Origin of the sequence: Paraburkholderia sp. SECH2 (assembly GCF_030464795.1) — a bacterium.
In the GTDB taxonomy this organism is placed as follows: domain Bacteria; phylum Pseudomonadota; class Gammaproteobacteria; order Burkholderiales; family Burkholderiaceae; genus Paraburkholderia; species Paraburkholderia aspalathi.
This window is the reverse complement of sequence record NZ_JALPRH010000036.1, coordinates 1-57,671: the sequence shown is the minus strand read 5'-3', so window position 1 is coordinate 57,671 and position 57,671 is coordinate 1. Positions and strand designations below refer to the sequence as shown.

At 62.8% G+C, this 57,671-nt stretch carries 49 protein-coding genes (1 of these 49 running past the window's edge); 29 read left to right on the top strand and 20 right to left on the bottom strand.

The annotated features are described in order from the left end of the window. The 11 genes from M0D66_RS34930 to M0D66_RS34880 all read left to right on the top strand — a co-directional run. A protein-coding gene (locus tag M0D66_RS34930; protein WP_093646473.1) for a methyltransferase domain-containing protein crosses the window boundary here: on the top strand, nt 1–229 show its 3' portion. The gene continues 395 nt to the left of window position 1, outside the view; 229 of the gene's 624 nt are visible here — the last part of the coding sequence; the start codon falls outside the window, past its left edge; its stop codon occupies nt 227–229. A gap of 178 nt (nt 230–407) precedes the next feature. Continuing rightward, nucleotides 408–812, top strand: coding sequence for an FmdB family zinc ribbon protein (locus tag M0D66_RS34925; RefSeq protein ID WP_093646475.1), 405 nt, complete (start codon nt 408–410; stop codon nt 810–812). A gap of 75 nt (nt 813–887) precedes the next feature. Then, on the top strand, nt 888–1,541 hold the full coding sequence (locus M0D66_RS34920; RefSeq protein WP_093646478.1) for a DUF502 domain-containing protein: 654 nt from the start codon (nt 888–890) through the stop codon (nt 1,539–1,541). A 63-nt stretch (nt 1,542–1,604) separates the two neighbouring features. Then, nucleotides 1,605–3,404, top strand: a complete 1,800-nt coding sequence (gene aspS, locus M0D66_RS34915; RefSeq protein ID WP_093646480.1) for an aspartate--tRNA ligase — start codon at nt 1,605–1,607, stop codon at nt 3,402–3,404. Between the two features lie 180 nt (nt 3,405–3,584). Then, nucleotides 3,585–4,085: a dihydroneopterin triphosphate diphosphatase gene (gene nudB, locus M0D66_RS34910; protein WP_093646567.1), complete on the top strand. Its 501-nt coding sequence runs from the start codon at nt 3,585–3,587 to the stop codon at nt 4,083–4,085. After that, nucleotides 4,082–5,341, top strand: coding sequence for a cardiolipin synthase ClsB (clsB, locus tag M0D66_RS34905; protein ID WP_266212658.1), 1,260 nt, complete (start codon nt 4,082–4,084; stop codon nt 5,339–5,341). The genes nudB and clsB overlap by 4 nt, the downstream gene beginning before the upstream one ends. A 226-nt stretch (nt 5,342–5,567) precedes the next feature. After that, nucleotides 5,568–6,167, top strand: a complete 600-nt coding sequence (locus tag M0D66_RS34900; RefSeq protein ID WP_046566835.1) for a TetR/AcrR family transcriptional regulator — start codon at nt 5,568–5,570, stop codon at nt 6,165–6,167. A 98-nt stretch (nt 6,168–6,265) separates the two neighbouring features. After that, nucleotides 6,266–8,053 carry an acyl-CoA dehydrogenase C-terminal domain-containing protein gene (locus M0D66_RS34895; RefSeq protein ID WP_054037690.1) on the top strand — a complete coding sequence of 596 codons (1,788 nt, stop codon included), beginning with the start codon at nt 6,266–6,268 and terminating at the stop codon, nt 8,051–8,053. A gap of 124 nt (nt 8,054–8,177) precedes the next feature. Next, on the top strand, nt 8,178–10,613 hold the full coding sequence (locus tag M0D66_RS34890; protein ID WP_266212657.1) for a 3-hydroxyacyl-CoA dehydrogenase/enoyl-CoA hydratase family protein: 2,436 nt from the start codon (nt 8,178–8,180) through the stop codon (nt 10,611–10,613). Nucleotides 10,614–10,695: 82 nt separating this feature from the next. Beyond that, complete coding sequence (locus M0D66_RS34885; protein WP_266212656.1) at nt 10,696–11,895, top strand: acetyl-CoA C-acyltransferase; 1,200 nt, start codon at nt 10,696–10,698, stop codon at nt 11,893–11,895. 148 nt (nt 11,896–12,043) lie between these two features. Further along, complete coding sequence (locus M0D66_RS34880) at nt 12,044–12,814, top strand: enoyl-CoA hydratase (protein ID WP_200571336.1); 771 nt, start codon at nt 12,044–12,046, stop codon at nt 12,812–12,814. Nucleotides 12,815–12,861: 47 nt separating this feature from the next. Here the strand turns inward: M0D66_RS34880 and fdhD are convergent, their stop codons facing one another. Further along, nucleotides 12,862–13,701 carry a formate dehydrogenase accessory sulfurtransferase FdhD gene (gene fdhD, locus M0D66_RS34875; RefSeq protein WP_093646494.1) on the bottom strand — a complete coding sequence of 280 codons (840 nt, stop codon included), beginning with the start codon at nt 13,699–13,701 and terminating at the stop codon, nt 12,862–12,864. Between the two features lie 158 nt (nt 13,702–13,859). On the opposite strand from fdhD, the gene M0D66_RS34870 reads away from it, so the two are divergent. Together M0D66_RS34870 and M0D66_RS34865 are read left to right on the top strand one after the other, a co-directional pair. Beyond that, nucleotides 13,860–14,336 carry a nitrate reductase associated protein gene (locus M0D66_RS34870; RefSeq protein WP_256456005.1) on the top strand — a complete coding sequence of 159 codons (477 nt, stop codon included), beginning with the start codon at nt 13,860–13,862 and terminating at the stop codon, nt 14,334–14,336. A 221-nt stretch (nt 14,337–14,557) separates the two neighbouring features. Beyond that, a complete protein-coding gene (locus M0D66_RS34865) occupies nt 14,558–17,668 on the top strand; it encodes an EAL domain-containing protein (protein WP_266212655.1) in 3,111 nt (1,036 codons plus the stop codon). Between the two features lie 30 nt (nt 17,669–17,698). Here the strand turns inward: M0D66_RS34865 and M0D66_RS34860 are convergent, their stop codons facing one another. Beyond that, nucleotides 17,699–18,313 carry a glutathione S-transferase gene (locus M0D66_RS34860; protein ID WP_200652767.1) on the bottom strand — a complete coding sequence of 205 codons (615 nt, stop codon included), beginning with the start codon at nt 18,311–18,313 and terminating at the stop codon, nt 17,699–17,701. 160 nt (nt 18,314–18,473) lie between these two features. Between M0D66_RS34860 and M0D66_RS34855 the strand changes: the two genes are divergently transcribed. Both M0D66_RS34855 and M0D66_RS34850 read left to right on the top strand, forming a co-directional pair. After that, nucleotides 18,474–19,379, top strand: a complete 906-nt coding sequence (locus M0D66_RS34855; RefSeq protein WP_266212654.1) for a LysR substrate-binding domain-containing protein — start codon at nt 18,474–18,476, stop codon at nt 19,377–19,379. 215 nt (nt 19,380–19,594) lie between these two features. After that, nucleotides 19,595–19,924 (top strand): DUF4148 domain-containing protein, encoded by a 330-nt coding sequence (locus tag M0D66_RS34850; RefSeq protein ID WP_093646506.1) that lies wholly within the window; start codon nt 19,595–19,597, stop codon nt 19,922–19,924. Nucleotides 19,925–20,030: 106 nt separating this feature from the next. Here M0D66_RS34850 and M0D66_RS34845 read toward each other — a convergent pair whose 3' ends face one another. Then, nucleotides 20,031–20,426, bottom strand: coding sequence for an acyl-CoA thioesterase (locus tag M0D66_RS34845; protein WP_093646508.1), 396 nt, complete (start codon nt 20,424–20,426; stop codon nt 20,031–20,033). Nucleotides 20,427–20,596: 170 nt separating this feature from the next. On the opposite strand from M0D66_RS34845, the gene M0D66_RS34840 reads away from it, so the two are divergent. Continuing rightward, nucleotides 20,597–22,486, top strand: a complete 1,890-nt coding sequence (locus M0D66_RS34840) for an ABC transporter ATP-binding protein/permease (protein WP_200652769.1) — start codon at nt 20,597–20,599, stop codon at nt 22,484–22,486. A gap of 70 nt (nt 22,487–22,556) precedes the next feature. Here the strand turns inward: M0D66_RS34840 and murU are convergent, their stop codons facing one another. Next, nucleotides 22,557–23,270: an N-acetylmuramate alpha-1-phosphate uridylyltransferase MurU gene (gene murU, locus M0D66_RS34835; RefSeq protein WP_266212653.1), complete on the bottom strand. Its 714-nt coding sequence runs from the start codon at nt 23,268–23,270 to the stop codon at nt 22,557–22,559. Nucleotides 23,271–23,273: 3 nt separating this feature from the next. Continuing rightward, nucleotides 23,274–24,365, bottom strand: coding sequence for an aminoglycoside phosphotransferase family protein (locus M0D66_RS34830; RefSeq protein WP_211706603.1), 1,092 nt, complete (start codon nt 24,363–24,365; stop codon nt 23,274–23,276). Nucleotides 24,366–24,586: 221 nt separating this feature from the next. Here M0D66_RS34830 and M0D66_RS34825 point away from each other — a divergent pair, with 221 nt between their 5' ends. From M0D66_RS34825 to rsmA, 4 genes are all read left to right on the top strand, one after another. Continuing rightward, nucleotides 24,587–26,944 carry an LPS-assembly protein LptD gene (locus M0D66_RS34825; protein WP_200652772.1) on the top strand — a complete coding sequence of 786 codons (2,358 nt, stop codon included), beginning with the start codon at nt 24,587–24,589 and terminating at the stop codon, nt 26,942–26,944. Nucleotides 26,945–27,011: 67 nt separating this feature from the next. Next, entirely contained in the window at nt 27,012–28,373 is a 1,362-nt protein-coding gene (locus M0D66_RS34820) for a peptidylprolyl isomerase (RefSeq protein ID WP_266212652.1), read from the top strand. Nucleotides 28,374–28,378: 5 nt separating this feature from the next. Continuing rightward, entirely contained in the window at nt 28,379–29,389 is a 1,011-nt protein-coding gene (pdxA, locus tag M0D66_RS34815) for a 4-hydroxythreonine-4-phosphate dehydrogenase PdxA (protein WP_266212651.1), read from the top strand. A gap of 145 nt (nt 29,390–29,534) precedes the next feature. Then, nucleotides 29,535–30,407: a 16S rRNA (adenine(1518)-N(6)/adenine(1519)-N(6))-dimethyltransferase RsmA gene (rsmA, locus tag M0D66_RS34810; protein ID WP_093646524.1), complete on the top strand. Its 873-nt coding sequence runs from the start codon at nt 29,535–29,537 to the stop codon at nt 30,405–30,407. A gap of 65 nt (nt 30,408–30,472) precedes the next feature. Here the strand turns inward: rsmA and M0D66_RS34805 are convergent, their stop codons facing one another. Further along, a complete protein-coding gene (locus M0D66_RS34805; protein ID WP_093646527.1) occupies nt 30,473–31,408 on the bottom strand; it encodes a DMT family transporter in 936 nt (311 codons plus the stop codon). Between the two features lie 355 nt (nt 31,409–31,763). Between M0D66_RS34805 and M0D66_RS34800 the strand changes: the two genes are divergently transcribed. Beyond that, entirely contained in the window at nt 31,764–32,873 is a 1,110-nt protein-coding gene (locus M0D66_RS34800; RefSeq protein ID WP_093646529.1) for a porin, read from the top strand. Between the two features lie 107 nt (nt 32,874–32,980). Here the strand turns inward: M0D66_RS34800 and M0D66_RS34795 are convergent, their stop codons facing one another. Continuing rightward, nucleotides 32,981–34,327, bottom strand: a complete 1,347-nt coding sequence (locus M0D66_RS34795) for an MFS transporter (protein WP_266212650.1) — start codon at nt 34,325–34,327, stop codon at nt 32,981–32,983. A gap of 102 nt (nt 34,328–34,429) precedes the next feature. On the opposite strand from M0D66_RS34795, the gene M0D66_RS34790 reads away from it, so the two are divergent. The 5 genes from M0D66_RS34790 (at nt 34,430) to M0D66_RS34770 (ending at nt 39,097) form a co-directional block, all read left to right on the top strand. Next, nucleotides 34,430–35,386: a LysR family transcriptional regulator gene (locus tag M0D66_RS34790; protein WP_266212649.1), complete on the top strand. Its 957-nt coding sequence runs from the start codon at nt 34,430–34,432 to the stop codon at nt 35,384–35,386. Between the two features lie 163 nt (nt 35,387–35,549). Then, nucleotides 35,550–36,239: a TetR/AcrR family transcriptional regulator gene (locus tag M0D66_RS34785; protein ID WP_266212648.1), complete on the top strand. Its 690-nt coding sequence runs from the start codon at nt 35,550–35,552 to the stop codon at nt 36,237–36,239. Nucleotides 36,240–36,348: 109 nt separating this feature from the next. Beyond that, on the top strand, nt 36,349–38,169 hold the full coding sequence (locus M0D66_RS34780; protein ID WP_266212647.1) for an alkyl sulfatase dimerization domain-containing protein: 1,821 nt from the start codon (nt 36,349–36,351) through the stop codon (nt 38,167–38,169). 116 nt (nt 38,170–38,285) lie between these two features. After that, nucleotides 38,286–38,672, top strand: a complete 387-nt coding sequence (gloA, locus tag M0D66_RS34775) for a lactoylglutathione lyase (protein ID WP_093646538.1) — start codon at nt 38,286–38,288, stop codon at nt 38,670–38,672. Nucleotides 38,673–38,698: 26 nt separating this feature from the next. Beyond that, complete coding sequence (locus M0D66_RS34770; protein WP_093646541.1) at nt 38,699–39,097, top strand: hypothetical protein; 399 nt, start codon at nt 38,699–38,701, stop codon at nt 39,095–39,097. Between the two features lie 79 nt (nt 39,098–39,176). Here the strand turns inward: M0D66_RS34770 and M0D66_RS34765 are convergent, their stop codons facing one another. The 9 genes from M0D66_RS34765 to M0D66_RS34725 form a co-directional block, all read right to left on the bottom strand. Continuing rightward, entirely contained in the window at nt 39,177–40,067 is an 891-nt protein-coding gene (locus M0D66_RS34765; protein ID WP_200652778.1) for a M48 family metallopeptidase, read from the bottom strand. 44 nt (nt 40,068–40,111) lie between these two features. Next, entirely contained in the window at nt 40,112–40,870 is a 759-nt protein-coding gene (locus M0D66_RS34760; RefSeq protein WP_093646546.1) for a 1-acyl-sn-glycerol-3-phosphate acyltransferase, read from the bottom strand. 40 nt (nt 40,871–40,910) lie between these two features. Then, on the bottom strand, nt 40,911–41,465 hold the full coding sequence (gmhB, locus tag M0D66_RS34755) for a D-glycero-beta-D-manno-heptose 1,7-bisphosphate 7-phosphatase (RefSeq protein WP_054037726.1): 555 nt from the start codon (nt 41,463–41,465) through the stop codon (nt 40,911–40,913). A 10-nt stretch (nt 41,466–41,475) separates the two neighbouring features. After that, nucleotides 41,476–43,575: a glycine--tRNA ligase subunit beta gene (gene glyS, locus M0D66_RS34750; protein WP_266212646.1), complete on the bottom strand. Its 2,100-nt coding sequence runs from the start codon at nt 43,573–43,575 to the stop codon at nt 41,476–41,478. Between the two features lie 15 nt (nt 43,576–43,590). Continuing rightward, on the bottom strand, nt 43,591–44,598 hold the full coding sequence (glyQ, locus tag M0D66_RS34745; RefSeq protein WP_093646553.1) for a glycine--tRNA ligase subunit alpha: 1,008 nt from the start codon (nt 44,596–44,598) through the stop codon (nt 43,591–43,593). 208 nt (nt 44,599–44,806) lie between these two features. Beyond that, on the bottom strand, nt 44,807–45,652 hold the full coding sequence (locus M0D66_RS34740) for an FkbM family methyltransferase (RefSeq protein WP_266212645.1): 846 nt from the start codon (nt 45,650–45,652) through the stop codon (nt 44,807–44,809). 161 nt (nt 45,653–45,813) lie between these two features. Continuing rightward, nucleotides 45,814–47,424 carry an FMN-binding glutamate synthase family protein gene (locus tag M0D66_RS34735; protein WP_093646557.1) on the bottom strand — a complete coding sequence of 537 codons (1,611 nt, stop codon included), beginning with the start codon at nt 47,422–47,424 and terminating at the stop codon, nt 45,814–45,816. Nucleotides 47,425–47,650: 226 nt separating this feature from the next. Next, complete coding sequence (gene mnmA / locus M0D66_RS34730; protein WP_211708187.1) at nt 47,651–48,796, bottom strand: tRNA 2-thiouridine(34) synthase MnmA; 1,146 nt, start codon at nt 48,794–48,796, stop codon at nt 47,651–47,653. 122 nt (nt 48,797–48,918) lie between these two features. Then, nucleotides 48,919–49,401: an NUDIX hydrolase gene (locus M0D66_RS34725; RefSeq protein ID WP_211702933.1), complete on the bottom strand. Its 483-nt coding sequence runs from the start codon at nt 49,399–49,401 to the stop codon at nt 48,919–48,921. Between the two features lie 235 nt (nt 49,402–49,636). On the opposite strand from M0D66_RS34725, the gene M0D66_RS34720 reads away from it, so the two are divergent. Genes M0D66_RS34720 through M0D66_RS34710 form a run of 3 tightly spaced genes read left to right on the top strand, consistent with a single transcriptional unit; the run spans nt 49,637 to nt 52,576 of the window. Next, nucleotides 49,637–50,779: a Re/Si-specific NAD(P)(+) transhydrogenase subunit alpha gene (locus M0D66_RS34720; RefSeq protein WP_266212644.1), complete on the top strand. Its 1,143-nt coding sequence runs from the start codon at nt 49,637–49,639 to the stop codon at nt 50,777–50,779. Nucleotides 50,780–50,789: 10 nt separating this feature from the next. Further along, nucleotides 50,790–51,122, top strand: coding sequence for an NAD(P) transhydrogenase subunit alpha (locus M0D66_RS34715; protein WP_028198874.1), 333 nt, complete (start codon nt 50,790–50,792; stop codon nt 51,120–51,122). Next, nucleotides 51,122–52,576 carry an NAD(P)(+) transhydrogenase (Re/Si-specific) subunit beta gene (locus M0D66_RS34710; protein WP_175052100.1) on the top strand — a complete coding sequence of 485 codons (1,455 nt, stop codon included), beginning with the start codon at nt 51,122–51,124 and terminating at the stop codon, nt 52,574–52,576. Before M0D66_RS34715 ends, M0D66_RS34710 begins: the two co-directional genes overlap by 1 nt. Nucleotides 52,577–52,633: 57 nt before the next feature. Here M0D66_RS34710 and M0D66_RS34705 read toward each other — a convergent pair whose 3' ends face one another. From M0D66_RS34705 to M0D66_RS34690, 4 genes are all read right to left on the bottom strand, one after another. After that, nucleotides 52,634–53,374 (bottom strand): YafY family protein, encoded by a 741-nt coding sequence (locus M0D66_RS34705; RefSeq protein WP_266212643.1) that lies wholly within the window; start codon nt 53,372–53,374, stop codon nt 52,634–52,636. Between the two features lie 66 nt (nt 53,375–53,440). Beyond that, nucleotides 53,441–53,824: a VOC family protein gene (locus M0D66_RS34700; RefSeq protein ID WP_266212642.1), complete on the bottom strand. Its 384-nt coding sequence runs from the start codon at nt 53,822–53,824 to the stop codon at nt 53,441–53,443. Between the two features lie 218 nt (nt 53,825–54,042). Continuing rightward, nucleotides 54,043–55,338, bottom strand: a complete 1,296-nt coding sequence (locus M0D66_RS34695; protein WP_175052103.1) for a class I SAM-dependent RNA methyltransferase — start codon at nt 55,336–55,338, stop codon at nt 54,043–54,045. A 94-nt stretch (nt 55,339–55,432) separates the two neighbouring features. Next, nucleotides 55,433–57,538: a site-specific recombinase gene (locus M0D66_RS34690; RefSeq protein WP_266212641.1), complete on the bottom strand. Its 2,106-nt coding sequence runs from the start codon at nt 57,536–57,538 to the stop codon at nt 55,433–55,435. Nucleotides 57,539–57,671: the final 133 nt, after the last annotated feature.

Genomic DNA, 57,671 nt, shown 5'->3' with positions numbered 1-57,671 from the left:
TGCAGACTACGCGCAACGAATGGCCGCGTTGTTGCCGGAGGGCGCACTGCTGGCGGGTTTCTATTTCATCGGCGCGACGCCGAAAGGGCCGCCGTTCGGTATCGAGCGTGCCGAACTCGATGCGTTGCTCTCGCCGTTCTTCGATCTGATCGAAGATGAAGCCGTGACCGACTCGATTGCCGTCTTTGCCGGCCGCGAGCGCTGGATGACCTGGCGCCGTCGAGGCTGAGCGGGCCGCCGCGTTTGACGATGGAGCAGGCCGCACTTGATTCGATAGTGGCCGCCCCCATTTACGTAGACGGCGGCTGCGCCTGGCTTTTGTCCCGGAAATTCGCGGGTGCCTAGCCATATGCGGCTATAATTCAAGGCTTTGCAAGCGTTTACAAGATTTCAGTAGGGAAAAGTTCATGCCGATCTACGCTTATCGTTGCGAGTCATGCGGCTTCGGGAAGGACGTGCTTCAGAAGATGAGCGACCCCCAGTTGACGCAGTGTCCCGAGTGCGGGAAAGACACCTTTCGCAAGCAGGTGACAGCAGCCGGTTTCCAGTTGAAGGGCTCCGGCTGGTATGTGACCGATTTCCGCGGCGGCAATGGCGGCGCAAGCGCGCCGGCCAAGCCCGACGCGAATGGCGGCTCGAATGCGAATTCGGGCGAAAACGCTGCAGCCGGTAATAACGGCGCGGCGAATTCCGACACGGCTTCGGCCAACGGCACGGCCGCCGCCGCTTCGTCGGGCGCCGCCGCAACGCCTGCCACGCCTGCTGCCGCACCCGCCGCATCGTCGAATTCGAGCGGCTCCGGCAGCGCCTAGTAGCACGGCCGCCCTTATGGGCGGCGCACACGCCGCGCGTCGGGTATCGGCTCGCGCGGCTTTCTGGCGGTACACATGACGACGAAAAAAACGACGCTCAAATCGGTGTTCCTGACCGGCCTGCTGGTGCTGGTGCCTCTGGCTATCACACTGTGGGTGCTCGGCCTGATCATCGGCACGATGGACCAGACGCTATTGTTGCTGCCGACCTCATGGCAGCCGGAGCGCGCGCTCGGCTTCCGTTTGCCGGGCCTCGGCGCGGTGCTGACGCTGGCGTTCATCTTTGTCGTTGGGCTGTTGACGCAAAACTTCATCGGGCAGAAGCTCGTGAAGTGGTGGGAAGTCGTGGTCGCTCACATTCCGGTGGTCGGCCCGCTCTACACCAGCGTCAAGCAGGTGTCGGACACCTTGTTGTCGAGTAGCGGCAATGCGTTTCGCAAGGCGCTCCTGATCGAGTACCCGCGCCGCGGTTCCTATACGATTGCGTTTCTGACCGGCATTCCGGGCGGCGACGTGGTCAATCACCTGAAAGAAGACTACGTCAGCGTGTATGTGCCGACTACGCCGAACCCAACGTCCGGCTTCTTCCTGATGGTGCCCAAGAGCGAAGTGATCGAACTCGACATGACGGTCGACGCTGCGCTCAAGTACATCGTCTCGATGGGCGTCGTGGCGCCGTCCGCGCCGCCGGCGCCGGTGCGCCGCACGACAGTCGAGCCTCCGCTGTAATGCCGGTGCGCAGCGTTTATCGCCGCGCGCCGTCCAACCAATGCATAACGAAAGACAAACATCATGTCGATGAGATCTGAATACTGCGGTCTGGTGACCGAAGAACTGCTGGGCCAACCCGTCTCGCTGTGCGGTTGGGTAAGCCGCCGCCGTGACCATGGCGGCGTTATCTTCATCGACTTGCGCGACCGCGAAGGCCTCGTTCAGGTCGTCTGCGATCCGGATCGCGCGGAAATGTTCAAGACTGCCGAAGGCGTCCGGAACGAGTTCTGCCTGCAGATCAAGGGCGTGGTTCGCGCCCGCCCGGAAGGCACCACGAACGCCTCGCTGAAAAGCGGCAAGATCGAAGTGCTGTGCCACGAGCTGATCGTGCTGAACCCGTCGATCACGCCGCCGTTCCAGCTCGACGACGACAACCTGTCGGAAACCACGCGCCTCACGCATCGCGTGCTCGACCTGCGCCGTCCGCAGATGCAGCACAACCTGCGTCTGCGTTACCGCGTCGCGATCGAAGTGCGCAAGTATCTGGATTCGCTGGGCTTCATCGACATCGAAACGCCGATGCTCACCAAGAGCACGCCGGAAGGCGCGCGCGATTACCTCGTGCCGTCGCGTACCAACCCGGGCCAGTTCTTCGCGCTGCCGCAATCGCCGCAGCTGTTCAAGCAGCTGCTGATGGTCGCTAACTTCGATCGTTACTACCAGATCGTCAAGTGCTTCCGCGACGAAGACCTGCGCGCCGACCGTCAGCCGGAATTCACGCAGATCGACTGTGAAACCTCGTTCCTGTCGGAACAGGAAATTCGCGATCTGTTCGAAGCGATGATCCGTCACGTGTTCAAGGAAACGATCGGCGTCGAACTGGCCGAGAAATTCCCGGTCATGGAGTATTCGGAAGCCATGCGCCGTTTCGGTTCGGACAAGCCGGACCTGCGCGTGAAGCTCGAATTCACCGACCTGACCGACGCGGTTAGGGACGTCGACTTCAAGGTGTTCAGCACGCCGGCCAACACGAAAGACGGCCGCGTCGCGGCGATCCGCGTGCCGAAGGGCGGCGAGCTCTCGCGTGGCGACATCGACAGCTACACGGAATTCGTGCGTATCTACGGCGCGAAGGGTCTGGCGTGGATCAAGGTCAACGAAGTGGCGAAGGGCCGTGACGGTCTGCAAAGCCCGATCGTCAAGAACCTGCACGACGAAGCGGTCAAGGCGATCATCGAGCGCACTGGCGCGCAAGACGGCGACATCATTTTCTTCGCGGCGGATCGCGCGAAGGTGGTGAACGACAGCCTGGGCGCGCTGCGCCTGAAGATCGGCCATTCGGAATTCGGCAAGGCCAATGGCCTCGTCGAATCCGGCTGGAAGCCGCTGTGGGTGATCGACTTCCCGATGTTCGAATACGACGAGGAAGACAACCGCTACGTCGCCGCGCATCACCCGTTCACGAGCCCGAAGGACGAGCACCTCGAGTATCTGGAAACGGATCCGGCGCGCTGCCTCGCCAAGGCCTACGACATGGTGCTGAACGGCTGGGAAATCGGCGGCGGTTCGGTGCGTATCCACCGTGAAGAAGTGCAGAGCAAGGTGTTCCGCGCGCTGAAGATCGGCGCGGAAGAAGCGCAAGCCAAGTTCGGCTTCCTGCTCGACGCGCTGCAATACGGCGCGCCGCCGCACGGCGGTATCGCATTCGGTCTGGACCGCATCATCACGATGATGGCCGGCGCCGATTCGATTCGCGACGTGATCGCGTTCCCGAAGACGCAACGCGCGCAGTGTCTGCTCACGCAGGCGCCGAGCGAAGTGGACGAGCGCCAGTTGCGCGAGTTGCACATCCGTCTGCGTCAGCCGGAACCGAAGGTCTAAGCTGGATCAAACTCACGCTGTCTGAAAACGACAGCGTGAGGTGACGAAAAAGCGAAACGAAAAAGGCGCGTGATGCGCCTTTTTCGTTTTTTGCGTTACAGTCGCAGCAACCGGTCTCGACCGCTTATTGGACCATTCGCCGACATGTACCGCGCAAGCGTTGCGCCCAGTCTTTACGCCATGCCGAAACCGCCGAAGATCCCGCAATCCGTACTCGTCGTCATCCATACGCCCGCGCTGGACGTGCTGTTGATCCGGCGCGCCGATCACGCAGATTTCTGGCAATCGGTGACCGGCTCGAAAGACCAGCTCGACGAGCCCTTCGTCGAGACGGCGACGCGCGAGGTGGCGGAGGAAACCGGCATCGTGGTCGGCAGTACGCTCGTGCCGCATAGCGCGCTGTTCGACTGGCAGTATTCGATCGAATACGAGATCTACCCTCAGTTCCGGCATCGCTACGCCGAGGGCGTAATCCACAACACGGAGCACTGGTTCAGTCTGGAAGTGCCCGAGCAGCTGGAAGTGACGCTCGCGCCGCGCGAGCACACCGCGTTCCTGTGGTTGCCCTATGAAGAAGCGGCCTCGCGCTGCTTTTCGTCGTCGAACGCCGACGCGATCCTGCAATTGCCGAAACGGCTCGCTGGGCGCCTGAATGGCCAGCCCGAGGAGCGTGCCCGGTGAGCGTCGGCGGCGCGCGCCGTTTCGCGCGACTCCGTCAATCGCTGCTCGGCCGCCGCTACTGGCAGCGCTACCGCTTCACCAGCGGCAACGAGGTCAAGCTGCTGCGCTCCGGCGACGAGTTCTTCACCGCGTTGATCGAACGCATCGACGCGGCGCAAAGCGACGTGGTTCTCGAAACCTATATTTTCTGTGGCGACAGCGCCGGTCAGGCCGTCAGCGCGGCTTTGCTGCGCGCAGCCTCGCGCGGCGTGAAAGTGCGCGTGATTACCGACGGTATCGGCACCGAGCGCCTGCCGATGTTCAACGAATGGCCGCTCGCCGGCGTCGACCATCGCATCTACAACCCGCATCTGTTCGGCCGCTTCGGCTTCTCGCGCACGCACCGCAAGATCGCGGTGGTGGACGATCAGTTCGGCTACTGCGGCGGCATCAATATCGTCGACGATTACGAGAACAACGGCGAGACGCTGCCTTACCGGCGCTGGGACTTCGCGGTGGAATTGCGCGGGCCGGTGGTCGCCGATATCCGCCAGGCGTTCGAAGTGCAATGGCAGCGGATCCGTCTCGGGCATCGGCCGCTGGACTCGCTCGAGCCGGATCTTGCGCCGAAGACCATGGCGTCGCTCGGCACGCTGCGCCGCCGGCGCCGCAATCGCAACGAGGCGCTCTGGGCCGGAGGGCTGCCCTGCGTGGCCTTCGTCGCCCGCGACAACCTGATCAACCGCCGCGCCATTGAAAAAGCGTATCTGACCGCGATCGGCCAGGCGCGCAGCGAAGTACTGCTGGCTAACCCGTACTTCATGCCGGGCCGCAAGCTGCGGCGCGCGCTGGTGTTCGCGGCGCGGCGCGGCGTCGACGTGAAGCTCATTATCGGGCGCAAGGAGTTCAAGGCGCTCGATTACGCCGTGCCGTTCCTGTATCGTGCGCTGCTCAAAGCCGGCGTGCAGATCGCCGAGTACGAGAAAACCATGCTGCACGGCAAGGTCGCGGTGGTGGATTCGAACTGGGGGACGGTCGGTTCGTCGAACCTCGATGCGTTGAGCCTGATGCTCAACAACGAGGCCAACGTGGTGCTGGTGAACGACCCGTCGATCGACGCGCTGCGCGAAGCGATCATCGCCGCCTTCAAGGAATCTCGCCGGATCGACGAGGCGCGCTATGATGCCCGTCCGGCGGGCGAACGCTTGCTCAACTGGCTTGCCTACACGACCTATCGGGCCGTGATGAAGCTATTAACGGTGGGTGGCTATGACTAGCTCATCAGCACCTCGCACATAACCGCAAGGGCGCAGCGTCAATGAAAGGGACAAAAAGAAGGCAAACGCCTCTAAAAAATCTCCTTCCTCTGATTGACGGATGCCGCAGAATTGAAACCGGGTTAGAAACCGGTTTCTAATAAAGTCCTTGTTTCGCGGACGGCAGCACTCAATAATAGTACGGCCGTTCGATTTTCTTTCGGTCACATTAGAACGGTAAAAAGCTATGCGAAAAGGCGAACAAACACGAGTCGCGATTCTCGAAGCAGCACTTGATCTGGCAAGCCGCGACGGACTGGAAGGTCTGACGATTGGGTTGCTGGCCGAGCGCATGCAGATGAGCAAAAGCGGTGTGTTCGCGCATTTCGGGTCGCGCGAGGATTTGCAGGTCGAAGTCGTGCGCGAATACCACCGTCGTTTCGAAGACGAGGTGTTTTTCCCGAGCTTGCGTGAGCCTCGTGGATTGCCGCGCTTGCGCGCGATGATTTCCCGCTGGATCGAGAAACGCATTCAGGAAGTCACCACGGGGTGCATCTACATCAGCGGCGCCGTCGAGTACGACGACCGCGGGGATAACCCGGTGCGTGAACAACTGGTGTCGAGCGTGACGATCTGGCGTGCGGCGCTTACGCGGGCAATTTCGCAGGCGATGGAAGAAGGGCATCTGCGTGCCGATACCGATCCGCAGCTGATGCTGTTCGAACTATACAGCTTCACGCTCGGCCTGCATCACGACGCGCGCTTCCTGCACTTGCCGGATGCAGTGCGTCTCACGTGGGCCGCGCTGGAAAAATTGATTGTTTCGTATCAGAGCGAAAGCCGTTAGCAGAACCGCCGAACTTAAAGCAGATTCAGCGGCGCTGAAAGATCCGATCCACGGACTCAGCTAACGGCCTGGCTCCTTGTCAAACTTGGGAGAGAGTCATGGGACAGTACGCCGCGCCGCTGCGCGACATGCAATTCGTGTTGCACGAACTGCTTAACGTCGAAGCCGAGATCAAGCAGATGCCGAAGCACGCGGATCTCGACGCGGACACGATCAACGCCGTGCTCGAAGAGGCCGGCAAGTTCTGCTCCGAAGTGCTGTTCCCGCTCAATCACAGCGGCGACCAGGAAGGCTGCACGTACGTCGGCGACGGCGTCGTGACCACGCCGAAGGGCTTCAAGGAAGCCTACAAGCAATACGTGGAAGCCGGCTGGCCGGCGCTCGGCTGCGATCCGGACTACGGCGGCCAGGGCCTGCCCGCGTTCGTGAACAACGCGCTGTATGAAATGCTGAACTCGGCGAACCAGGCGTGGACGATGTACCCGGGCCTGTCGCACGGCGCGTACGAATGTCTGCATGCGCACGGCACGCCGGAGTTGCAGCAACGCTATCTGCCGAAGCTGGTTGCGGGCGTCTGGACCGGCACGATGTGTCTGACCGAGCCGCACTGCGGCACCGACCTCGGTATCTTGCGCACCAAGGCCGAACCGAACAGCGACGGCTCGTACGCGATCAGCGGCACGAAGATTTTCATCTCCAGCGGCGAACACGATCTCGCGGAGAACATCGTTCACCTGGTGCTCGCGCGTCTGCCGGATGCGCCCAAGGGCACCAAGGGCATTTCGCTCTTCATCGTGCCGAAGTTCATCCCGAACGAAGCGGGTGAACCGGGCGAGCGCAACGGCGTGAAGTGCGGCTCCATCGAACACAAGATGGGCATTCACGGCAACGCGACCGCCGTGATCAATCTCGACAACGCGAAGGGCTGGCTGGTCGGTGAGCCGAACAAGGGCTTGAACGCGATGTTCGTGATGATGAACGCCGCGCGTCTGGGCGTCGGCATGCAGAGCCTGGGCCTGACCGAAATTGGTTATCAGAACTCGCTCACATACGCGAAAGAGCGCCTGCAAATGCGTTCGCTGACCGGCCCGAAGGCGCCGGAAAAAGCCGCAGACCCGATTATCGTGCACCCGGACGTGCGCCGCATGCTGCTCACGCAGAAGGCCTACGCTGAAGGCGCGCGCGCGTTCTCGTACTGGTCCGCGCTGCACATCGACAAGGAACTGTCGCACGCCGACGAATCGGTGCGTAAAGAAGCGGCGGATCTGGTCGCGCTGCTCACGCCGATCCTGAAAGCATTCCTCTCGGACAACGCGTTCGAGAGCACCAACCACGCCATGCAGATCTACGGCGGCCACGGCTTCATCACCGAGTGGGGCATGGAGCAATACGTGCGCGACGCGCGCATCAACATGATCTACGAAGGCACCAACGCGATTCAGGCGCTCGACCTGCTCGGCCGCAAGATTCTCGGCGACATGGGCGCGAAGATGAAGAAGTTCGGCAAGCTTGTGTCGGATTTCGTCGAAGCCGAAGGCGTGAAGCCGGAAATGCAGGAGTTCATCAACCCGCTCGCCGACATCGGCGACAAGGTGCAGAAGCTGACGATGGAAATCGGCATGAAGGCGATGCAGAACCCGGACGAAGTCGGCGCTGCCGCCGTGCCGTATCTGCGTACCGTCGGCCACCTGGTGTTCTCGTACTTCTGGGCGCGCATGGCGCGTATCGCGCTGGACAACGAAGCATCGGGCGATCCGTTCTACAAGGCCAAGCTCGCGACCGCACGCTTCTACTTCGCCAAGCTGCTGCCGGAAACGGCCATGACGATCCGTCAAGCGCGCGCCGGTTCGAAGTCGATGATGGACGTCGAAGAGTCGCTGTTCTAAAGCACACACTTCACGGCAAGCGCCACGCCTTCAGAAGGCGTGGCGCCTTCCACCGCCACAAGTCACACATCGCGAAACATAAGAGACACCTTCGCGACACCGCATAACTCCCCGGAGGAACGACGTGAGCAATCTGATCATTCGCAAGGTCGCCGTACTCGGCGCCGGCGTGATGGGCGCGCAGATCGCAGCGCACCTGATCAACGCCAAGGTGCCCGTGCTGCTGTTCGACCTGCCTGCCAAAGAAGGCCCGAAGAACGCGATTGCCCTGAAGGCGATCGAGAATCTGAAGAAGCTGTCGCCCGCGCCGTTCGGCGTGAAGGACGACGCGCAATACATCCAGCCCGCGAATTACGACGACGATATCGAGAAGCTCGCCGAGTGCGACCTCGTGATCGAAGCGATCGCCGAACGCATGGACTGGAAGCACGATCTGTACAAGAAGGTGTCGCCGCACATCGCACCGAATGCGATCTTCGCGACCAACACGTCGGGTCTGTCGATCACCGAACTGTCGAACGGTTTCTCGGATGAACTGAAGGCGCGCTTCTGCGGCGTGCACTTCTTCAATCCGCCGCGCTACATGCATCTGGTCGAACTGATCCCGACCGCGACGACGCGTCCGGAAATCCTCGACCAACTCGAATCGTTCCTGACGAGCGTGGTTGGCAAGGGCGTCGTGCGCGCGAAAGACACGCCGAACTTCATTGCCAACCGCGTCGGTATTTTCTCGATCCTCGCTGTTATCACCGAAGCCGCGAAGTTCGGTCTGCGTTTCGACGAAGTGGACGACCTGACCGGCTCGCGTCTGGGCCGCGCGAAATCGGCAACGTTCCGCACGGCGGACGTGGTCGGTCTCGACACCATGGCGCACGTCATCAAGACGATGCAGGACACGTTGAAGGACGACCCGTTCTTCCCGGTCTACGAAACACCGCCCGTGCTGGCTGAACTCGTGAAGAAGGGCGCGCTCGGTCAGAAGACCGGCGGTGGCTTCTACAAGAAGGAAGGCAAGGCGATCAAGGTGCTCGACCCGAAGACGGGTACATACGTCGACGGCGGCGCGAAAGCCGACGAACTGGTCGGCCGCATTCTGAAGCGTCCGCCGGCAGAGCGTCTGAAGCTCCTGCGCGAATCGGAGCATCCGCAAGCGCAATTCCTGTGGTCGATTTTCCGCGACGTGTATCACTACATTGGCGTGCATCTGGAATCGATCGCCGACAACGCACGTGACGTCGATCTGGCGATTCGTTGGGGCTTCGGCTGGAACGAAGGCCCGTTCGAAGGCTGGCAGACGGCCGGCTGGAAGCAGGTCGCCGAATGGGTGCAGGAAGACATCGCGGCAGGCAAGGCGCTGTCGAACGTGCCGCTGCCGTCGTGGGTGCTGGAAGGTCCGGTTGCAGAGAAGGGCGGCGTGCATACGAACGAAGGTTCGTGGTCGCCGGCTTCGAAGACTTTTGTGCCGCGCTCGTCGCTGTCGGTCTACGACAAGCAGGTGTTCCGTGCCCCGCTGGTCGGCGAAACGTCTGCTGATCCGAAGACCTACGGCAAGACGCTGTTCGAAACCGACGCTGTGCGCGCGTGGGTCGACGACCGTGCCGGCGAGAACGACGTCCTGATCGTGTCGTTCAAGAGCAAGATGAACACGATCGGACCGTCGGTGATCGACGGTCTGACGCAAGCCATCGAACTGGCCGAGAAGGACTACAAGGGTCTGGTCGTGTGGCAGCCGACGTCGCTGAAACTCGGCACGCCGGGCGGCCCGTTCTCCGCGGGTGCGAACCTCGAAGAAGCCATGCCCGCGTTCATGATGGGCGGCGCGAAGGGCATCGAGCCGTTCGTGAAGAAATTCCAGCAAGGCATGCTGCGTGTGAAGTACGCGAACGTGCCGGTCATCTCGGCTGTGTCGGGCATCGCGCTCGGTGGTGGTTGCGAGCTGGCGCTGCATAGCGCGAAGCGTGTCGCGCACATCGAAAGCTATATCGGTCTGGTCGAAGTCGGCGTGGGTCTCGTGCCGGCGGGCGGCGGTCTGAAGGAAGCGGCACTGCGCGCAGCAGAAGCCGCAACCGCGGCCGGCGCGACCAATGACCTGCTGAAGTTCGTGCAGAAGTCGTTCGAAAACGCGGCAATGGCGAAGGTCTCGGCCTCGGCACTCGATGCCCGCGCCATGGGTTACCTGAAGCCGTCCGACACGATCGTCTTCAACGTGTTCGAACTGCTCGACATCGCGAAGAAGGAAGCGCGTGCCCTGTCCGCCGCGGGTTACCGTCCGCCGCTGCGTGTCACGCAGGTGCCGGTGGCCGGCCGCTCGGCGATTGCGACCATCAAGGCATCGCTCGTCAACATGCGCGACGGCCGTTTCATCAGCGAGCACGACTACCTGATCGCCAGCCGCATCGCGGAAGCGGTGTGTGGCGGTGATGTGGAAGCGGGCAGCCTCGTCGACGAAGAATGGCTGCTCAAACTCGAGCGTCAAGCGTTCGTCGATCTGCTCGGCACGCAAAAGACGCAGGAACGGATCATGGGCATGCTGCAAACCGGCAAGCCGGTGCGCAACTAAGCGTCGAGCGGACCGCATCCATATGCATGGGGCCGGAGTAAGCGCCAAAGCGCCAACTCCGACCGACAAAGGAGAGCTTCAAATGGCAAAGCAATTGCAAGACGCATACATCGTCGCCGCGAGCCGCACGCCGATTGGCAAGGCGCCGCGCGGGATGTTCAAGAACACGCGCCCGGACGAACTGCTGGTGCACGCGATCAGATCGGCTGTGGCGCAAGTGCCGGGCCTCGACACCAAGGTGATCGAAGACGCGATCATCGGCTGTGCGATTCCGGAAGCGGAACAAGGCCTGAACGTCGCGCGCATGGGCGCACTGCTGGCCGGCCTGCCGAATACGGTGGGCGGCGTTACGGTGAACCGCTTCTGCGCTTCGGGCCTCACCGCGCTGGCTATGGCGGCTGACCGTATCCGGGTCGGCGAATCGGACGCGATGATCGCGGGCGGCTGCGAATCGATGAGCATGGTGCCGATGATGGGCAACAAGCCGTCGATGTCGCCGCATATCTTCGATCGTAACGAAGACATCGGCATCGCCTACGGCATGGGCCTGACCGCGGAGAAGGTCGCCGAGCGCTGGAAGATCAGCCGCGAAGCGCAAGACGCGTTCTCGGTCGAATCGCATCGCCGCGCCATCGCCGCGCAGCAAGCCGGTGAGTTCAACGACGAGATCGCCGCGTACACGATCACCGAACGTTTCCCCGATCTCGCCACCGGCGAAGTGCGTATCAAGACGCGTGAAGTCGCGCTCGACGAAGGCCCGCGTGGCGACACGTCAATGGAAGGCCTCGCCAAGCTGCGCACTGTGTTCGCTAACAAGGGTTCGGTGACGGCCGGCAACAGCTCGCAGACGTCGGACGGCGCGGGCGCGCTGATCGTCGTGTCGGAAAAGATGCTGAAGGAGTTCAACCTGACGCCGCTCGCCCGTTTCGTCAGCTTCGCCGTGCGCGGCGTGCCGCCGGAAATCATGGGTATCGGTCCGAAGGAAGCGATTCCGGCCGCCCTGAAGGCCGCCGGCCTGAAGATCGAAGACATGGACTGGATCGAACTGAATGAAGCATTCGCCGCGCAATCGCTGGCGGTGATTCAGGACCTCGGCCTCGATCCGTCGAAGATCAACCCGCTCGGCGGCGCGATTGCACTCGGCCACCCGCTGGGTGCGACCGGCGCGATTCGTGCGTCGACGGTGGTGCACGGCCTGCGCCGCCGCAACTTCAAGTACGGCATGGTGACGATGTGCGTCGGCACCGGCATGGGCGCGGCGGGCATCATCGAACGCCTGTAATCATGTTCGCTCAGATTCAAGCGGTGATCCTTGTCGCGATCGCTGCGGTAATCCCCGCAGCGGTTCCCTAGGGATCGCGGAAACGGTTCGCAGGCCGCCCGGCTTGCGGACCGTTTTTTCATTCAGCAGCAACGAGGAGTACGAGGAGATGACAATGGACATTCTGGTCGAGCGCGCCGACGGCGTGCTGACGATTGCCTTCAACCGGCCCGAAAGGAAAAACGCGATCACGGCTGCGATGTATCAGACGATGGCCGACGCATTGGTCGAAGCGCATGGCGATACATCGATCCGGGCGATTCTGATTCGCGGCAGCGCCGGCATTTTCAGCGCCGGCAACGATCTCGAAGACTTCATGAAGAAGCCGCCAGGCGGTGAAGACGCGCCCGTATTCCAGTTCCTGCGTGCGCTCAGTTCGGCGGAAAAACCGGTGGTGGCGTCGGTGGCGGGCCCAGCAGTCGGCATCGGCACGACGCTCCTGCTGCATTGCGATCTGGTCTACGCGGCCAATACGGCGAGCTTTTCGCTGCCGTTCACGCAACTCGGACTTTGTCCGGAAGCGGCGTCGAGTTTGCTGTTGCAGCGCGTGGCCGGCTACCAGGCCGCAGCGGAAAAGCTGCTGCTCGGCGAAGCGTTCGACGCCGCCGAAGCGCACCGTATGGGTTTCGTGAATCGCGTGCTGCCCGCGGCTGAAGTCGATGCGTTTGCTGCCGCGCAAGCGGCGAAGCTGGCGGCGCTGCCGGCTTCGTCGCTGCGGGTGACGAAGAGTCTGATGAAGCGCGCGAGCCAGCATGAACTGCAAACGCAGATGAGCGAGGAAGCGGTGCACTTCGGCAAGATGCTGATCGCGCCGGAAGCACGTGAGGCGTTCAAGGCATTCTTCGAGAAGCGCAAGCCGGATTTCCGGCAGTTCGACTGAAGCGGTGGCGTTCAGGCGCCTGAATCATTTTCAGGCGCCTCGCGCACTCAAGCTTGCGTCGGCTGCAAAGTGTCGTAGTCGACGTAGCTGGTTTCCCGGCAGAAGCTGACCAGCCGTACGCCCGCTTTGCGGGCAATCGCAATTGCCAGCGAAGACGGCGCCGAAATCGTCGCGACCATCGGCACGTCGACGCGCGCCGCCTTGCGCACCAGCTCGTAGCTCGCACGGCTCGACAGAAACACAAAACCTTCCCGAGTATCCACGCGATCGAGCACCAGCTGGCCGATCAGCTTGTCGAGCGCGTTGTGGCGGCCGACGTCTTCGAACGCGTAACGGATAGCGCCTGCCGCATCGCACCATGCGGCGGCGTGCAGGCCGCCGGTGAGACGCGTCAGCGCCTGGTGTTCCGGCAATTCGCGCGCGGCACGCGCGATCGCATCGGGTGCCAGCCGTTGCAGAAAGCCGGTGTCCGGCACGCGTTCCGGTTTCAGATCCAGCAGATCGATGCTTTCGATCCCGCATACGCCGCAGCCGGTGCGCCCGGCGAGCGCGCGGCGCCTTTCCTTTAGCGCGACGAAAGCTTGCTGCACCACCTTTAATTGCACTTCGGCGTGCGGCAATTCGTCATCGTCGTGCAGCTCGACCTCGATGTCCTGAATGTCGCTGCCGCGTTCCACGATGCCTTCCGAAATCGCAAAACCGACCGCGAACGCTTCCAGATCGCGCGGCGTGCACATCATCACCGCGTGGGAGATGCCATTGAAGACGAGCGCTACCGGCCATTCCTGACCGACGTGATCGGTGACGGTTTCGACCGCTGCGCCGCGATGCCGGTGCACCTGGCGCTCCACGGCGCCCGTCTGCCCGTCTGTGTCCAGTTCGTTCAAGCGACTTCACTCCTTTCATGCTGCGCGTGTTTCTACGGCTTGCAGCGTTGCCCGGCGGCGCGAAGCAGCGCCAGACCATGCCGCTATCGCGCGAATAAGGTTCTAAAATACCTCAAGCTGGGCTTGCGCGTTGCCCGTCACCAAAGAGGAATACTGTCATGGGACTCAACGAAGCACCGCTTCTGTTCAACTTCGAAGTCGCGTCCTCGGAGAATTTCACCTACATCCCGATGTCGGTGCGCTTCAATCTCGATCGTTTCGGGCTGCGCATCACCCTTGAGCAGTGGCAAATGCTGCCGCTCGAAGACCGCAAGCTGCTGGCGCGATTTCCGGTCGAAGAAGACGCGGAAATCGAGCCGAATTTCGACCACGCACTGTTCGAGATGCTGCGCACGCACGCGAATATCGAGCCGGAGTGGTTCACGCCCGAGGACGCGCCTGCCTGGCGCCGCACGGATGCCGTGCCGGACGGTGTAGTGCATCAGGCGGGGCTGGCCGGCCTGCCCACGCCGCGTGTCGCCCAGTGGGCCGAACTCGAGCCGTTCAAGCGCTACGTACTCGCCAAATTGTCGCGCAAGCTGGAAAGCAACCATGACTTCGTCCCCGCGATGAAGGAGTTTGGCGCGGCGGGCTAGGTACGACCACCCAAGGACGTCCGGCCAACTGCTGCCGCCCAGGCCCCTCCAGCCAGACGTCCCCAGTTCAATCCGCGAAATATTTCGCCTCGCCCCCTCAATCTGTTCCGAACCCTGCCGTTATCCATGGGTTGGCGCGTAAAAAGACTCGACCCGGTGCGACCCGACGCACCGAAAGCGACCCGCGCTCCCGCCCTCAGAACGATTGACGTTCGGAACCCATGACTCCTTTTTTATCGAAGCGGCTGCTGATCAATCTGGCGGTCGTCGCCGCGGCGGTCGGCGCGAACGCGTTCGTCGCCTATACGCAGATTTGCGGCCAGCGCGACGCCGACGCGCGCATGCTGCGTTCGACGAACGTGCGTCAGAATCTCGACGCATACCATACGGCGCTCGACGGCGGGCTGGCCGCGCTCGGCCGTTTCGAAGCAACGGGTGAGGCCGCGCCTGTCAACGAGGCAGCCGCCATGGCGGCTTCGCTGGCCGGTCTGGAGCGTGAGTTGCGCAACGAGCTCGCCGGCGAACCGGCCATGCTCGATACGCTCGCGAGGCTGAGCGTGGACAGCCGCGCGCTGCAACACGATATCGACGATGCGCTCCTGAAGAGCGCCAGCGCCATGCCGGACGAGTCACGTGCCTGGGCGGCTTCGACCTATACGCATCTCGGGCTGGGTCTCGGCCGTGTGGAAGACGCTCTGGCGGCGTTGCGCAAGCAGGAGAACGAGGCGTTGCAAGCGTCGCTCGCGAGTTCCGCGAACGAAACCCAGCGCGCCATGTTTCTGCTGATCGTGACGATGCTGGCAGGCAGCGCGCTTCTGATTTTCACGTTCGGCGCCCGCGAAAGCAGCGCGCGCGAGAAACTGCGCACGGTGCGCGCGCTCGGGCGCAACGATGAGCGCTTCCGCGGCCTGTTCGATGACCATCCGGTGCCGATGTACATTTTCGATCGCGAGACCTTGCGCTTTCTCGCCGTCAACGCGGCGGCGATTCAGCAATACGGTTACTCGGAAAGCGAATTTCTCGGCATGACGATTCGCGCGATCCGGCCGAATGGCGAAATCTCGCGCCTCGAATCGCACATGCAGCGCAGCGACACCGCTCAACACGGCCGCACGATGGCGGGTGTCTGGCATCACCGGCGCAAGGACGGCTCGACGATCAGCGCTGACATTTCGTATCACGCGCTCAACTTCATGGGCCGCGCCGCTTTCTTCGTGCTGGCCGACGACGTCACCGAACAGATCAATACCGAAGCCGAAGCGCAGCGTTCGAACCAGATGCTCGAAACGGTGATGGACAACATCCCGCAGCGCATTTTCTGGAAGGATCACGAGTCGCGCTATCTCGGCTGTAATATGGCGTTTGCGCGCGATGCGGGGCTTTCTTATCCCGAGCAGGTGGTGGGCAAGAGCGACAGCGACATGCCGTGGCGCGCCTTCGCCGACCTGCTGAACGAGCACGACAAGGAAGTGGTGACCACCGGCGTGCCGAAGATGAGTTTCGAGGTCGACCTGGTGATCGACGGCGTGCACCGCACCACGGTCACGAGCAAGCTGCCGTTCACCGACGGCGACGGCCGCGTGATCGGCGTGCTCGGTTCGTACACGGACATCACCGAACGCAAGCGCGCCGATCTGGCCTTGCGTCTGCAAAGCCGCGCGCTCGATGCGAGCGTCAACGCGATTCTGATTACCGCGCCGTCGCCGTCGGGCAATCTGATCGAATATGTGAATCCCGCGTTCATGCGGATCACCGGCTACGATCCCGCGGAAGTGATCGGTCAGGATTGCCGTGTGCTGCAGCGCGACGATCGCGACCAGGAAGGCGTCGCGTTGATCCGCCAGGCGCTCGCCGCGAATCGCGAGGTGAGCGCCGTGGTGCGCAACTATCGTAAGGACGGCGCGCTGTTCTGGAATCAGCTGTTCATTGCGCCCGTGCCGAACGCGGAGGGCGTAATCACGCACCACATCGGCGTGATCAATGATGTGACGGATCTGATCCGCTATCAGGAACAGCTCGAATATCAGGCCAACTACGACAGTCTCACGCGCCTGCCGAACCGCAACCTGCTGCGCGATCGCCTGCAGCATGCGTTGATCGTCGCGCAGCGGCATCACAAGGGCGTCGCGGTCGTGTTCATCGATCTGGACGGTTTCAAGAACGTCAACGACAGCCTCGGCCATAGCGTCGGCGACCGCTTGCTGAGCGTGGTGGCCGAACGGCTCGCCCGTTGCACGCGGACCAGCGACACGGTCGCGCGGCATGGCGGCGACGAGTTCGTGATCGTGATGACCGATACCGTCGACGAGCAGTCGCTGATCGCGTGGATGGAGCGGGTGCGCGCGTCGATTTCCGAACCGGTTTGGCTCGACGGCACCGAGTTGTATGTCGGCTGCAGCATGGGCGCGAGCCTCTTCCCGCAGGACGGCGAAGACGCGGAAACGCTGATGAAAAAGGCCGACCTCGCGATGTATCGCGCGAAGGACATGGGCCGCAATACGTTCCAGTTCTACCAGCCGGAGATGAATGCGAGCGCGGGTGCGCGCATGAATCTCGAACGGCGTTTGCGGCGGGCCTTGCGTGACAACGAATTCCTGCTGCACTACCAGCCGCAGGTGGATATCGTGAGCGGGCAGATCGTCGGCACCGAGGCGCTGGTGCGCTGGCGCGATCCGGAAGTCGGCTTGGTGCTGCCGTCGCTGTTCATTCCGGTCGCCGAAGAGAGCGGGCTGATCGGGCCGCTGTCGGAATGGGTTTTGCGCGAGGCGTGCCGGCAGAACAAGGCCTGGCAGGACGAAGGATTGCCGCCGGCGCGGGTGTCGGTGAATCTGTCGGCGCGCGTTTTTCAGCAGCGCGATATCGCCAAGCTCGTCATGCAGGTGCTCGCCGAGACGGGGCTCGAACCGCAGTATCTCGAACTCGAGCTCACCGAAAGCACCATCATGCGCAATGCCGAGGAGGCGGTGTTGATGCTCAACGAGCTGCACGCGCTCGGCATCGGCCTTGCCATCGACGACTTCGGCACCGGCTATTCGAGTCTCAGCTATCTGAAGCGCTTCCCGGTGGACCGCTTGAAGATCGACCGCTCGTTCGTGTCGGATATCGGCATCTCGGGCGACGATGAGACGATCACCTCTGCGATCATCGCGCTCGCGCATTCGCTGAAATTGCAGGTGATTGCTGAAGGCGTGGAGACGTCGGCGCAGCTCGACTTTCTGAAGGAGCGTGCGTGCGACGAGATGCAGGGTTTCTACTTCGCGAAGCCGATGTCGACGGACGCGATTTCGGCCTTGTTTCAGGGAGGAGTGGGGCGGGAAGCGGAGACGGTGTAGTTCGGCGTCCCGCTTCCCGCTGCGCGTGCCTCAGACGGCCGGCGTATCGAGGAACACCGGCAGTTGTTCTGCTACCTCGGAAAACGCCTGCAAGTGGGGATACGCCGCCTTGGTGACGATCTCCGAAATGTACATTTGCGTGAAATTCCACGCGACGGCCACCGCCACGTCCGCCGCACCAAAATGGTTCGGTTCGACCGGCAACGGGGCCGACGCGAGTTCCTCTTCGAGTTCGCGATATGCGGCGTGCAATTGCTCGGTCACGCGATCGACCCACGGCTCGTGCTGTTTGTCCGCCGGACGCAGATTGCGTTCGTAGACAATTTGCACAGTCTTTTCACTGGCGGCCAGCGCGAGGCCGGTAAGGCGCGCGGCGCGCAGGCAGTGCTCCGGCTGTGACGGGAAAATCCGTTGATCCGGCGCGGCGAGCGTGGCGAGATACTGCAGGATCACCGTCGAGTCCATCACGCTCTGGCCGTTGTCGAGGATCAGCGTCGGCGCTTTCACAACCGGGTTGATCTTCGCGAACGCCTCATACGTGCTGAACACGGAAACCGACTGGTGCTCGAAGTCGAGTTTCAGCAACTTCATGCAGATAGCGACGCGGCGCACGTAGGGCGAATCCAGCATTCCGATCAGTTTCATCTTATTTCCGTTAGAAGATCTATAAGGTTAGCCTGAGCGGGCGAAGAGGCGGCTGTTCGCTTGCCAGACGGTGCTTGTGATGCATCAGACCAATAGATTAAAGGGCTCGGCGAGGCAAAAAAAGCGACATTAATCGACGGTTTACGTCAGAATTTCTTACATGAAGCCGATCCCGCCCCTCACTGCTTTGCGCTGCTTCGAAGCCGTCGCCCGCCTGGGCGGTGTGACCCAGGCCGCGCGCGAATTACATGTCACGCACTCCGCGGTGAGCCAGCAGATCAAGGTGCTGGAAGATTCGATGGGCGTCGCGCTGTTCGTGCGCGAAGCGCGTGGCCTGCGGCCCACCGAGGAAGGCCGGCTCTACGCGCTGGAAATACGCTCGGCGTTGCGCGACATTACGCGGGCGACGCGCCGCGCGCAGGCGCGCCCCCACGAAAGCGAATTGGTCGTCGCGACCATGCCGTCGTTTGCGCAGCATTGGCTCGTGCCGCGTCTCGCGAGTTTCCGCGAGACACATCCGTACTACCGGGTCCGTCTGCTGACGAGTCTGCAGGTCGAGGATTTGCGCCAGGGTGTGAGCGACATCGGCATTCGCATGGGCCAAGGGCATTGGCCCGATGTCACGCAGCAGAAACTGTTCGACGACGAAGTGCTGGTAGTCGCGGCGCCACACTTCACGCTCGCGCCGGGGGGCCGCCTTCCCGTCACCGCCGAGGACGTGATCGCGTGTCCGTTGATCTCCAGCCCCAACACGCCGTGGGCCGAATGGTGCCAGGCGGCGCAGGTGGCGGAGCCGGCCGCCGAGGCGGTTGTGCTGTCTGCAAACGATTCGAACATCGTGCTGGGCGCGGTCTTGCTGGGGCAGGGCATCGCGCTCGAACGGCGCAGTCTGGTCGCGCACGCGCTGGCCCGCGGCGATCTGGTGCAGATCACCGATATCCGCGTGCCGTACCGGTATCCGTACTGGCTGGTGTGGCAGCAACGCGAGACGCTGAACGCGAAGCAGGCCCATTTTGCGCAGTGGATCGAAGCGCAGGTCGACGTCTATTTGCGTAGCGGCGGGTGAGATTCCAGGACGATTGGCGCGCGCAGACTTTCGCTTACGGGGGGATTACCGGTTTGCGCGCGAGGGGCACTCGTATATATTTGGGATTCCCATCTCTGACTTCGCTGGGAACCACGAAGCATCGATTCACGTGGCGTTGCGCCCGCTTTTCGCTGCTCGCACTTGGTCACGGGCGTTTCGCCGTCGAATATTTGCCAATCCGACTGGAGAGAGAAATGACGTCTTCACCTGCAAAGAAATGGGCTGTGCTGTTGACATCGGTTGTACTGAGTGTGGCTTCGGTTGCACCGGTGTTCGCGCAAACCGCCGGTAGTGCGCCGGCGGGTGATGAAGCCGCTGCCGCCGCGCCGTCGGCCGCCGCATCGAAGGCCGCCGCCAAGGCGCAACGGAAGGCCGCTCGCAAGCAGGCGCGGGCGAAGAAGAACGCCGAGTTGAAGCAGCTGGAAAGCAACGGGTACAACCCGTCGCGCAACGATCCGAACTATCCGACGGATCTCCAGAATGCGCAGAAGAAGGCGGCAGCGGGCGCGGCGGCGAGCCAGTAAGCGGCTGCGGGCCTAGTCATGCTTGTGCTGGGGATCCCGGCAAAGTACGACGTATGAAACCAAACGAGGCGCCCAGGCGCCTCGTTTTTCGTTCAAATTCCGCCGCTCAATCGAGCACCGGCAGCGCGCGCGGGCGCCGGTCGCTGTCGGTTGCGACGTAGGTCAGGGTTGCCTCGGTGACCTTCACGAGCTCTTCGGTCAGGCTCATGCGCTGCGCGTACACCTCCACCGCCACCGTCACCGACGTGGTGCCCGTCTTGACGATATCCGCGTAGAAGCTCAGCAGATCGCCGACGAACACCGGCTGCTTGAAGACGAACGAATTGACCGCGATGGTCGCCACCCGCCCATTGGCGCGGCGGCTTGCCGGAATCGAGCCGGCGATGTCCACTTGCGCCATGATCCAGCCGCCGAACACGTCGCCGTGGACGTTCGCGTCCGACGGTTGCGGCATGACGCGCAAGGCGCAAGGCTTTTGCGGAAGTTGAAGAATATCGGTCATGGGGATGAAAAGCGGCGCCAGCCAGCTTCTGCGACAATAGAAAGATCAGGAATTGTACGGGAAAGCGCCCAGCCGGGTCGCGCGACATAAAGCAGGATGCCACCTTGGCACGCTGCCGGTCGGCGCTCCTGCGAGCCTCCGTCGCTTCCACACTCTCCCCAGCCGATCCCATGCGCCGTACGCCCTCGTCCGAACCATCCCCGATCTCGACCCAGCCGCGCAACGACTGGCAAACGATCCTGTCGCTGCTGCCCTACCTCGCCACCTATAAATGGCGCGTCGGCTTCGCACTGAGCTGTCTGATCGGCGCGAAGGTCGCCAATCTCGGGGTGCCGATCGTGATGAAACGGATCGTCGACAGCCTCGCGTCGGTGCAGCATCTCACCGCGCTCGGCCGCGCGCACGATTCGCCGGCCATCGTCCTGCTGGGCGGCGTCGGTTTGCTGGTGGTCGCCTATGCGGTGGTGCGGCTGTCCACGTCGCTCTTTACCGAACTGCGCGAAATCCTGTTTTCGAAGGTGACCGAAAGCGCGGTGCGGCAACTCGCGCTGAAAGTGTTCCGCCATCTGCATGCACTGTCTTTGCGGTTCCACCTCGATCGGCAGACGGGCGGCATGTCGCGCGATATCGAACGCGGCACACGCGGCATCACTCAACTGATTTCGTATTCGCTGTACAGCATCTTGCCGACCCTGGTCGAAGTCGGCCTCGTGCTGGGTTTTTTCGTCGTCAAATACGAGGCGTATTACGCGATCGTCACGTTCATTGCGCTTGCCGTGTACATCACGTTCACTGTGAAAGTCACCGAGTGGCGCACGCATTTTCGCCGCACGATGAACGACCTGGATTCAAAGGCGAATTCGCGCGCGATCGATTCGCTGCTCAACTACGAGACGGTAAAGTACTTCGGCAACGAAGAGTGGGAAGCGCACCGTTACGACGAAAACCTCAAACGCTATCGCACGGCCGCGATCAAATCGCAGCGCTCGCTGTCGGCGCTGAACTTCGGGCAGCAGGCGATCATCGGCACGGGGCTCGTGTTCATTCTGTGGCGCGCAACTGAAGGCGTGATGGCCGGGCGCCTCACGCTCGGCGATCTGGTGTTGATCAACACCTTCATGTTGCAGCTCTATATTCCGCTGAATTTTCTCGGCGTCGTGTATCGGGAGCTGAAGCAAAGCCTCACCGACATGGACCGCATGTTCACGTTGCTTGGCGCGGCCCAGGAAGTGCCCGACGTGCCGGACGCGCCCGAGTTGCGGGTGAGCGGTGCGCAGGTGCGCTTCGAGCATGTGAACTTCTCGTATGAGCCGGCGCGGCAGATTCTGCACGACGTCAGCTTCACGATTCCGGCGGGCGCCACCACGGCGGTGGTGGGCCATAGCGGTTCGGGCAAATCGACACTCGCGCGGCTGATGTTCCGCTTCTACGATCTGGACCGGGCGACGGGCGGCGCGATCACCATCGACGGTCAGGATATTCGCGACGTCACACAGGATTCGCTGCGTGCATCGATCGGCATCGTGCCGCAGGATACGGTGCTGTTCAACGATTCGATCTACTACAACATTGCTTATGGCCGCCCATCGGCCACGCGCGAGGAAGTGATCGCGGCGGCGCGTGCGGCGCATATTCACGACTTCATCGAAGGGCTGCCGAAGGGGTACGAGACGCCCGTCGGCGAGCGTGGCCTGAAGTTGTCCGGTGGAGAAAAGCAGCGTGTCGCGATTGCGCGGACCATCCTCAAGAATCCGCCGATCCTGCTGTTCGACGAAGCGACGTCGGCGCTCGATTCGCGCTCGGAGCGCGCGATCCAGCACGAGCTCGATCAGATCGCCCGCGAGCGTACGACGCTGATCATCGCCCACCGGCTTTCGACAGTCGTGCACGCGCAGCAGATCATCGTGATGGACAAAGGACGGATCGTCGAGCGTGGGACGTACGCCGAATTGCTGCAGGCGAACGGCTTGTTCGCGCAGATGTGGGCCTTGCAGCAGCAACGTGCCGCAGAGGCGCCGGAGTCGGCTGAAACGGTGGGTGCGGGGGATGGCGGGCGGTGAGTTTTGCGGCGGCGTTGGGCGGCGCGCTATCGCACGATACCGCGCGGCGCCGCTCAACACCTTGCAGTACTCAGCGTGAGCTTACACGCCGATCCAAATCCTGTAGTTGCGTCGGCGTACCGACGTTCTCCCACAATCCTTCATACAATTCGCCGCTCGCGAGACCGCTTGCAATCGTCGCGCGATAGTAAGGCGTGAGCGCGCGCCGCGTGCCGCGCGGCAGATCGCGAAACATACGCGTGTCGTACAGACCGATATTGCCGAACGTAAAGCGCGGTTGCGCCTCGAGCGACAGCACGCCGTCGACCAGACCAAAGTCGCCGTTCGGATGAAACGCCGGGTTCGGCACCATCACAAGATGCATGCCGGGCTCGCGCAATGCCGCGAGCGTCTCAGCGCGAGCGTTCAGCGCGGCGTAATCGAAATCCGCGTACACGTCACCGCTTACCGCGACGAACACTTCGCTAGCGCCGTCATCTTCGAGCAGCGGCAACGCCTGAACGATCCCGCCGGCCGTTTCCAAGGCTTCATGCTCGGCTGAATAGCGCAATTGCACCCCCCAGCGCGAACCGTCGCCGAGCGCGGCCTCGATCTGTTCGCCGAGCCACGCGTGATTGATCACAATGGTTTGAAAACCGGCGTGCGCGAGGCGTTCGATCTGCCACACGATCAACGGCTTGCCACCCACTTCGAGCAAAGGCTTCGGGCATGTGTCGGTCAACGGACGCATGCGCTCGCCGCGCCCGGCGGCGAAGATCATCGCTTTCTTCAGAGACATCGTCATCGGTCAGAACGTGTAGCCGACTTCATTCGCGCGGCCTTCGAGCTCGTCGAGCAGCTTCGCGAACGGACGCAGCGGCGCATAGCGTTCCGCGACCTTGCGGGCATAGCCGATGAAACGCGGCAGATCTTTCATGTAATGCGGCTTGCTGTCGCGGTAATTGATCCGGCAGAACAGCCCCAGCACCTTGATGTGCCGTTGCAGACCCATCCATTCGAGCTGGCGGTAGAACTCTCCGAAATCCGGATCGACCGGCAGCCCGGCTTTTTTCGCGCGCTCCCAGTAGTACACGAAGCAATCCAGCTCGAACTCTTCGTCCCAACTGAGGAATGCATCGCGCAGCAAGGAGGCGACGTCGTACGTGATCGGGCCGTACACCGCGTCCTGGAAGTCCAGCACGCCGGGATTCACGGGGTTCGGCAGGGCAGCGACCATCAGATTGCGCGGCATGAAATCGCGCAGCATGAACACTTGCGGTTGCGCCCGGGCGCTCGCGATCAGCAGCGCGAAGGTGCGATCGAGCAGCGCACGGGTCTTATCGTCGACCTCGCGGCCCAGATGGCGGCCGATGAACCACTCGGGCAGCAACTCCATTTCGCGGCGCAGGAAGGCTTCGTCGAACGGCGGCAGCACGCCTTCGCGCGAGGTGAGCTGCCAGCGGATCAGCGCGTCGAGCGCGTCGTGCATCAGCGAGCGGGCGCGACGCGGGTCGTCGCCGTTTTGCGTCTCGGTCAGCGCGCCGAGGTAGGAATCGGTGCCCAGATCGGTGACGAGCATGAAGCCGGCGTCGAAATCGACCTCCAGCACGCGCGGCACATGTACGTTGGCGGCCTCGAGCAATTGTGCGATTTGCACAAATTCGCGGCACTTTTCGGGGGGCGGGGCATCGACAGCGATCAGGGTGCCGGTGCTTTCGCCTTCCGCCGCCTTACCGGCGAGCCGGAAATAGCGCCGGAAACTGGCGTCGGACGAAGCCGGGAGAAGCGTGCCGAGATCAAGCGCATAGCGCGCTGCGTGGGCGTTCAGCCAGGCCTTGAGCAGTTCGAGGCGGCTGTCGGAGTAATCTTGGGTAGCGTTTTTGGCAGGGGGGGGCGTCATGAAAACCGGCAGCAAATTCAGAGGGGCAACGTCTTGCCATATAATACCCCACGACTTTTTTGACGCGACTCACGCCAGCTTTCGCGTGTCCGCTCTACCGCCCGCCTCATCGTTCGACAGATTGTAAATATTGATGTGCAGCCGACTGTCACGGTCGGGATGTGCAGGCGGTGGATCGTGACTACAAAAGCTGACGGACGGGCCGATTCGCCAAACGATACATGCCGCCTAGACAGCTTTCCCAAACGACTCCCTCTTGTGCTGTAGTCCCGCGCAAAAGGCGGCTCGTCGCGGCGTTGATCGCCGTTCCGGGCCTGATGCCCGCGCTTGCGCACGCCCAGCTGGTGGGGGAAGCCGCGCAGCCGCAACCTATCGACGCGCCATGGGGCATGCAGCTCGCCCCGCAGCTCGAAGAACATCCATTGCAGACCGGCCAGAAGGCGGCCACCTTTGTGCTCGGGGACACGACGAGCGGCACCACCGACCAGGACATGGCCGCGAAAGGCTCGGCCGAGGTGCGGCGCAATACGTTCGTAATCAAGGCCGACGCGCTGCACTACGATCAGGACACGGACATGGCCGACGCATACGGCCAGGTTTTCCTGAACAACAACGGCGCCGCGTTCACCGGCCCGGAAGCGCATATGCGGGTGGACTCGAGTGAAGGCTTCATGTCCGCGCCGAAGTACCACTTCAACGTGACGGGCGGCTCGGGCAGCGCGGAGCGCGTCGACCTGCTCGACAGCGAACGTTCGGTGTTCACGAAGGGCACATACACGGCTTGCTCATGCACCGACAAGCCGGGCTGGTATCTCAAGGGCAGCGAGTTCGATTTCGACACAGGCGCGGACGAAGGCGTTGCGTACAACAGCGTGCTGTTCTTCCAGGGCGTGCCGGTATTCGCTTCGCCATGGTTGTCGTTCCCGCTATCGGGCGATCGGCGCAGCGGGGTTCTGCCGCCCACGTTCTCGCTGAGTTCGTCGAACGGCTTCGAACTGTCGGTGCCGTACTACTTCAATATCGCACCGAATCGCGACCTGACCGTGACGCCGCGGCTGATCTCGAAGCGCGGCGTGCAGTTGCAGTCGACCTTCCGTTATCTGTCGCCCACGTACTCGGGCTCGATCACCGGTGAATACCTGCCGGACGACCGTCTGACGAAGACTAACCGCTACGCGCTGTATATCCAGCACAACCAGAACTTCGGCAACGGGTTCGGCGGTTACATCTACTACAACAAGGTCTCGGACAACACGTATCCGGAAGACCTGTCGTCGTCGGTCAGTCAGTTCATGAACGGCACCCAGCTCCTGTATCAACAGGAAGCCGGGGTGACCTATAACAACGGCCCGTGGTCCGTGCTGGCCCGTGAACAGCACTGGCAGACGCTGACGCCTTCGGTGGCGCCGTACGGCCGCGAGCCGCAGTTGAATGTGAAGTACGCGAAGTACAACGTCGGCGGTTTCGACTACGGCGCGGAAGCCGACTACACGAATTTCCGCATCACCACCGCGGACACGACCCAGGGTCAGCGGGTGATGTTCAACCCGTACCTGTCGTATTCGGTGGTCGGACCGGGTTACTTCGTTACGCCGAAGGTGCAGTGGCACTTCGCGTCGTACAACCTGAACAATATCGCTACGGCCGGCACACCGAAGAATTTCACCGAGTCGATCCCGACGCTCTCCTTTGACACCGGGCTGATTTTCGACCGTTCGGTGCGGATCTTCGGCGAGGATTACATCCAGACGCTGGAGCCGCGGCTCTACTACGTCTATACGCCGTACCGCAACCAGGAAAACGCGCCGTTGTTCGATACGGCTGACTCCGACTTCGGGCTGGCGGAAATCTTCACGCCGAACACCTTCGTCGGTAACGACCGGATCGCCGACGCGAACCGTCTGACCGCGGCGATTACCACGCGCTTCATCAACCCGGCCACGGGCGACGAACGCGCGCGTTTCGTGATCGCGCAGCAGTATTACTTCCAGGATCAGCGCGTCACGCTGCTGCCTACGCAGACCAGCACGCAGGCCACGCACTCGGACCTGATCGCGGGTGCGTCGCTCAAGCTCGGCGCCGGTTTCGCGTCGGAAACTGCGTTCCAATATAATGCCGACAACAACCAGTTGACGAAGACGAGCATCGGCTTCGGGTTCAGTCCGGCCAGCGGCAAGGTGATCAATGTCGCGTATCGCTACACACGCGCGAACACCACGCTGGATAACCAGCCGATCAACCAGGTGCTGATTTCGGGCCAGTGGCCGCTGACGCACCGTGTGTACGGGGTAGGCCGTTTCAATTACGACCTGGGCGGGCATCGGATCGTCGACGGTCTGGTCGGCCTGCAATACGACGCCGACTGCTGGACGCTCGGCGCGGGGATCCAGCGCTACGCGAACGGTCTGAATACGTCGGGGCAGAATCAGTCGAGCACGCGGTTTCTCGCGCAGTTGACGTTCAAGGGTTTGTCGAGCGTCGACAACGGGCTGATTTCCGCGTTCCGCAGCAGCGTGGCGGGCTATACGCCATTGCCCCCGCCGCCGCCGCCGGAAGCGCGTTTCACCAATTACGAATGACGCTCGCCCGATCATTTATAGCATGCGAAAAGACGGGCCAGGCGCGCCCGACATCATTGGAGTATCTGTGGCAATCATGAAAAAGCTTCGCTTGGCAACGCTTGCGGCCGGTCTGGCCGCCGCGGCGTCTTTCCTGTCGGTTGCGCCGGTTCAGGCGCAGGCGCTGTCCGGCAATAGCGGCCAGACGGTCGACACCATTGCCGCAGTGGTCAACAACGGTGTCATCACGCGGCGCGAGCTCGACGAGCGCATCGGCCTGATCACCCGCCGGCTGAACCAGCAGAACGCGCCGGTCCCGCCGATGGACCAGCTGCGCCAGCAGGTGCTCAACCAGATGGTGCTGGAACGCATCCAGCTGCAGAAGGCGAAAGAAGACGGCATCAATATCGACGACGCCGCTGTGCAAAAAACGCTCGAGCGGCTCGCGCAGGCGAACAACCTGACACTCGAGATGTACCGTGCGCGTATCGAGGCGCAAGGCGTGCCCTGGACCACCTTCGCGAACGACGCGCGCACCGAACTCACGCTCTCGCGTCTGCGTGAGAAGGAAGTGGACAGCAAGGTCACGGTGTCGGACGCCGAGGTCGCGAACTATATCGCCAGCCAGCGCGGACCGAATTCCGGCCTGACAAGCGATCTGCACATTCAGCACATCTTCCTGAAGGCGCCGCTGAACGCCTCGGAAACCGACATCGAAGCCGCGCAGCAAAAGGCTCAGGCGCTGCTGACCGAAGCCAAGGGCGGCGCCAACTTCGAAAAGCTGGCGAAGTCGAATTCGCAAGCACCGGATGCCTCGAAAGGCGGCGATACGGGTTTCGTGACGCCGTCCAAGCTGCCGCCTGAGTTCGTCAAGGCCGCCTCGTCGCTGCGCCCGGGCGAAGTCAGCCCGGATCTGATCCGTACCAACGACGGCTTCGAAATCGTGCGCCTCGTCGATCGTCGCGCGGGCCAGGGCACCAGCTCCGATGCGCCGAAGCTCGTACAGACGCACGTTCGCCACATTCTGCTGCGCGTCGGCGACGGCATGTCCGAGCCGCAAGCGCGTCAGAAGCTGCTCGAAATCAAGAACCAGATCGCCGCAGGCGGCGACTTCGCCAAGTTCGCCCACACCTACTCGCAAGACGGTTCGTCGTCGCAAGGCGGCGACCTTGGCTGGATCAGCCCGGGCGAGACGGTGCCGGAATTCGAACGCGCCATGAACAACTTGCAGGACGGTCAGATCAGCGACCCGGTGCGCAGCGAATACGGCTATCACCTGATTCAGGTGATAGGCCGTCGCGAATCGGAAGGCTCGGTTTCGCAGCAGATGGATCTGGCGCGTCAGGCAATCGGCCAGCGCAAGGCGGAACAGGCCTACGCCGACTGGTTGCGCGAACTGCGCGATACCGCCTATGTGGAAGTGAAGCCGCAGTTGACGAGCGCGCAATAAACGTCATGACAAGCGCCGCGCAGTCCACCAGCCTGCCGTTGCAGATCGCGATCACGACCGGCGAGCCTGCCGGCGTCGGTCCCGAGCTGACCGCGCAGGCGCTGGCGGGCGCGGCGGCGCATTGGCCCGGCGCCGAGTTCACCGTGCTCGGCGATGCGGATTTGCTGGCGGAGCGCGCGCGTGCGGTAGGCGTCGACTGGGCTGCGCTGGTGGCGGACGGCAAGCGCGTGCGGGTGCAGCATCGGCCGCTCGGCGCACCCTCGCTGGCCGGCAAGCTGAACGCCGCCAACGGCCGCTACGTGCTCGATCTGCTCGACAGCGCGATCGACGGCGCCGTGGCCGGCGCCTTCGACGCCATCGTTACGGCGCCGCTGCAAAAAAGCACCATCAACGATGCCGGTGTGCCGTTCACCGGGCACACGGAATACCTCGCCGAGCGCACGCACACGCCGCGCGTGGTGATGATGCTGGCCGGCACCGGCAAGCGTCCGTTGCGCGTTGCCCTCGCTACCACGCATCTGCCGCTCAAAGACGTCTCTGCCGCGCTGACGATCGAAGGTATCGTCGAGACGCTGCGCATCGTCGATCACGATTTGCGCCACCACTTTGGCCTGCCAGCGCCGCGCATCCTCGTGACGGGGTTGAACCCGCATGCGGGCGAAAACGGTTATCTGGGCCGCGAGGAAATCGAGGTGATTTCTCCCGCGCTGAAGCTCGCGAACGACCAAGGCATCGACGCGCCTGGACCCTATCCGGCAGACACCTTATTCCAGCCGCGTTATCTGGAGCAGGCCGATTGCGTGCTGGCGATGTTCCACGACCAGGGCCTGCCGGTGTTGAAGTACGCAACGTTCGGCGAAGGCATCAACATCACGCTCGGCTTGCCGATCATCCGCACTTCGGTCGATCACGGCACCGCGCTCGATCTGGCCGGCACCGGCCGTGCCGACTCGGGCAGTCTGATCGCCGCGATCGATACGGCGGTTTCGATGGCGCAACACCGCCGAGCGGGCTGATCCAGCGATTGCGGCGCGGTTTGGTTCGCGCTTTTCTGGGTTTTCCTTTCCGGGTGCCTGACGTTTGCGTGTTCGTTGCGCAGTCGTTGTGCGTATTCCTGGTTTGTTCCTATTCTTAAGCAGTTCTCTTTTTAGCGTTTCTTCGATGTCCACCAGCAGACAGCAACCGGGCCGGCACCAAGGCCATATCGCGCGCAAGCGTTTCGGACAGAATTTTCTGGTCGATATGGGCGTGATCGATTCGATCGTCGACGTGATCCGGCCGCAGCGCGGCGAGCGCATGGTCGAGATCGGGCCGGGGCTTGGCGCACTCACAGAACCGCTGATCGAGCGTCTGGCGACGCCCGAAGCGCCGTTGCACGCCGTCGAGCTGGATCGCGATCTGATTGGCCGCCTCAAGACAAAATTCGGCGACCTGCTCGAGCTGCACGCGGGCGATGCACTCGCGTTCGACTTCGGCACGCTGGCCGCACCGGGTGAGAAGGCGTCGCTGCGTATTGTCGGCAATCTGCCGTACAACATCTCGAGCCCGCTGCTGTTTCATCTGACCGCATTCGCGGATCGCGTGATCGACCAGCACTTCATGCTGCAGAACGAAGTTGTCGAGCGGATGGTGGCGGAACCGGGTACGAAGGCGTTCAGCCGCCTTTCGGTGATGCTGCAGTACCGCTACGTGATCGACAAGCAACTCGACGTGCCGCCTGACGCATTCAACCCGCCGCCGAAAGTCGATTCGGCGATCGTACGGATGATTCCGTACGAAGTGCATGAACTGCCGGCCGTGGACGAGCGCGTGCTCGGCGAAGTCGTGACGGCGGCTTTCTCGCAGCGCCGCAAGATGCTGCGTAATACCCTGGCCGCGTTTCGAGATTCGGTGGATTTCGAGGCGCTCGGCTTCGATCTGCAACGCCGTGCCGAAGATGTGCCGGTGGCCGAATATGTGCGTGTGGCGCAGATCGTGGCGGCTTCGCCGTCGCGTGGCGCCGCGGCCGCGGAAACTGGGACTGACGACGCCTGAGTGGCGTTGCACGGTCTTGCAGGAAGCGCGCTGCGCCCTGCAGCGCGCGTGAAACGCCCCACGCCTTAAGCGGCAACCCGCTTCGCCGGCAGATTGACCAGCGCGATGCCGGTCAGCACCAGCGCCGCGGCCATTAGAAAGCGCAGGCTGAACGACTCGCCGAGCAACAGCACGCCAAAGGTCACGCCGAACAGCGGCGTCAAGAACGAAAACACCGAAAGGCGCGACGCGATGTAACGCGTCAACAGCCAGAACCACAGCAGATAGCTGACGAACGCCACGATCACCGCTTGGTACGCGAGGCTCATCACCGCCAGTGGCGTGACGGTTTCCACGCGTGCCTGCCCGAGCCCCAGTGCGAGCGCGAGCAGCACCACCGCCGACACCGTCAATTGATAGAACAGCGTCTTGCTGGCGCTCGTGCAAGCGAGACGTGTGGCGCGCACCACCACCGTGGTCGCGGCCCATGTGATGCCGCCCAGCACGCCGAGCGCGTCGCCGGCAACGCCCTTCAGCGTCGAACCCTGCGCCCCGTGGCCATGCAGGAAACCGTCGGCGAACGCCAGCGCGATGCCGGCAAACGCCACCAGGATGCCGAGCCACTGAGTGCGCCGCATGCGCTCGCCAGCGACGAACCAGTGCAGCCCGAGTGTCGTGAAGCACGGTGCGGTGTACAGAAAGACCGCCATACGCGAAGCGCTGGTCAGCGTCAGGCCGAGAAAAATGCACACGAATTCCCCGGCGAACAGCACGCCCGCGAGCAAGCCGGCGCCCAATGTGCCGTCGTCGCGAAAGAGCGGCGTACCGCGCGAACGGGCCCAGCCCCATACCAGCACGGCTGCGATTGCCGAGCGCAGGCCGGCCTGGAATACCGGTGGTAGTGCGGCGTTGGTGCTCTTGATCGCGACTTGCTGGAGTCCCCAGATCGCGCACAAACCGATCATCAGCAGGATGGCGAAGCTATCCAGGGTGCGGCGCGTGGATAGGGCGGTGGTGCTCATGGGTTGTGCAGGGTCACTGTCATAAGTCATACGATATCAAAGCTATCTGCCCCGTAATGCGATGACCCCATCGCCTACGCGTGCTTCTTTCAGGCTGCAAGCACTTCGATGACATAACAACACTTACTTCAGTCTATTTTCTTACAGCCCCTATTTCGCGCTAAGGTTCACCCACACGCATTTCGTCAGCTTATTCAAACAGTCTGAATTGGCTGTTGTGCGAGGTTCCAACGCGGACTTTGCATCCTACCTGTCGATTTGCGCGGCCTCAGATGAACAGCGTGCCGGTACTTTGCAGCAGGCGTGGCGGTGTCGAAATATCCGTGAAAAGCGGGAATCTGTATGAGGAGACGAAATGAAGCGCGTAAGCAAGTGGGCGATGGCGGTGGTGCCGGCAGCGCTGGCGTGTCAAATGGCGCACGCTCAATCGAGTGTGACGCTCTACGGCGTGATCGACGAAAGTGTGCACTATCTGACCCACGCAAACCAGGCCGGCGATTCGTCGATCGGACTCGGTAACGGCGGCATGACGGAAAGCCGCTGGGGGATAAGGGGCGTCGAGGATCTGGGCGGCGGCTGGTCGACGTTCTTCAAGCTCGAAAACCGCTTCTACATGAATACCGGCCAAAGCGATCCCACCTTGCCGTTCTTCAATGAAGCGCAAGTGGGCGTGCGCTCGGATTCCCTTGGGCAGGTGATCTTCGGCCGTCAGTACAACGTGATGATCGAGGGCATTACCATCGGCGGCTACGGCAGCAATATCTGGATTCCATACGATTTCAGCTTCCAGCCGGAAGTGACGATGACAGGCGGCATCTGGACCAGCAACCAGGTGCAGTATCAGGCGAAATATAACGGTTTCCATGTTGCCGCCGGCTACGCATTTGGCGGCAACGCGGGCAATTCGTACGGCAGCCAGATCGGCATGGCGCTGGCTTACGCGCCGGGTGGGCCATTCACCTTCGGCGGCGCGTATCAGGAGTCGAAAGATTCGGTCAACGGCGCCGCCGCGAAAGCGTGGACCTTCGGCGGGTCGTACACGTGGAACCTGACCCGGTTCTCCGTCGGCTATATCGTCGATCAGAATGACGCCGGCTTTTCGAATTTCGCCAACGGGCCATTCACCGCACCCGCGTTGGCCGCGCTCAAGTACACGGACTTTTCGCGGCGCCGCATGATCATGGGCGGTATCACACAGCAGGTCAGCAACAAGTGGCACTTCGCCGCGAATGTCTGGCGCACGCTGCAGGACGGCAAAACTGCCGCGCAGAACGGTTCGGCATGGCAGTACCAACTGGTCGCCGACTACAACTTGTCTCTACGTACCGATATCTATCTGGAAGGCGACTACTCGCTGTACCGGGGTGACCTGATCGGCGCGCAGTTGCAGGGCGTCAACGGTGTCGGGCTTGCGCAGAAGGGTAGCCAGATCGGTTTGATGGCGGGCATGCGGCATCAGTTCTGAGTACTTGCCTACTTCGGTGCGCGCCCAGATTGCCCTCTACCGTGCTGAGATGTTCGCCGTTCACGTTCACGGTGTAACTCGCGGTGGCGAACATGCTGCCGCGCGTCTCACCCCGCCGCGCCCTCCATACGCCGCTTCGACCGTTGCGGATCGATCAACGCGAAACCTGCTGTACCCACGATCAGCAACAACGTGCCGGTTACCGCGAAGCCGATCTCATAGCCACGCACGTCGCCTGCGGCGCCGAGCAGCTTGCCCATCGCGACGGGGCCGATCAGTCCGGCGGTGGTGACGATCGAGTTGGTGATCGCGAGTAGGGCGCCGCGCCGTGCCGCCGGCGCGACTTCGGCGACTAGCATCGGGCCGAAGGTGAACGTCTGGATCGCCAACGCGCTGGCGAGTCCCATCAACGCCACCTTGAGGAACGGCGGCGCACCGAGCAGCAGCGAGCAGTACGCCAAACCGCTCACCACGCATGCAGCACTGATCAGTTTGCCGCGCGCCACCTTCGACGGCACACCGCGCTTGAGCATGCGATGCGAAGCCATCGCGAGCGCGATGCCGAGCGGGATCTGCGCCGCGACTTGCAGCGCGAACAACCAACCCGCCTGGGTCGCGCCAAAGCCGAGGCCGAGCCGGAAATACGCAGGCACCCAGGTGAAGCCAATCGCGATCACCGCATAGCCAACAAAGCATTGCAGCATCACGCCCATAACCGTGCGGTCGCTCAGCATGCGCCGAAAGCGCAATGACGCAGCACGTGGACCGGCCGCTGCGGCGACAAACGCGGGTGAAGGGTTGTGCTGACGATTACCCGTCTTGCCCAGGCACAGCCACAAAACGGTCCAAACGATACCGACGGCGCCGAGCGTGAGAAATGTCGCGTGCCAGTGCCACCGCTGCGAGATATAGGTAAGCAACGGCCCGGCGATGATGACGCCCGCAGTCGCCCCTTGTTGCACGATGGCCGTGGGCAGATTGCGTTCGTGGTCGTCGAACCAGGTGTAGACCACATGCAGTGCGAGCGGCGAGGCCGGTCCTTCGCCAGCCCCCAGCAGAACGCGACACAGCAGCAGCACGGCAAAGCTCGTCGGCCATGCGAGCGGCAACTGCGCGACCGCCCAGATCAACGCAAGCGCGGCGAGCAGCCATTTCATATTGACGCGGTCGGCGATCAGACCGACGGCGATACCCGAGATCGAGAACAGCAGGAAAAACGCGCTGCCGACGAGGCCGAACTGACTGTGCGTCAACTGCATGTCATGCATTAGCGGGATCGCGACAAGACCGAGCACGGCCTTGTCGGCGAAGTTGATCAGCATGAACAGGAACAGCGAGGCGACGATCACCCAGCGGCGGCCTTGCGCGGCTTCGCGAGCCTGGGTGGGATAAGCCGACGCTGTGTCGCCGGCAAGCGCCGTGCAGCGCTTCGTGCTGCTGAGGAAAGTGGGCAAAAGGTGTCTCCATTTCTGGCGCGGGGCGCTGGGTTTTCGCCCATTTGAGGTGGTATAACTGAATTGTTCAAGTGCATTCTCGTTATCGGGAGCTTGCAAACTATGCATGAGGTCAATTCCCGCCGCCTTACCCATCTGATCGCGCTCGCCGAGGAAGGCAGCTTTGCGCGCGCGGCAGAGCGGGTTCATTTGAGCCAGCCCGCATTGAGCCGCAGCATTCAGGCGCTCGAAGAGGAAGTCGGCATGAAATTGTTCGACCGCGCCGCGCGCGGCGCCGCGATGACGGCGGCCGGGCGGCTGCTGGTCGAGCGCGCCCGGCGCGTGCTGTTCGAAACGCGCTGCCTGTTCCGCGACGTCGAATTGCTGAAGGCGCATGAACTCGGCGAGGTGCGCATCGGCCTCGGGCCTTACGCGGCCGTCGTGTTGCTGCCGGACCTGCTGGTGGAGCTCACGCGGCGCTTTCCGAAGATCAAGGTGTCGATCGAACTTGGCGAAGGCGATGCGCTGTTTGCCAAGCTGCGAGCCGAACAGGTCGACTTTCTCGTCACCGACCGCCGTGTGCCGCCCGTCACGCCAGATGTCACGTTGCAGCGTCTGCCGCGTCACGAGGGCGGCTGGTTCGCGCGGCCGGACCATCCATTGTTCGCGCGCGGCACGGTGCAGCTTGCGGCGTTGCGTGAGTTCCCGCTGGTCTCGGTGACCTTGCCCGCGTTCATGAAGGACGCCCTGCATCGCCTGCTCAAGTACCGTGCACACGAGCAGATTCCGTTGCAGATCGAATGTAACGACGTAGCGGTGCTGAAGGACGTCGTGGCGCAGACCGATGCCGTGCTGTTTTCCACGGCGTCCGCGGTGCGGCGCGATTTGGAAACGCGGCGGCTGGCGCGCATTCCGCTCGTCAATCCGCCGCGTCTCGCGCTGGAATTCGCGCTGGTGTATCTGGCCGAGCGCACGCCTTCGCCCGCCGCGTATTCCGCGTTGGGACTCGCCGAACAGGTGATGGAGGACGCCAACCGCGCCGCGCGGGGTTTGCTGCATCCCGAGTCATTGGCGACGTGAATGGACCGCTGCACGGCCGGTCGGTTGATCGCATGACCGCGCCCCGTGATTACCCTGGATGCGGTTGACACAGCGATCCCATTCACGGACGATCCGGAATCCCGATTCCGGTTTTCCGTGAGTCTTCATTTTTTCCAAGCGCCGAACCGAGGCTGAACACCGCATGACGACGACTTCACCGCGCGGCCGCGAAGCGCAGCCTAGCGCCATCGCCGCACCACGTCAGACGCGCAGTCAGCAGGGACTCGTTCGCATGCTGCAAGCCGGACGCGAGTTGATCGAAGCGAGCGGCAATCTCGACGATCTGTCGATCAACGACATTGTCGAGCGCGCAGGTACGTCGATCGGTGCGTTCTATCGGCGCTTCGACAACAAGGACAGTTTCTTCGAAGTCGTCCAGGACGCGGCGATGCAAGAGGGGCTCGCGCACGTACGCGAGACCGTCGAGCGTGATCCGGCCTGGCGTTCGAACGACGCGGGCACGCTTGCCGACGCCGTCATTTCGTTTTACGTGATCACGTTCCGGCGCAATCGCGGGCTGTATCACGCGTCGTTGTTGCGGGCATCGCAGCGCAAAGCCAACTGGGACGCCGTGAAATCGACCAATCACGAGGTGTTGGCGATGATCGTGCCGCGTCTCGTCAGCGCGCTGGCGCAGTCGCGCGGCATCAAGGCCGGCGGCGAGGCTGCCCAGTCGCTCGAATTCGAAGTGCGCGCCACGCTGCAGATGATCATCGGCATGCTGGTCAACAGCGTGCTGAACGATCCGGGGCCGTTATCGCTCTCCAGCCGGCAACTGCGGGCGTGGCTGCAAATTCGGGTGCGGCGCTGCCTCGGTTTGCCGGACGGCTGATTTTTTTGCCTAAAAATCGGAATCAGAATTCCGGTTCCATTAATCGAAAACACATGCTGATATCGCGCGATTGCCATAACGCGCGGACAAATATTCAAGGAGACACCGCATGAGTTCATGTTGCCCCGAACGGGTCCGCAATCCCGCCTTCGATGCGCCGCATATCGGCGAACCGCTGGACGTCGCGTTCGACGCCGGCGTGAATCTCGCCTACGCCGTCGCCGCACCAACCGTGCCGCCGCGCCTGACCGAACACTCGCGGCGCATGGCGCAGCGTATCTATCGTGTCGCCGAACGCGTGTATTGCGCGGTCGGCTACGCGATCGCGAACATCATCTTCGTGGTGGGTGACGACGGCGTCGTGGTCATCGATGCGACTGAGGCGGTGTCGGCTGCGAAGCGCATCTATGAAGACTTCTGCGCGATCGATCCGCGTCATGCCGATCTGCCGGTCAAGGCGGTCGTCTATACGCACAACCACACGGACCACACCGGCGGCGTGCGCGCTTTCGTCGATGAAGCCGCGCTCGAGGCGGGTAGCGTCGAGATCATCGCGCATCGCTCGTTGATGGACACGGTGATCAACAACGCGAACCTCGTCGCACCGATTCTCGCCACGCGTTCGGCCTACAGCTTCGGCACGCTGCTGCCGGCCGGCGCGACCGGTAAGGTCAACGCGGGCATCGGGCCGGTGCTGATCGCCGAGCCGGCGAGCTTCTTTGCGCCGACCCGCGTGTTCGACGACAAGCTCGATATCGTGCTAGCCGGCGTGCGTTTCGAGTTCCTCTACGCGCCTTCCGAAGCCGACGACGAAATCGTCATGTGGCTGCCTGAGCTTGGCGTGCTGCTGTCAGCGGAAGTGATCCAGGGTGAGTGTCTCGCGAACGTGCACACGCTGCGCGGCACGCGTTATCGCGACCCGGTGCGCTGGTATCAGACAATCGATATGATGCGCGGCTTCAACGCGGCGCATATGGTGCCGGCGCATGGCCGTCCGGTATCGGGCGCGCAGTATGTCGCCGAGGTGCTGTGCGTGTATCGCGACGCCATCCAGTTCATCCACGACCAGACCATTCGCCACATGAACTTCGGCCTGAGCCCGGACGAACTTGCTGAGGCGATTCCCGCGCTGCCGCCGCATCTCGCGGAACACGCGTGGCTTGGCGAGTATTACGGCACGGTCAAGCATTCGGTGCGGCAGGTGTATAGCGGCCAGCTCGGCTGGTTCGATGGCGATCCGGCGTCACTCGATCCGCTGCCGCGCGCCGAACGTTCGCAGCGCATGGTGAAGATGATGGGCGGCGTGGAGGCGGTGCGTGTCGCTGCACGTATCGCCCTGGGTGACGGCGACTGGCGCTGGGCCGCGGAACTGGCCACGCTGCTGGTGCGCCTCGATACAAACGACGCCGACGCCCGCAACATCAAGGCGAGCGCGTTGCGCGAGCTGGGCTACCGCACGGTGAACACCAACTGGCGCAACTGGTATCTGAGCGCGGCGCGCGAACTCGAACACGCCTACGATGAGCTACCGTTCGCGGGTAGCTCGAGCCTCGCCTCGACCGACGTGTTGCGTGCCCAACCGCTGCGCAATGTGTTCCAGCGCTTTAGCGTGAACGTCGATCCGGAACGTTGCGCCGATGTGCAGATGACACTCGCATTCCGCGTGACGGATCGCAACGAAACGCATGCGCTCGAATTGCGGCGTGGCGTGTTGCAGATTCACGAGCGCACACCATCGGCGATCGATGTTCAACTCGCGCTGGAAACCAGCACCCTGTACGGCATGTTGCGCGACATGGCGTCGCAGTTGCCCAAGTGCATCGAGAACGGCACAGTAGTACTGGAGCGCGGCACGGCCGAGCTGTTGCGCAGATTCTTCGATTGCTTCGACCGGCCCGCGCAGCGTATGCCCGCACTCACTACGCGATAGAAGCGGCTCGCATCGGCGTATCGGCGCAGCACCGAAAACGGCTGCGGCGCTCCCTGCAGCGCAGCGTGATTCCGGGTACATTGTCGTTCTCGACATCACGCACTTGGGAGTACACGATGCGCCTGCTTCACACCATGCTCCGGGTCGGCGACCTGGACCGTTCGATTGCGTTCTACACCGAGCTGCTCGGGATGAAATTGCTGCGCCGCGACGATTATCCGGAAGGCAAATTCACGCTGGCTTTCGTCGGCTATGAAGACGAACGCGACGGCACCGTTCTCGAACTCACGCACAACTGGGACACGCCGAAGTACGACCTCGGCTCCGGCTTTGGGCACCTCGCCGTCGAAGTCGCTGACGCGTACGCCGCCTGCGACAAGATCAAGGCCCAGGGCGGTAAGGTTGTCCGCGAAGCCGGTCCGATGAAACACGGCACCACCGTGATCGCTTTCGTCGAAGATCCGGACGGCTACAAGATCGAGTTTATCCAGAAGAAAAAGTGACGTAAGCGGCCGGGCGAGGACACGCAATGAATAACGGCAATCCCTACTTCAAAGAACTCGACGACATCCACGTCGAAATCCAGACTTTGTTCGACGGCTCCGCGGATCACGGCGCGCTGGATCGCATCATGGCGCGCTTCGCTCCGCAATTCACGCTGGTGATGCCGTCCGGTCTCGCACTGGACCACGCGGGCCTGCGCGAGATTTTTGCGAAGCTGAACGGCGCGCGCCCCGGCTCGCAGATCACGATTCGCGATATGGAGATCGTGTCCGAGTATCCGTCGGGCGCGGTGGTGAAATATCGGGAGTATCAACGCGACAACGCGGGCAATGCGAACGTGCGGCGCTCGACGGCGGTGATGGATCTCGACGCGCACGGCAAGGTGACGTGGCGTCACCTGCAGGAAACTTTCTGCACGGAGTGAGTGCTGGGTTTCAGAAAGCTGGCGCTTCGCGTTGAGGCGCCGGCTTTAAGTCTGCATGGCCGAAGATGACCCGAAGGCCTCAAAGCGTCGGCAGCAATTCCGGCGGATGCGACTTCAACGTCTGCCGCGCTTCGCGGAATTCCGGAAAAATCGATTCGACTGTCTGCCAGAAGCGCGGACTGTGATTCATCTCACGCAGATGCGCGAGTTCGTGCGCCACGACGTAATCGATAATCGACAGCGGGAAGTGAATCAGCCGCCAGTTCAGGCGGATTTTCCCATCGCTCGAACAACTGCCCCAACGCGTGGCCGCAGAAGAGAGCGCATATGCGCGATAGTTGACGCCGAGCTTCTCGGCATAGATTGCAAGGCGCTCGCCGAACAGGCGCTTTGCTTCACCTTGCAGCCAGCCCTGCACACGATCCTTGATCTGCTGTGGGTCCGCTTGCAACGGCAGCGGCACTTGCAGTGCGGATTCATCCGCGTTGAACGCGAGCGTGCCTTGCGGTGAACCGAGCTTCACGCGCACCGGTTGGCCGAGATACGGCACTTCCGCACCGTCTTTCCAGTCGACCTTGGGCAACGCACGCTGTTCGACACGCGTTTGCCATTCGATCAGTTTCGCGAAAATCCAGCGCTGCTTTTCGGTGATCGCGGTTTCGATATCCGCGAGCGTGACCCAACGTGGTGCGGTGATCATCAGGCCGGTGCTGTCGATCGCAAAGCCGATCGAGCGGCGTGCCGAGCGCTTGAGCGCATAGTGCAGCGTGCGCGAACCGATGGTGAGGCTGCGCAGCTTGGTGCCGTCCGGTGCGAGTGGCACGGCCGGCTGCTGCCCGCTCTGCGAGCCCGTTGATGGTGCCGAGGGTGTTGGGGACGACGACGTCGACCCCGGCTCGGCGAAGAGCGGGAGATCGAGCTGCCGGTTATCGAGCGCCGCAGCGGGCTGCGACGTAGGAGACTTCTGCATCGGATTCGGCTTCGCGCAAATGCGCCTTCGAGGGCGCGGGCGCGTCAGATTGGTGCGGCGGCGGAGCTGCTTTCCGCCGCGCGGTACGCAGTAGGATCGATGCGGCGCATTTCAGCTTCGATCCACTGTTCGACGCGCGTGTTCACTTCATCGGGCGTGAGCCCCGTCGTGTCGATCGGCTTGCCGATCGACACTGTGACTATACCCGCATATTTGAGAAACGAGTTGCGCGGCCACAGACGTCCGGCGTTGTGCGCGATCGGCACGACCGGCGCGCCGGTGGCAATCGCAAAACGCGCGCCGCCGGTTTTGTACTTGCCTTGCTTGCCGGTCGGCGTACGTGTGCCTTCCGGAAACATGATGACCCAGGCGCCTTCGGCCATGCGTTGCTTGCCTTGCTTGATGACGGATTCGAACGCGTACTTGCCTTCCTTGCGGTCGATATGGACCATTTTCAACATGCCCAATGCCCAGCCGAAAAACGGCACGTACAGCAGCTCGCGCTTGAACACGTAGCACAGCGGCCGCGGCATCAGTGCCGGAAACGCCAGCGTTTCCCAGGCTGATTGATGCTTCGACAGCAGCACCGCCGGACCGTTAGGCAGGTTCTCATAGCCCTCGATCTTGTAGCGGATGCCGTTCAGCCAACGCACCGTGTGAAGCGTGGCGCGGCACCAGCCGGCCGCCATCCAGTAGCGATTGTCGGCGCGCATGAACGGGAACGCGATGAAGCACGCGGTTGCGTACGGCACCGTGAAGAGCACGAAGTAGATCAGCAGCAGCAAAGAACGGATGAAGCGCATCGGCGTGGTCAGTGAGAGTTGGGGACGCGCGTGGCGCGCGTCACTCGTGAGCGTCGGAAAGGAAGTCGAGTGCGAACGCGCGCAGGTCGTCGTGCACGCGCGTGCCCTCGGGCAGGCCGCCCGCTGCGAGCGTCTTGCGGCCCTTGCCGGTCAGCACCAGATGCGTCGGATGGCCGAGCGAGGCGCCCGCTTGCAGGTCGCGCATCGCGTCGCCGACCACCGGCGTATGGTGCGGATCGACTTCGAAACGTTCGGCGATCATCTTCAGCATGCCGGGCTTCGGTTTGCGGCATTCGCAGTGATCTTGCGCCGTGTGCGGGCAGAAGAACACGGCGTCGATGCGCCCGCCGACTGCCGCCGCCATGCGATGCATTTTCAGATGCATCGCATTGAGCGCGTTCATGTCGAAGAGACCGCGGCCGATGCCCGACTGGTTGGTCGCGACCGCCACGCGATAACCCGCCTGGTTGAGGCGCGCGATCGCTTCGAGCGAACCGGGCAGGGCAACCCATTCGTCCGGCGACTTGATGAACGCGTCGGAATCGACGTTGATCACGCCGTCGCGGTCGAGGATCACCACTTTTTTGGTCGGCATGGCGCGGGGCTCAGGCAGCGAGTCGGGAAATGTCGGCGACGCAATTCATCTGCTGATGCAGCGCGCCGAGCAAAGCCAAACGGTTGGCGCGCAACGCCGGATCTTCGGCGTTGACCATCACGTCGTTGAAGAAGGTGTCGACCGGTTCGCGCAGCGCGGCGAGCGCGGTGAGTGCGCCCGTGTAGTCGCGCGCGGCGAGTTGCGTCTGCACGCGCGGTGCAACCTGTTCGAGTTGCGCGTACAAGGCTTTTTCGGCCGCTTCGGTCAGCAGTGCAACCTGCACGCCGCCGGTCGCCGAACCTTCCGATTTCTTCAGGATGTTCGAAATCCGCTTGTTGGCCGCCGCGAGCGATGCGGCTTCCGGCAGCGCTGCGAATTCGCGCACTGCATCCAGGCGCGCGACGATATCGTCGAGGCGCGTCGGGTTCAGTGCCAGCACTGCGTCGATTTCACCCGGCGCGTAGCCGCGTTCGCGCAGCAGACCGCGCAGGCGGTCCATGCTGAATTCGTAGATCGCCTGCGTCGAATCGGCGACGCCCGGCACGGCGGCGAATTGCGCGTAAGCGGTGCGCAGCAATTCGATCAGATCGACCGGCAATTGCTTCTCGACCAGAATCCGCAACACGCCGAGCGCATGACGGCGCAGCGCGAACGGGTCTTTCTCACCGGTGGGTTGCAGGCCGATGCCCCAGATGCCGACCAGCGTTTCGAGCTTGTCGGCGAGCGCGACGACGGTGCCGGTTGCCGTGGCCGGCAACGCATCGCCGGAGAAGCGCGGCTGATAGTGTTCCGAGCAGGCCAGCGCGACTTCTTCCGGCTCGCCGTCGTGGCGCGCGTAGTACGTGCCCATCGTGCCTTGCAGCTCGGGAAATTCACCGACCATGTCGGTGATCAGGTCGGCTTTGGCCAGACGCGCAGCGCGCTTCGCGAGTGCGACATCCGCGCCGATCAGCGAGGCAATTGCCCCCGCCAGCGCTTCGACGCGCTCGACGCGTTGCAGCGCCGAACCCAGCTTGTTGTGATACACGACGTTCGCGAGCAGCGGCACTCGCTCGGCGAGCGGCTTCTTCTTGTCCTGCTCGAAGAAGAACTTCGCATCGGCCAGGCGCGGACGCACCACGCGCTCGTTGCCTTCGACGATATCGCCAGGCGTTTTCGTTTCGATGTTCGACACGATCAGGAAGCGCGAGCGCAGCTTGCCGTTCGCATCCGTCAACGCGAAGTATTTCTGGTTTGTCTGCATCGTCAGGATCAGGCATTCCTGCGGCACTTGCAGGAATTCGTCCTCGAAACGGCAGGCGTAGACCACCGGCCATTCGACCAGCGAGTTCACCTCATCCAGCAGCGACTCGGGCATCACGACCTGATCGCCGTCAGCTTGCGCGAGCAGATGCGTGCGGATGGTTTCCTTGCGGTCGGCGAAATTCGCGACCACGTGGCCCTTGTGCATCAGCGTGTCGGCGTAAGAATCCGCGTGCTGGATCTGCACGAGGCCTTCCGACAGGAAGCGGTGGCCGAGCGTGGTGTCGTCGGCATCGACGCCCAGTGCCGTGACCGGCACGACCTGTTCGCCGTGCAAGGTGGTCAGACGGTGGACAGGACGCACGAACTGCACATTGGTGCCGTCCGGGCGCTGATACGTCATCACCTTCGGGATCGGCAACTTGGCGAGCGTTTCGTTGAGCGCGCTTTGCAGGCCTTCGGCGAGCGTGGCGCCCGGCGCGGCGTAGCGCAGGAAGAAAGCTTCGGCCTTGCCGTCCTGCGCGCGCTCCAGGTCGTTCACCGAAAAATCGGGGAAGCCGAGCGCAGCCAGTTTCTTCGCGAGCGGCGCGGTGGGCTGACCGTCTTTATCGAGCGCGACGGAAACCGGCAGCACTTTTTCGCGCACGTGTTTTTCCGGCGCGACCGAACGCACGTTCTTGATCGTGACGGCAAGACGGCGCGGCGTGGCGTAACGTTCGAACGACAGTTCGCCTTCGATCAGGTCGTGCGCCGCGAGGCGCTGCGCAATGCCTTCGGCGAACGCGTCGCCGAGACGCGCGAGCGCTTTCGGCGGCAGTTCTTCGGTCAGCAGCTCGACGAGCAGGGTAGCTTGATGGGGTTGAGTCATTTCTTGGTGTTCTCGTCAGTCCGGATCGATCTTGCGTTCGATTTTGAGCGGCGGCGCCCACGCGGGCATCGCGGCATCCTGTGCGTCGGTGGTCAGGCCGGGCACGCCGTGCACCGGATTGCCGAGCATCGGAAAACCGAGCTTTTCGCGCGAGTCGTAGTAAGCCTGTGCAACCAGACGCGACAGCGCGCGAATCCGGCCGATATACGCCGCGCGTTCCGTGACGGAGATCGCGCCGCGGGCATCCAGCAGATTGAACGTGTGGCCGGCCTTCAGCACCAGTTCATACGCGGGCAGCGCGATCTGTGCGTCGATCATGCGCTTGGCTTCCGCTTCGTAGCTGTTGAAGAACGTGAACAGCAGATCGACGTTCGCATGCTCGAAGTTGTAGGTCGACTGTTCGACTTCGTTTTGGTGGTACACGTCGCCGTAAGTCAGGCGGCGAAGTTCCGGGCCGTTCGGGCCTTGCTCTTCCCACTCGGTCCAGACGAGGTCGTAGACGTTCTCGACCTTCTGAAGGTACATCGCGAGACGTTCGAGACCATAGGTGATTTCGCCCAGCACCGGCTTGCAATCCAGGCCGCCGACTTGTTGGAAGTAAGTGAACTGGGTGACTTCCATGCCGTTCAGCCACACTTCCCAGCCGAGACCCCAGGCGCCGAGCGTGGGATTTTCCCAGTCGTCTTCGACGAAGCGCACGTCGTTCTGCTTCAAATCGAAGCCGAGCGCTTCGAGCGAGCCGAGGTACAGGTCGAGAATGTTTTCCGGCGCTGGCTTCAGCACGACCTGGTACTGGTAGTAATGCTGCAGACGGTTCGGGTTCTCGCCGTAGCGGCCGTCTTTCGGGCGGCGCGACGGCTGTACGTAGGCGGCTCGCCACGGTTCCGGGCCGATCGCGCGCAGGAAAGTATGGACGTGGGACGTGCCCGCGCCGACTTCCATATCGATCGGCTGGAGCAACGCGCAACCCTGCTTGTCCCAGTAGGACTGCAGTGTCAGGATGATTTGCTGAAACGTGAGCATGAAGTGCCTTTCGGGCATAGGGCCGCGCCGCAAACGCCGGAGCGCGCGAGCTGGCCGTGGAGCGAAGTGCTAAACCGTAGATTTTAACGGAAAGGGAGGGGGGTGTCCGTTTTGCGGGGTCGGACGGGGATTGAAGTGTTCTTCAAACGGAAAAAGGCCGCTGCAGGCGGCCGATGGTCGTTTGTCTTGTCGGAGCGTGTCTTGTCCGCTAACTGTTCAAACTCATCAATGCATGCGTGGCGGAATCCGTCACTTCGACAAACCCGTCGATCTCCATCTCCAGTTCCCGCGGCAGCGCGAGCATATTGCACGACACCACGCGGCCGTAGATATTCTCTTTCCGCCCAAAGAAGTTTCCCGAGTTGAAGAGCGGCGGCAAGTGCCACCACAGCCTGTATTCCTGCGACCACAACCACTCGATCAACGCTTGCGACCGATCGAGCCGGTCGTTTTCCACATAAATCACCGGCCGCGAGCGGGCAATCGTTTCCTCCGCCCCTAGCAACGCGTTCAACTCGAACCCTTCCACGTCGAGCTTCAGCAGCCCCACGGTATGTGAGCGCAGCGCATCGTCCAGCCGCACGCACGGAACCGGGAGCGTGTTCGCTGCGGCCTCGGTCTGCATCGACACGCCGCCAAAGTTGCCCAGCGCATCGTAGTCCGGTTGCGCGAAATACAGCGTCCCGGCTGCGGCCCCGCACGCGTACGGCCACGCGAGCACGTTACGCACACCATTGGCCGCGAGATTCGCACAGAGGTTCTGAAAGATCACCGGCTGAGGCTCAAAGGCGACGAGTACTTGGCGACGCGCCTGCGCCTCACGCGCCAGCATGATCGTATGCACGCCGATATTCGCGCCGACTTCCACGACGATGCCCGGCTGCACCAGCAACTGCCGCAACACGGCAGATTCGAGTTCGCTGCATTCGCCGTATTCGATGAGCGCGCGGCCTAGATAGAAGTCGTTCGGATTGGCGAGCATCCAGCCGTGCCGGGTCTGGACGAGTTGCGTATGAGCGCCAAGCGGCACCAAAGCAGGGGAGGGCGTAACCATGGACATTGAGCGGGAAAAAGATCACGCAAATGTACGGTTCGCCGCTGTCCTTGTATATGAGACGAGCTCTTAAGGATTCTTATCTTTCTGCAAGAACTCGTCGTCAAAATCTAAGACTTAGGCGGCGACCGGTTCACAAGCCAATCGTCGCCACAATTGCCTTACGTCGCAGCCAGTTCAACTTTCGGCGCAAACGAATCGCTTTGCGCCATCGGCCAATATTTCTCGTACAACGTGTAGCGATAGTTGCCGTTCAGCAGATCGTTCGGATCGAGATACTTCAACAGATCGGACATCAACCGCACTTCATGCGACGACACGCGCCGCACGATGTGATGCGCACGCAGTTCCGCCGGATGTTTGAGCCCCGCCGCCTGAATGATTTCCTTCAGCGCATGGAGCGTGTTGTGATGGAAGTTGAAGACACGGTCGGCCTTGTCCGGCACCACCAAAGCACGCTGACGCACCGGATCCTGCGTCGCGACGCCCGTCGGGCAGCGGCCGGTATGACAGGTCTGGGCCTGAATGCAGCCGACCGCGAACATGAAGCCACGCGCCGCGTTGACCCAATCCGCGCCGATCGCCAGCGTTTTGGTGATATCGAATGCGGTAATCATCTTGCCGCTCGCACCGATGCGGATACGTTGACGCAAGCCGATGCCGACCAGCGTGTTGTGCACCAGCAGCAAGCCTTCTTGCAACGGCACGCCGACGTGATCGGTGAACTCCAATGGCGCTGCGCCCGTGCCGCCTTCCGCACCGTCGACCACGATAAAGTCCGGCAGAATCCCGGTCTCCAGCATCGCCTTGGCAATGCCGAAAAATTCCCACGGATGCCCGATGCACAGCTTGAACCCGGTCGGCTTGCCTCCGGACAGCGTGCGCAAGCGGTCGACGAATTCGAGCAGACCGCGCGGCGACGAGAATTCGGAGTGGGTGGCGGGCGAGATGCAATCGCGGCCCATCGGCACGCCGCGCGTTTCCGCAATCTCGGGTGTGATCTTCGCGGCCGGCAGCACGCCGCCGTGACCAGGCTTCGCGCCTTGCGAGAGCTTCACCTCGATCATCTTCACTTGCGGCTCGGCGGCCTGCTTCGCGAACTTCTCCGCGCTGAAGGTGCCGTCGTCGTTACGGCAGCCGAAGTAGCCCGAGGCGATTTCCCAGATGATGTCGCCGCCATGCTCGCGGTGGTATTTCGACATCGAACCTTCGCCGGTGTCGTGCGCGAAATTGCCTTTCTTCGCGCCGAGGTTCAGCGCCATGATCGCGTTCGCCGACAGCGAGCCGAAGCTCATCGCGGAGACGTTGAAGATCGACATCGAATAAGGCTGCGCGCGATCGGGTCCGACCACGATACGGAAGTCGTGGTTGTCGAGCGTGGTCGGCGCGAGCGAGTGGCTGATCCATTCGTGCGCGACGGCTTTGACGTCGAGCTCGGTGCCGTACGGGCGGCTGTCCACGTCGTTCTTCGCGCGTTGATAGACGATGCTGCGTTGCGCGCGCGAGAACGGTTTCTCGTCGGTATCGTCCTCGACGAAATACTGGCGGATTTCCGGGCGGATGAATTCGAACAGGAAACGGAAGTGGCCCCACAACGGATAGTTACGCAGAATCGCGTGATGCTGCTGCGTCAGATCGAACAGGCCGAGTGCGACGAGCGCCACCGGCACGATGATCCAGAACCACGAAATGTGATTCGTCGCGGCAAACAGAGCGCAGATGGCGAACAGCACGACTGCGCACCACATCGCCAGATAACGTCGAGAAAACATGGGGACTCCAGTGCAGTGAGGATCGTCGCGGAGGGATCGTCAACGCTGTCGGCGCAGGCGGAGTCTGCCGCGAGGGGAACGAACACCTGTTTGTTATGGTGAAACTAGCTGCGGCTCGAAGGTGAAGCGCATCGGTGAAGCGTGAAGTCTGTAGCTTGAAGGTGAGGCATGCAGGTAAAGCGTGTGCGGCGTCGCCGAAGCGTTGCCGCACGATCGAACTCATGGTTCAACGGGCGGTGAGCAACGCTGCCTGTTGCGGCTGGCGCACCGTTGGCTGCCCGGTCACCGCGTGTTCGATGATGCCGCCGCCGAGACATACGTCGCCATCGTAGAGCACCGCAGATTGCCCCGGTGTGACAGCCCATTGCGCGGCGTCGAAATTCAGCTCGAAAAGGCCTTCGCCGGCACCTGCCGCGCTGAAGGAGCACGGTGCGTCCGCTTGCCGGTAACGGGTTTTCGCGCCGCACGCGAAACCATCGGCCGGTGGCTCGCCCGCGACCCAGCTCGTATTGCCCGCTGAGAGCGTATGGCTCAGCAGCCACGGATGGTCGTGGCCTTGCGCGACATACAGCGTGTTCGACGCAATATCCTTCCCGGCGACGAACCACGGCTCGCCGCTGCCTTCCTTGCTGCCGCCGAGCCCGATGCCCTTGCGTTGCCCGAAGGTGTAGAAGGCGAGGCCGATGTGTTCGCCGACCACTTTGCCGTCGGTAGTTTTCATCGGACCGGGTTTGGTCGGCAGATAGCGGTTCAGGAAGTCGCGAAACGGCCGTTCGCCGATGAAGCAGATGCCGGTCGAATCTTTCTTCTTCGCATTCGGCAGCGCGATCTGTTCGGCGATCTCGCGGACTTTGGTTTTCGGAATCTCGCCCAACGGAAACAGCGTTTTCGACAATTGCGCCTGATTCAGCCGATGCAGGAAGTAAGACTGGTCTTTCGTATGATCGAAGGCCTTCAGCAGTTCGAAGCGGCCGTTGTTCTCCCGCACGCGCGCATAGTGGCCGGTCGCGATGGTTTCCGCGCCGAGCGACATGGCGTGATCGAGAAAGGCCTTGAACTTGATTTCGGCGTTGCACAGCACGTCCGGATTTGGCGTGCGGCCGGCCGAATATTCGCGCAGGAATTCGGCGAACACGCGGTCTTTGTATTCGGCAGCGAAGTTGACTGCTTCGACGTCGATGCCGATCAGGTCCGCCACCGAGACGACGTCGATCCAGTCCTGCCGCGTCGAGCAGTACTCGCTGTCGTCATCGTCTTCCCAGTTTTTCATGAACAGGCCGACCACGTCGTAGCCCTGTTCCTTCAGCAGCCACGCGGTAACCGACGAATCGACGCCGCCCGACATGCCTACTACGACTTTCTGCTTGCTCATAAGGTGCTCACTGGGTGCTGCGTGACTTCGTTGATCGTGGGTTGACCGTGTTGCCCTGTCGTTTGCCTCGCCGCTTGTGACGGATCAGGCCCGTTTCGTTTGTGCGGGTTGCGTACGTCCATTTACGCCTGTTTGCGCCCGACCGAATGCGTGTGCACGAAGTCGAGCGGGAAACGCCGTCCCGCGAGGTAATCGTCGAGACATTGCATGACAAGCGGCGTGCGATGCCGTTCGGGGCAGGCGCGCAATTCATCAGCGCTCATCCACAGCGTGCGGACAATGTCGGGATCGAGCGCGCGCTCGGTATCCGCTGTGCCGCTCGTGCCGCAATAGGTGAAGCGCAGATACGTCACGCCCTCACTGCCGGGCCGCTCGAAATGCGTCATATACATGCCGACCAGCGCCTCGGGCGTGAACGGATGCGCGGTTTCCTCGAGCGTTTCGCGGATGACCGCTTCCAGAAGCGTTTCGCCCGCTTCCAGATGGCCGGCGGGCTGATTCAGGCGCAGGCCGTCGGCGGTATGTTCCTCGACCACGAGAAAACGCCCGTCACGCTCGACGATGGCCGCAACGGTGACGTGCGGCAGCCAGGTTTCCGGTTTCATGGGTGCGCATTTTACCGTTTATGGGCCTGGGCTGCCCGGAAGCGAGCGGACGGCTGCGAGCGCCGCCCAGCCGCAGCCGGCGAGCCACCTCGGTCGCCGGGCACCCCCGGATTGTCCCCGATTTCTGCGCACCCCCAGGTTTCGGTTAAAGTGACGCCGTTAGCCGTTGCACTTGCAAGCCGGCGTGCCTCGTCGGCAGCTCTGTCGTAAAACAGGAAGTCGAGGAGGAGAAAAGATGCACATCGGAGTGCCAGCCGAGACGCGCGCGCACGAAACCCGCGTCGCCGCGACGCCCGAAACGGTCAAGAAGTATGTGACCCAGGGCCACCGGGTCACGATCCAGAGCGGCGCCGGTACCGGCGCAAGCTTTCCTGACGAAGCATTTACAGCCGCCGGCGCGGAAATCGTCGATGCGGCTACTGCCTTTGGGGCTGATCTGGTCCTCAAGGTCCAGTCGCCGACCGATGCCGAGTTGCCGCTTCTGAAGCGCGGCGCGACGCTGGTCGGCATGCTCGATCCGTTTAATACCGAAAACTCATTAAAGCTGGCGGCCGCGGGCGTGACCGCGTTCGCGCTCGAAGCCGCGCCAAGAACCACCCGCGCGCAGAGCCTCGACGTGCTGTCGTCGCAGGCGAACATCGCCGGGTACAAGGCGGTGCTGCTGGCGGCCACGCTTTATCCGCGCTTCATGCCGATGTTGATGACGGCAGCCGGGACCGTGAAAGCGGCCCGTGTGCTGATTCTCGGCGCGGGTGTGGCGGGCTTGCAGGCCATCGCGACCGCCAAGCGCCTGGGCGCTGTGATCGAAGCCTCGGACGTGCGTCCGGCGGTGAAAGAGCAGATCGAATCGCTCGGCGCCAAATTCCTTGATGTCCCTTACGAAACCGATGAGGAGCGTGAAGCCGCGCAGGGCGTCGGCGGCTACGCGCGGCCGATGCCGCCTTCGTGGCTTGCGCGTCAGTCTGCACTGGTTCACGAACGGGCCAAACAGGCTGACGTCGTGATCTCGACCGCCCTGATCCCAGGCCGCGCCGCACCGACGCTGATCTCGGTAGAAACCGTGCAGGCGATGAAACCCGGCTCCGTGCTGGTGGACCTCGCGGCAGGACGCGGCGCCGAGTACGAAGGCCGTCGTGGTGGCAACTGCCCGCTGACCGAGGCGGATCAGGTCGTCCTGAAACATGGCGTGCAGATCGTCGGCTATACGAATCTGGCCTCGATGGTCCCCGCCGACGCGTCGTCGCTCTACGCACGCAACCTGCTCGACTTCCTGAAGCTGATCATCACCAAGGAAGGCGCCCTGAACATCGATCTCGCAGACGACATCGTCGCGGCCACGCTGCTGGCCCGTGACGGCGAAGTCACGCGCAAGGCATAGGAGAACGGCGATGGAAGTCATCAACCACACCGTTATTAACCTGATCATCTTCGTGCTGGCGATCTACGTCGGCTACCACGTCGTCTGGAACGTCACGCCCGCGCTGCACACGCCGCTGATGGCCGTGACCAACGCGATTTCGGCGATCGTGATCGTCGGCGCGATGCTCGCGGCAGGCCTCACCGTGGGCGACACCGGCAAGTTCTTCGGCACGCTCGCAGTCGCGCTTGCGGCGGTAAACGTGTTCGGCGGATTCCTGGTGACAAGGCGAATGCTGGAGATGTTCAGGAAGAAAGAGCCGAAGAAGCTGATCGCTGACAAGACGGCCAAGGAGAACGCGTAATGAGTCTGAACGTCGTCACGCTGCTTTATCTGGTTGCGTCGGTCTGTTTCATCCAGGCGCTCAAGGGGCTGTCGAATCCGAAGACGGCGCGCACCGGCAATACCTTCGGCATGGTCGGGATGGCGATTGCGATCCTCACCACTATCGCGCTGATCGTTAAACAGGCGAATGCGCTCGGTTCGAATCTCGGGCTGGGGCTCGGCCTGCTGCTAGTCGCGCTGGTGATCGGCGGTGCGATCGGCGCGTTTGTCGCCGCGCGCGTCGAGATGACCAAGATGCCGGAACTGGTCGCAGCGATGCACTCGCTGATCGGTCTTGCGGCCGTGTGTATTGCGTATGCGGTGGTGTCGGAGCCGTCGGCCTTCGGTCTGGTCGATCCGGACAATCCGATTCCGGGCTTCCTGCCATACGGCAATCGCGTCGAGCTGTTCATCGGCACATTCGTCGGCGCGATCACGTTCTCCGGATCGGTGATCGCGTTCGGCAAGCTGTCGGGCAAGTACAAGTTCCGACTGTTCCAAGGCGCACCGGTCGTCTATGCAGGGCAGCATCTGATCAACCTGCTGCTCGCGATCGCGATGCTCGGCTTCGGCGTGATCTTCTTCCTCACGCAATCCTGGCTGCCGTTCATCATCATGACGATCATCGCCTTCGTGCTCGGCGTGCTGATCATCATTCCGATCGGCGGCGCGGATATGCCGGTGGTCGTGTCGATGCTGAACTCGTACTCGGGCTGGGCGGCGGCGGGCATCGGCTTCTCGCTGAACAATCCGATGCTGATCATCGCGGGCTCGCTGGTGGGCTCGTCGGGTGCGATCCTGTCGTACATCATGTGCCGGGCGATGAACCGTTCGTTCTTCAACGTGATTCTCGGCGGCTTCGGCAACGAGGCAGGTGCGGCTGCGGCGGGTGGGTCGGCAGAGCAGCGTCCAGTGAAATCCGGGTCTGCTGATGATGCTTCGTTCATGCTCGGCAATGCTGAAACCGTGGTGATCGTGCCGGGGTATGGCCTCGCCGTGGCGCGAGCGCAGCATGCACTGAAGGAACTGACCGACAAGCTGGTCGAGAAGGGCATCGAGGTGAAGTACGCGATTCACCCGGTGGCCGGGCGGATGCCGGGCCACATGAACGTGCTGCTCGCCGAAGCCGAAGTGCCGTACGACATGGTCTACGAAATGGACGATATCAACGGCGAGTTCGGTCAGGTCGACGTGGTGCTGGTGCTCGGTGCAAACGACGTGGTGAATCCGGCCGCGAAGAACGATCCGAAGTCGCCGATCGCGGGCATGCCGATCATCGAAGCGTACAAGGCGCGCACGGTCATCGTGAACAAGCGGTCGATGGCAGCGGGTTACGCCGGCCTCGACAACGACCTGTTCTACATGGACAAGACGATGATGGTGTTCGGCGATGCGAAGAAGGTGATTGAGGACATGGTGAAGGCGGTGGAATAACGCGCCACTGTGCCAGGCGGCCTGCCTCGCGGCGGGCCGCGAACCGCATCTACATCTTCACCGTGGCTTCGCATTCACATGCCGCAGCCAATCCGCCAGGCGTCGTCCTTCCTGATCCGGATACGTCTCGAGTACGGCAAGATCCCGGATCCTCTCCAACCCGAAATTGCGGAAATCGCTGCGCAGTTCGCACCACGCGCCGAGCGTCCAGCGCGCGCCCCAATAAGCTAGCGACAGCGGCCACACGCGCCGCTCGGTCTCCGCGCTATTCGCGTCGGTATAGGCAAAGCTCACAACGTGCCGGGCATCGATCGCCCGATGCAGCACGTCCACCTTCGCTGAAAACTCCGCCTTGATATGAAACGACGGCGCGAAGATCGCCAGACGTTCGATCGTTGCGCGCTTGTCGGCGGGCATGGCCGAGGCAATCTTAGCCAACGCCCCGCGCGCGCCGCTCGCGAAGCCGGCACCGCCCCACGATTCGAGCATGCGTGCGCCCGCCGCTAGCGCGGCCAGTTCATCGGCGGTGAAGGTGAGTGGCGGCAGGCTCGCCGCGCGGCTCAACCGGTAGCCGATGCCCGCTTCGCCTTCGATTGGCACGCCTGACAGTTGCAGATCGCGCACGTCGCGATAGACCGTGCGCAGCGAGATATGCAGCCAGTCGGCGAGTTGTTGCGCGGTGGTCAGACGCCGTCCGCGCAACAGTTCGGCGATCTGGAACAGACGGTCGGCGCGGCGCGTCATCGTGGGCGTCTTGTAGAAAAGGACAGGAACAGTCCCGCGATGATAGCGCCGCATGCCGCGCTCCGGTCGGCGTTCTGCGCGGCGCCTGCTGGCCGCCGCGCTTGTGCGCCGCGTTGGCTATTAGCCGTTGGTCAGCGAATGCAGGCCAAGGCGGTTGCCCTCCGTGTCGGTGAAGAACGCGATGTAGCCGATGTCCTGCGGCAGCTTGATCACCGGACCATCGGTCTTGCCGCCGGCCTTTTCGATGCGGGCGAGGGTGGCGTCGACGGTCGGCTGGGCGTTCAGATAGACGAGCACGCCGTCGTCGGAGGGCGTCATCGACGGGCTATGAATGATCGCGCCGCCGGTGGCCGGTTCCTCGTAGCCGAAGACGGCGATCGGCTGGCCGCCGACTTCCTGACGATTCAGTTTGACGTCGAGCCCGGCTTCGTAAAAGCGCACAGCGCGCTCGAAATCGACGGACGGAATCTCAAACCATGCAACAACTTTGGATGATGCGGACATGACACTCTCCTGGGGATGGCGGTAAGCCGTGCAAAGCGCCGGATGGCGTGAGAAGGAGTGTGCGTGGGGGCTACTGACAGCGTAGTGTCAGTAGGGAACGGGCGTGGCAACAGAATATGGCGGACGATGAGCGGACCGGAGGGCCGATCGTCGAGGCACAGGCGAAAAAAAACCGCGGACCAGGATCCGCGGTTTTTTCGATGCTGCTCTGCTCAGGCTTACGCTGCCGGCGTGTCGTTGTTCTGCGGGCGCTGGCGAACGCTGCCCGCGATCAGATCGAAGCGGAACAGCCGGCATTCGAGCGCGCCGTTGAAGAGCGGCGTCTTGGTCGATTCACGCAGACGCATTTGGCCCGGCAGTTTGCGATCCGACGTCAGGATGAACGCATGCCAGCCGGTGAAACGCTGCTTCAACGCATCGCCGAGCGACTGGAAGAACTCGCTGTCCGGTGCTTCTTCCTGGGCGCGATGGAAACTGTCGTCGTCACGGCCTTCGCGCGTGGCGCGGCCTTCGCGGATTTCACCGCGTGCGTTGCGGCCACGCACTTCGATCCGCTCGCCATACGGCGGATTCGCGACGAGGATGCCAGGCTCAGTCGACGGCGCCGTCATACCGCGCGCATCGACCTGTTTGAGCGGAATCGACGGCAGACCAGCGCGCTGGAAATTCGCACGCGCCTTGTCGAGCATGTCGCCGGAAATATCGCTGCCGAAGATCTGCAGATCGGCGCGCGAGGTACGCGCGGCGTGCTTGGCGTCGAGCGCGGCGGCCTTCAGCGGTTGCCAGGTCTTGGCGTCGAATTGCTTGAGCCTCTCGAAGCCGAAGCGGCGTTCCGCACCCGGCGCGATATTCAGCGCCACTTGCGCGGCTTCCGCGAGGAAGGTGCCGCTGCCGCACATCGGGTCGTACAGCGGCGTGCCGGCGGTCCAGCCGGTCAGACGCAGGATGCCGGCCGCGAGGTTCTCGCGCAGCGGCGCCGCGCCCTTGTCCAGCCGCCAGCCGCGCTTGAAGAGCGGATCGCCGGAGGTGTCGAGGTAGAGCGTGCATTCGGTGGCGGTCAGGAATGCGAACACGCGCACGTCGGGCGCGGCGGTGTCGATGTTCGGCCGCGCGCCGCTGACTTCGCGCAGCCGGTCGCAGATTGCGTCCTTGACACGCAGCGTTGTGAATTCGAGGCTGCGCAGCGGCGACTTGATAGCGGTGACGTCCACGCGCAGCGTTTCGTTTGCCGAGAACCACTGTTCCCACCGCTGTTCGAGCGCGAGCGCGTAAATATCCTGTTCGCTGCGATACGGCCGATGCGCGATTTTCAGCAGCACGCGGCTCGCGAGGCGCGAGTGCAGGTTGGCGGCCATGCCGGCTGCCCAGCCGCCGCGGAAATGCACGCCGCCGGGCACTTGCGCGCCGGCTGTGAACGGCGCGCCGTTCAGGTGCTTCGCGGCAATTTCGGCGAGCTCGGTGGCGAGCGAGGCTTCAAGGCCGCGCGGACAGGGAAGGAAGAAATCGAAGGACATTGAGGTTGCCGGAAGGCGTTAGATAAGGCGCTATTGTACGCGGTCGGGGTGGCGGGCCAGGCGGGGCTGTTCCCGGCCACCCTGCGCGTGACCTCTACTTGCTCTGAGGCGCCGCTTTGGCCGGCCATACCAGCTCCAGCGGATGCCTGAACACCCGCTGCCAGATCGCGCCGCGCAGCGAGCGCACCGCATTGCGCCGCAAGTCGCGCGATTTCACCGCCATGTAGAAGGCGAGCGCGAAACTCACGGCCACGTTGAGGATCGCCATGCTGCCGACGCCCGCGACCGCCCACCACAGCTCCGGCAACTTCAACGCGTCCTTGCCGAGCACGCCGAGCGCGATGCCGATCGAGCCGGCGCTCAGCGTCACGTGACGCACCTCGAAAGTGAAGGCGAAGGCGGTGAGGATCGCCGGCACGAGCCCGAGCATCAGGCCGAGCGTGATATTGCCTACGACGCCCGCCACATTCGAGCGGCAGAACGCGGCGAGCCGGGCGGTGCCGGCCGCGCCGAGCGTCATGCGCAGGCGCCGGTTGTAGGTGAGCGCATCTGCCACGCGATGCAGGACGAACCAGTTGTCCGCCCAACCTGACAGCAAACTCGACGACCACAGCAGCACGCCCGTCAGCGCGGCGTAGAACGGCGTCGGCCCGAGCAGAGAGAATGAGTGCAGGGTGGCGTGGGCCTTCTCGGGCGAAATGATGTTGGCGTTGAAGAGCGCATGCCACACCCATTGCACGCCGAAGCACACCGGAAACACCAGCATCACGTTGCCGAGCACCGCGGCTGCCTGCGTGCGCATCAATGCGGTCACCGAACTCACGAAGCTGTCGACACCCGCCGGCGTGCCGACGCCGTCCAATTCGCGGGCGAGGGTGGGCGCCGTCATCGCCGGTTGTTTGGTGGCGAGCGAGAAGTGCAGGAAGTGCATCAGCAGGAAGCTCGCCGCGTAGTTGATGCCGGCGAGCAAGCCTTCGAACATCGATTGCAGATGCGCGCCGGTGATGGCGAATTTCACGCAGACCGTGACGACGGTCACGAGCCCGCCGCCGGCCGCCATGCGCAGCATCTTCAGGTATTCGGCGCGATCGCGGGCGATGTAGTGTTCGCCGGTATCGGCGCTGTATTCGACGACCTTGCGCGCCAGCAACGAGAAATTGCTGCGTACGAGGTGCGCCACGCTCTGGCTCGCGTGATTCGCGTTCACCAGTTCGGCGGTGAGACGTGCGCCGGCATGCGGATCGTCCTGCGCCATCCAGGCGTTCAGCAGATGCTCCGCGCGCACGATGCGCATGCGCATCCGTTCGACCTGGAACACGATATCTACACTGACGCCGTTGCGGTAGAGATGGGCGAAGACGTTGTCGGTGGCGCTGCGGCATTCGTCGAGCAGCAGGCGCAGATAGTTGACCTCATGCAGCAGCTTCTCCTGCGGCGCGCCTTCGCTGACGGCTTGATGGGCTGCTTCGACAGCGAGCATGGCGCGCGTGAGCCGGTAGAACGGCTGCTTTTCCATGGCGACGCGCACATCGCCGGCATCGCCGACGTCGACTTCACCGAGACGGCTGCGAACGGTTTGCGACAGACCGGTCGAGCTGATCTGGCAGGTGAGGTTGTGCAGGGCGGCCAGCAGGTCGAGCGAGAACGGGGTCGTGTCGCGTAGTTCGCTGTCGTCCTGTTCGTAATCGAAGAGCGCGCGGATGCGGGTGAGCAGATCGGTGGGCAGATTGGCGATCCATTCGGCGTCGCGTTCTTGGCTGAACATCAGCGTGACGATTGCTCGCAGATCGCGGCGGTTTGGCGCGGGCGGGATCAGGGAGGCTTCGAGGCGCTCGAAGAGGGCGCCGAAGAAACCTGAGTGCACGGGCATGCCTGCATCGCAGAGGAGCGAAAGGCCGTCGCTTTCGCGCAGGAGCGCGCGGAGGATCCCGGCGACGTTGCTCTTCCAGGCTGGGTTGCGGTCCAGCACGTTGAGCATGTAGCGGATTCTTGTGTGTGCTGGGGAAGGGCTGGCGGTGCCTGGTTGTTCGGGGTGGACTGCGCGGCCGCGGTGGATCCAGTGGGCGAGTTCGATCAGCCATTCGCTACGGTCTGGGTATCGTGCCGTCTTGTCGGCGATCGCTAGCAGCGCGTCTAGCTGGTGGCCGCTGTCGCGGGAGGCGCGCCATTTTTTTACAAGGGTTTTGAATGAAGTGAGCATCTCTTGGGGTTTTTTGCCTGCGGTGCTTGTTTGTCTGTGTTCTTAGGGCTTTGGCCTTTCCTTGAATTGTTAGTGGTGTATTAGCGTTCCCCCTGTGCGGGGGGCACCTACTTTTCTTTGCCGCCGCAAAGAA

Excerpts from the sequence above, each read along its gene's own strand:
- M0D66_RS34780 (WP_266212647.1), top strand. The coding sequence starts at position 36,349 with ATGAGTTCATGTTGCCCCGAACGGGTCCGCAATCCCGCCTTCGATGCG.
- M0D66_RS34860 (WP_200652767.1), bottom strand. The coding sequence starts at position 18,313 with ATGAAACTGATCGGAATGCTGGATTCGCCCTACGTGCGCCGCGTCGCT.
- M0D66_RS34885 (WP_266212656.1), top strand. The coding sequence starts at position 10,696 with ATGGCAAAGCAATTGCAAGACGCATACATCGTCGCCGCGAGCCGCACG.
- gmhB (WP_054037726.1), bottom strand. The coding sequence starts at position 41,465 with ATGCCGACCAAAAAAGTGGTGATCCTCGACCGCGACGGCGTGATCAAC.
- M0D66_RS34735 (WP_093646557.1), bottom strand. The coding sequence starts at position 47,424 with ATGTTTTCTCGACGTTATCTGGCGATGTGGTGCGCAGTCGTGCTGTTC.
- M0D66_RS34830 (WP_211706603.1), bottom strand. The coding sequence starts at position 24,365 with ATGACGCCCCCCCCTGCCAAAAACGCTACCCAAGATTACTCCGACAGC.
- M0D66_RS34760 (WP_093646546.1), bottom strand. The coding sequence starts at position 40,870 with ATGCGCTTCATCCGTTCTTTGCTGCTGCTGATCTACTTCGTGCTCTTC.
- M0D66_RS34695 (WP_175052103.1), bottom strand. The coding sequence starts at position 55,338 with ATGTCCTTCGATTTCTTCCTTCCCTGTCCGCGCGGCCTTGAAGCCTCG.
- M0D66_RS34925 (WP_093646475.1), top strand. The coding sequence starts at position 408 with ATGCCGATCTACGCTTATCGTTGCGAGTCATGCGGCTTCGGGAAGGAC.
- M0D66_RS34700 (WP_266212642.1), bottom strand. The coding sequence starts at position 53,824 with ATGTCCGCATCATCCAAAGTTGTTGCATGGTTTGAGATTCCGTCCGTC.
- M0D66_RS34720 (WP_266212644.1), top strand. The coding sequence starts at position 49,637 with ATGCACATCGGAGTGCCAGCCGAGACGCGCGCGCACGAAACCCGCGTC.
- M0D66_RS34855 (WP_266212654.1), top strand. The coding sequence starts at position 18,474 with ATGAAGCCGATCCCGCCCCTCACTGCTTTGCGCTGCTTCGAAGCCGTC.
- M0D66_RS34920 (WP_093646478.1), top strand. The coding sequence starts at position 888 with ATGACGACGAAAAAAACGACGCTCAAATCGGTGTTCCTGACCGGCCTG.
- glyS (WP_266212646.1), bottom strand. The coding sequence starts at position 43,575 with ATGACTCAACCCCATCAAGCTACCCTGCTCGTCGAGCTGCTGACCGAA.
- M0D66_RS34800 (WP_093646529.1), top strand. The coding sequence starts at position 31,764 with ATGAAGCGCGTAAGCAAGTGGGCGATGGCGGTGGTGCCGGCAGCGCTG.
- M0D66_RS34715 (WP_028198874.1), top strand. The coding sequence starts at position 50,790 with ATGGAAGTCATCAACCACACCGTTATTAACCTGATCATCTTCGTGCTG.
- nudB (WP_093646567.1), top strand. The coding sequence starts at position 3,585 with ATGCCGAAACCGCCGAAGATCCCGCAATCCGTACTCGTCGTCATCCAT.
- mnmA (WP_211708187.1), bottom strand. The coding sequence starts at position 48,796 with ATGAGCAAGCAGAAAGTCGTAGTAGGCATGTCGGGCGGCGTCGATTCG.
- M0D66_RS34790 (WP_266212649.1), top strand. The coding sequence starts at position 34,430 with ATGCATGAGGTCAATTCCCGCCGCCTTACCCATCTGATCGCGCTCGCC.
- M0D66_RS34845 (WP_093646508.1), bottom strand. The coding sequence starts at position 20,426 with ATGACCGATATTCTTCAACTTCCGCAAAAGCCTTGCGCCTTGCGCGTC.
- gloA (WP_093646538.1), top strand. The coding sequence starts at position 38,286 with ATGCGCCTGCTTCACACCATGCTCCGGGTCGGCGACCTGGACCGTTCG.
- aspS (WP_093646480.1), top strand. The coding sequence starts at position 1,605 with ATGTCGATGAGATCTGAATACTGCGGTCTGGTGACCGAAGAACTGCTG.
- M0D66_RS34705 (WP_266212643.1), bottom strand. The coding sequence starts at position 53,374 with ATGCGGCGCTATCATCGCGGGACTGTTCCTGTCCTTTTCTACAAGACG.
- M0D66_RS34895 (WP_054037690.1), top strand. The coding sequence starts at position 6,266 with ATGGGACAGTACGCCGCGCCGCTGCGCGACATGCAATTCGTGTTGCAC.
- M0D66_RS34870 (WP_256456005.1), top strand. The coding sequence starts at position 13,860 with ATGGGACTCAACGAAGCACCGCTTCTGTTCAACTTCGAAGTCGCGTCC.
- M0D66_RS34900 (WP_046566835.1), top strand. The coding sequence starts at position 5,568 with ATGCGAAAAGGCGAACAAACACGAGTCGCGATTCTCGAAGCAGCACTT.
- M0D66_RS34825 (WP_200652772.1), top strand. The coding sequence starts at position 24,587 with ATGCCGCCTAGACAGCTTTCCCAAACGACTCCCTCTTGTGCTGTAGTC.
- M0D66_RS34765 (WP_200652778.1), bottom strand. The coding sequence starts at position 40,067 with ATGCAGAAGTCTCCTACGTCGCAGCCCGCTGCGGCGCTCGATAACCGG.
- pdxA (WP_266212651.1), top strand. The coding sequence starts at position 28,379 with ATGACAAGCGCCGCGCAGTCCACCAGCCTGCCGTTGCAGATCGCGATC.
- M0D66_RS34785 (WP_266212648.1), top strand. The coding sequence starts at position 35,550 with ATGACGACGACTTCACCGCGCGGCCGCGAAGCGCAGCCTAGCGCCATC.
- M0D66_RS34865 (WP_266212655.1), top strand. The coding sequence starts at position 14,558 with ATGACTCCTTTTTTATCGAAGCGGCTGCTGATCAATCTGGCGGTCGTC.
- M0D66_RS34880 (WP_200571336.1), top strand. The coding sequence starts at position 12,044 with ATGACAATGGACATTCTGGTCGAGCGCGCCGACGGCGTGCTGACGATT.
- murU (WP_266212653.1), bottom strand. The coding sequence starts at position 23,270 with ATGACGATGTCTCTGAAGAAAGCGATGATCTTCGCCGCCGGGCGCGGC.
- rsmA (WP_093646524.1), top strand. The coding sequence starts at position 29,535 with ATGTCCACCAGCAGACAGCAACCGGGCCGGCACCAAGGCCATATCGCG.
- M0D66_RS34690 (WP_266212641.1), bottom strand. The coding sequence starts at position 57,538 with ATGCTCACTTCATTCAAAACCCTTGTAAAAAAATGGCGCGCCTCCCGC.
- M0D66_RS34770 (WP_093646541.1), top strand. The coding sequence starts at position 38,699 with ATGAATAACGGCAATCCCTACTTCAAAGAACTCGACGACATCCACGTC.
- M0D66_RS34805 (WP_093646527.1), bottom strand. The coding sequence starts at position 31,408 with ATGAGCACCACCGCCCTATCCACGCGCCGCACCCTGGATAGCTTCGCC.
- glyQ (WP_093646553.1), bottom strand. The coding sequence starts at position 44,598 with ATGCTCACGTTTCAGCAAATCATCCTGACACTGCAGTCCTACTGGGAC.
- M0D66_RS34840 (WP_200652769.1), top strand. The coding sequence starts at position 20,597 with ATGCGCCGTACGCCCTCGTCCGAACCATCCCCGATCTCGACCCAGCCG.
- M0D66_RS34740 (WP_266212645.1), bottom strand. The coding sequence starts at position 45,652 with ATGGTTACGCCCTCCCCTGCTTTGGTGCCGCTTGGCGCTCATACGCAA.
- M0D66_RS34850 (WP_093646506.1), top strand. The coding sequence starts at position 19,595 with ATGACGTCTTCACCTGCAAAGAAATGGGCTGTGCTGTTGACATCGGTT.
- M0D66_RS34710 (WP_175052100.1), top strand. The coding sequence starts at position 51,122 with ATGAGTCTGAACGTCGTCACGCTGCTTTATCTGGTTGCGTCGGTCTGT.
- M0D66_RS34725 (WP_211702933.1), bottom strand. The coding sequence starts at position 49,401 with ATGAAACCGGAAACCTGGCTGCCGCACGTCACCGTTGCGGCCATCGTC.